The sequence below is a fragment of the Nocardioides sp. NBC_00368 genome (genome assembly GCF_036090055.1).
Taxonomy (GTDB): domain Bacteria; phylum Actinomycetota; class Actinomycetes; order Propionibacteriales; family Nocardioidaceae; genus Nocardioides.
Genome location: NZ_CP107970.1, coordinates 513,652 through 571,322, shown reverse-complemented (window position 1 = coordinate 571,322; position 57,671 = coordinate 513,652). Strand labels below are relative to the sequence as shown.

Below are 57,671 nucleotides of genomic sequence, written 5' to 3'. Positions count from 1 at the left end.
GCAGAATTGTCGGTGCCTTCTGTGATGATCAATCCGTTGCCTGCAAAGCGCTGGCAGCAGACGGAGAGGAACTGTCGTGCCCGGTCCACCAGTGAAGGTTTCAATCGGCGACTGGCTCGCCAGCGTGCAAGAGGCATGCACCGATCAACTGAACATTCAGTTCAGCGCGGATGAGCTTGCTCGCCTCAAACATGGGCAGGACAAGATGGTGTTCGGCGGATATCTCATGGGGACATCGGACCAAGCCGGCACCGTCAAAGGGGTCCTAGAAGACGCCGAACTGGGCGATCACAAGATCGGAATCACCCCGCAGACACAGACAGAAGCCTCCCCCACCGCCGGACCCCCAAGCGATCCCTCACCTCTGACCGTCGGCGCGCTACGCACCTTTCTCGCCTGCCGACCCGACCTACCTGACGACCTGCCGGTCGTGGTTGGTGGAGTCGACTGGGACGATCACGACCGCATGTTCACCGGCTTGGCCGATGCGATCTGGAGCGATGGCGAAGGCGCCTTCGGCGGGAGGCTGTGCATCGCCGCGATGACCCTAGGACTTGTCGATGAAGACTAACCCTGGACTGACCGACGTCGTGATCTCGCGCGAAGGCACAGAACCGGGATAGTCAGCTAGCCCACGGCTAGGTCGTGTCCGTTCCCGGCGCCCGCGACTGAGCTGGAACCGGGCCCACTGTGCAGCAGCCAGACCTAGCGGTCCACTACTGGCCATACCTGACCCACCAGATCGTACGGCCACCGACACGAGAGGCCGAGCACTCCAGCAGCAGGTCTGCCTGGTGTCGATCGAGGAGGTGCGGATCGAGTCGGGTACGGCGCCCGGCCTGTGCAGGTCCCTACCGGCCAGGATGGCGATGCTCCGCATCCGGCGCTGTTCTGAAGCTGCCAGCCCACCCCAGACCTCGATCACAGGCGGGTGGGTACCTGGATCGCACACACCGCGAACTCTGCGACACTCAAAGTTCAGAGATGAGGTGCGGCTGGGCCGTAAGCGTGTCAAGCCCGATGGTCTCCTGACTGATGCGGACGCGCCGGACAAGCAGATCGGTCACGGGTCCGTGCAGGCGGGAGGGAAGCCAGCCGTGCATCCACTGGAGCAGAGTGGAGGTGTCTGCGTTGTCGCGATTGCTGGGGTCGGGTTGCTCGGCGCCGTGGGCCAGCATCCACTCAAAGTGTGCGGTTGCGGGCTCGAGCGCCGGGTCGCCGGGCTGGATGGCGGCGGCATAGCGGGTTGCGGCGTGACGGGCGATGTTCAGGCCCGCCCAGTCCAGGTCGCCGCAATAGCGGATTCGCGCCGGGGCGGGGTCGAGGAAGACGATTTCGGCGTGGCTGACGGTGAACTGGCCTCCCCCACCGAACGCGACATGGATGTCTGGCCGCATCTCGTCTGCCAACCGACGTGTGGCGGTCGTCGCGGAGTAGTAGGCGGCGTGGTTCTCGCAGACCAGCAATCGGGTGGGGCCGTTCCCGGGGATGTGCACGGTTGGGAGAGGCACCGGCGTGGGGTGGCAGGCAAGCAGGTCGAGCGTGAGCGCACCAGTGGTGAACAGCCGCTTGTCAACGAGAGCGGTGAGTGCCTTCTCATATCCGAAGATTTCAAGCGACCGTTCCTCGATCGGCACCAACTGTGGGTCGGGGTGGTCTCGGAGCCAGTCGGCGATCTTGGCCAGCGCCTCCTTCTCGTCGTCGCGGGAAGCAAGCAAGGAGGCGGCTCGGAGACGTTCGGGCCACACACGGGCAGGCTTTGCCGAGCTGGAGGGTTTGGGGGTGGTGGGTTTAGCGACCCAACGCGGCAATGGTGGCAAGGTGTGTGATTCCCAGCTCTTCGCCCCGACAGGGAGCGTGATCGCTCCCGTCTGTGCGGCAGAGGTGAACGCGTTCGCGAGCTGGGTGCGGGTGGTGGGGTCGCCAAGTAGCGTGGGGTGTTCCTGGTAAGCGTGCGCTTGCAGATCTACGAGCAAGACTCGCTGTTTGGGGTACCGGGCAATGTAGTCGAGCAGCGTTCGCAGCAGCGGCGTAGCGGCACGCGCATGGTCTGCGGGCGGGCGGCTGGTCACGCGGAGTCGCGCCCCCTAAGCCGGTCCCGGTGCGCTACTCGCGAGCCATGGATGCCGTCGGTGGGTGCTTCGATGATATAGCGGCGACTGTTGGTGCGACCTGCGCGGTTGTCCAGCCGAGTCACGCCCGGGAAGAGCGAGACCGCGTCGAAGTCCTTGACGCCGGTCGCGTACACCAACTGGACTCCTTGGGCGGCCGCGACCTTCCGTTGTAATTGAATCAGCGGTCCGTGGGAGGCGCGACCGATTGGATTGTCGAGAACGAGCATGCCGCCGGACTTCTCCTTCCGTCCGGTGTTCACCGCACGGAGCTTCGCGATGGTGCAGTAGAGGGCGACACAGACCGTGAGCTTTTCGCCGCCCGACCACTTCGCAAGCCCCGAGATGTCCTCGGTGGTGGTGGCGATGTCGTCGGCCGGTTTGAGGACCCTGACCTTGAATCCCCGATGCCCGACGGCCTCATGGATGGCTGCCTTGAGCAGGTCGATCCCTTCCGGTTTGACCCCTTGAATGATCTGCTTCTCGACGACTCGGCTCACGTAGGCGTGGAGGTCGGTGTCGGTGGGTTTGTCGAAGGTGATGGTGAGGAGCTTCTTCTTGCCCAAGACGCCCAGGGATTCGGGGAGCAAGGAGTGGCGCTCGGCGCGACGGATCATGTCGAGGTGTTCACGGACGATGGTGGCGAGCTGTCCGGACACGATGGCCTGGTCCCCGGCGATCTCGGCCAACTGGCCCTCGAGTTGATCGATGCGGATCCGGAACTCAGAGGCGAGGGTCGCGGCGTGTTCGGGCAGCGTGTTGTCGTCGTACATCAACCGCTCCCTGGCCTTGGCGGTGACCGTCGGGTACCTGCCGACGATCTTGGATAGGTCCTTGAGGACGCCCGTGAGCGTCTCGCGTTGGCTCTGCTGGTGGGCCTCGGCCGCGCGGAGCGCGGTGATCACCTCCCTCTTGCGGGTGTCGGCGGGACCGGGGTCGGGAGGGAACGGGGCGGAAACCGTTCCGTCGTGCTCAGGAAGGTCGCCGCCGAGGAGCCCGAACATCTGCACAACGCGCGTCAGTTCCGTGACTCGGGCGTCGATCCGAGCGAGTTCGGCGTCGATGTTGTTGAGGTCTTCACGCAGGCGCGAGGTGATGGCCTGTTGTTCGGCTGCGAGCGTCTCGGCGTCCGCTGTGTCTTCAGGCTCGACCGGCAAGGGTCGTCGGGGCATCTCGGCACGGGTCGCGCAGACTGTATCGAACGCCTTCTTGGCATCTGTGACCTTCGACCGGGTCTCACCGACCTGCTGGTCCGCCTCTTTGCGCTCGCCGGCGGCAGCCGTGGCCCCGGCTGTCCGGTTGTCTGCGCTCTGACCCTGCGTCGTCAGTAGCAGCGTCTCCGCCTCGCCACGAATGGCGGGGTCGGTCGGGAGTTGTTGCCCACGCCTCGCGAGCTCCTCGGACAGGACGCGAACTCGTTCGGCGTACACCGACTGGGAGGCAGGCAGCGCGTACGCCTGACGGGCATCTGCGACGATCTGCTCCAGCGTGCCGAGGTCGGCCTCACTAACGGGAATATCGTTGGGCGCAGACCCGAGGTAATGAATCTTGGTTTCAGCGTTGCGGTGCCGGGTAGCGGCCTGGTCGTGCTGCTTGGCCTCGCTGGTGAGACGGTACGCCTTCGCGAATGCTTCCTCGCCTTCGCTGGTGAAGCGGGTGGCGAGGTCGGCGGACTCTTGTCGGCGACGGTCCGCGTCGTCCTTATCGCGCTTCCACTCGGCGCGGTGCGCCACCTTGCGGGCCAACTCTTCCAGCGCCGCAAGGTCCTGGTCGATCTTGGCGATGGCGGCAGAGAGGGTCTCGGCGGTGGTTTGGTCAGCGACGATGGTCTCGGCGAGGGAGTCAAGGTCTGCCTGTGTGCGGCTGATGTCGTTTGCCAACGTGGCCTGGGCGTCTTCCATGCTGTCGATCTGAGCAACCAGTGCGTCGAGGTGCCCGGCGGGGCAATCGGCCAGGAGCCCCGTGATCTGATCCAGCAGAGCACGGTCGCGACCGCTGGCTTCGGTGTAGCGGGCAATCGCGCCATCATGCTCCCGGACACGGTGACCGGTTGCGGCGGCAGTCTCCTCGGCAGCGGAGGGATCGACCAAACCCAACGGCAGCCGCGCCCAAGCCGGGTCCGGTGTGGTGAGGGGCGGGTCGGTGAGAGCGGTCTCGAAGTCAGCGGTCGTGTAGACGCCGACGAGTGAGGTGGTCGACTCCCCGGCCACGGTCAGCGCGGTTGTCGCGGCCTGGGCTTGGTCGGTGGGCACGACGACACCTGCGCCGAGTCGAGCGATGGACGGATGGGTCAAGGCTTCGTGGAGTCGTTCGTTGGAGGCCAGAGTGCGCAGGTGTTCCCAGCCGGTCTCGGCGGAGACGCCAGCCTCCCACAAGGCCGCCTTGATGCGGTCAGCGTCCAGTGTGGAGGGCAACAGCGAAGTCTGCTCGACGGCGGTGACCGTCCGGTCGAGGTCGGTACGAGCGACATGTTCACGAATGATCGCGGCCTCGGCGGCATGGATCTCGTCGGTGAGCCGTCGGGTCAAGAGGTCGCTGTCGGCCCACAGGTTCACCGGGGTGTCGTCGCTGGATTCCAGCAGGTCCTGCGCGCGCTGGTCGCGGGCTAGGGCGGTGGCGCGGTCCGCGAGCCGTTGGTGTTGGTCCCGCGTGGCGGACAGGGTGTGTGACACCGCAGAGCGCTCCTGAACCTGGTCCGTGATTCGCTGTGACAGGTCGCGCTGCGTACGGGGGTGCTCAGCTCGGCGTTTCTGCACTGCGTCGAGCTGGGCCTGTTTGTCTGCGCGCTGGTCAGCGAGGTTGCCCTGCTGCTCGGTCGGGTCGGTGTCCAGCGTGGGCAGCAGTCCATTTCCTACAGCGTGGCGAAGGTCCTCCCCCAGCGCGTCGAGGAGCCCGTCGAGTCTTGCGGCTTCGGCGGCTGCATTCCTCGCCGCCTCCGCAGAGAGCTCGGCCTCTTCCTTGCGGGCTTGGTGGAGTGCCTCCGCGTCGGCAGCCGCCTCCTCGGCGGCGCGTGCCTCCTGGTGAGCCGATTCAGCGAGGCTGGTGAGTCGCATCTTGAGTTGGGCAGCGCGACGGTCATGGGCCTCACGCAGCGGCGCGAGTTCCGCCTCTTCGACCTCGGCGGCACGAGCGGCCTCATCCCTGCGAGCACGCGTGTCGGCGTAGTCAGCCAGCGGCGCCACTGCTGCCCACACCTTCTCGTCATGGTGGGCGCGCTGAGCGCGAGTCTTGGCGGCGGCGAGCGCGTCTTCGGCCTCGCCGACCCGCAGCTCAGCGGCACGGTAGGAATATAGGTAGGCGAGGTCGTTGGCGCGGTCACGGTCGGTGTTGGCGCTTCGACGGCGATCCTCTACGACGCTCCGCACATCTTTCGCCGTTGCGATGTGGGCTTCGGCCTCAGCGATGGTGGCGGCGAACTGCGCAGCCAGGTTGACGGCGTCTTGCGACGCTGCATCTATGGCGGCTTGTGCGGACTGGATGCCGGTGTGTGCAAGCGCGAGGCGGTCGAGCGTAGTGGCGGTTTCGGCGAGAAAGTCTCGTTCGGTGACTGTTTTCGGTTTCTTGGCGACCTTGTCGCTGATAGCGGTGATGTTGTCGGCGATGGTGGTCACCGCGTCGTTGGTGACGGTCAGGTCGAGGAGGAAGTCGATGAACTCCTTGGCAGAGGTGAACCGGAACATGTCCTCCACGCCGCCCTCGACGTGGTTCATCTTCTTTTGTGCCAAGAACAGGGCCGGGTCGAGCCCGCGTGCCGACAGCGCGGCAGCCCACTCGTTCTGAAGTCGGGTGGTGATCAGCTCCGCCTTCGGATTGGCCGCGGTCAGGTCGCGCAGGTGTTGCACATAGTCGTTGCGGCGCACCGGTCGCCCGGTCTCGTCCGTGACCGGGAGCGTGTCCAGGTCGAACAGGCCGGGAATGGTGTAGAAGGCGTAGTAGGTCTTGCCGAGGCGGTCGCTGTCCCGTGCCGCGTTGACCGGGCGACGGAGGTCTTCCCACTCGTAGACGACGCCGGTGATCAGAACCCGGTCGGGGCGACCGTCGAGGGTCGAGGGCTCCTCGGCGGGGTACCAGGCGGCGACGGTGTGGGCGGTGTCAGGTCCGTCGATGTAGTCGGTCAGGTCGCGCTGCACCGATCGACCCATGAAGTCGTACTTGCGTGGCAGCAACAGCGCGTAAAACAGGGACAGCAGACTGGACTTGCCGCCGCCGTTTCGCAGCCACACCACATGGTCGAGCGGGGTCTGGTCGGGGCCGAGAGTGTTGAGAGTCAGGTCGTTGAAGCGAGCGGAGCGCTCACCGATGGACCGCAGGCGCAGCGATGCTAGTTGGTAGGTCATGCGAGCTCCTCCTCAGATGTGGCCTCGATGAAGGCGGTGTCGAGTGGTTCCCTGGTGGGCGGGGATATGGGGGTGCGATCCAGGTCTCGCAGGTAGGTGTAGGCACGTTCAGAAGCCATCTCTGTGACCATGACTCGAAACCGTTCGGTCAGCGCCCAGGTGCCGGTGCCTGCGGTCCGGTCGGGGCGAGCCATGCCTTGGTCGGCGAGCCACGACAGGGCTTGGTGCACCCAGTACATGGTCGATTTCGGCGACAGCCGGTTGGTAACTCTGCCTCGGTCGGCCTTGAACACTGTGGGCATGTCGGCGTAGATCCGCCATGCCTGCGCCATGCCTTCTTCCGGCACGATCTCGCCGGCCCCTTCACGTGATCGCATCTGCTCGCACCGGGATCGCAGCCACGCCTCGAAGTCCGCCTCGTTGACGTGCCGAACCCGCTCCTCTTCCAGATCCGCGACGCTGGGGTAGGCGTAGGCGGCAGTGCCGAGAAGGACCAGACCCCACAGCAGCCGTTGCTCAGACTTCTGGCTGTTGGGCATGTCTGACATCCGGAACGCGAACGGGGACTCCCGTTCTACCCCGAGGAACAGGCCGAAGTCGCTGTCTGCGAGTGCCTTGGCGCTCAGACCGTCGAGGACTCCATTCATGGCGTCTCGGAACTCAACCTCGCTGCGGTAGCGGGCCAGGGTGCGCTTGTAGTCGTCGCTCGAGGGCCGTTTCGTGGGCTGCAGCGCGAACGAGAGCAGGATCCCCAGGTCGGTGTAGTCCTGTGCCGTCAGCATCAGGCGGTCCTCCGCACGTGTTCGTTGTCAAGGTCAATGACAGGTTCTGGCAGGTCGTCACCAGATTCGAGTTGGTCGACGTACTCCGCGATGACGAGGTCGTCCCCGGCCCAGCCGGGTAGCCGCACGGGGGTGCTATCGGTGTCGGCGACCGCGCGCTGCCCGAACAGCGTGGCGGCCAGTTCCACGCTCATCCGAGGCTCGTCGTCCTCCTCAGTCTCGGGTGAGTAGAACCACAACACGGCGAGCATCATCAGATCCGCCGCCTGGTGCCGGTCCTCGGCTGCAAGGTGCTGGTCGGTGAGGCAGGCAGCCAACAGCGCCGACAGTCGGGCGGGCAGCCCAACACTGTGTGCGATCCGGACGACCGCCTCCCGAATGTGCGGCGCAACCAGCGGCGCGTCGGGTTCGCCGACTTCCTCCGCGCCCGGGATCTCTTCTTCCTCGCCGACGTGCCCCTTCAGGGTCCACAGATCGTTGATGAGGCGATATAGACGCGGGAGCCGAGGCGGCACCGGCCCCGAGACGGCGACGAGCCAGGCGGCGGTGATGCCCTGTGCCGGTTCCAGTGTCAGCTGCAACACCGGGTTGAGCACCTCGGAGGCCACGTCGACCAGATGGGTGGACGCGGGAGGTCGAAACGACTGGCGCTCCTGCTCATCGAGGAAGACACTGCGAGCGTTGATCACTCGGTTATGCAGCAACTCGTGCCGGCGGCGTCCCTCGTCGAGGCGCGCAGCAATGCGGGCGGCGGCAGCGGTGACGTTCGGGTCGTCAGACTCCAGAGACTCGCGGGCCTTCAGCAGGAGCCGTGATTCGCTCTCGAGCCGGTCGGCGATATGGGTGCGGGCCCGTTCCAAACGAGCCGGCATCTCCTCGACCCACTCGTCCATCACGGCCCGCAAATCCCGGCGGGTGTCCTTGAGGATCTGCGCGATCTCGTCGGCATAAGCCACTGAGAGTCCCTGGTGCTTGAGCGCGGACTTCTCAGCGGCGTCGAAGGCGCCACGCGCGAGCTGCTTCTCAAGCATCGCTTCGTTGGCGATCTGCTCGTCCTCGACGTCGAACTCCAGTCCGCCGACCAACGCGTTGATCGCGTCCTTGGTCGCGGTCAGAACCGCGACGCCGCGAAGCGGGTCCTCGTGTTCCTTCAGCAGCCAGAACCCCACGTTGAGCCACTGGTGTCCCTCGGCGGTGTAGTCGGAGACGAGGTAGTTGAACCGGGTGCCATTCCCCTGCCGGTTCAGGAGGTAGTTGACGGTAAACCGGGCCACCTTGATGTGTTCCTCGCCGGGCCGGTCTGGGGCCACCGTCGCCGCGAGCCCAGTGAGGAATGCGACGACCTCCTCGTAGGTGGCCTCCTCCTCGAAGCCCTGCTGAGAGATCACCAAGTCGATCGCGGCGAGGGTGAGGGTCGCGATGTCATACATGCCGTCTGGAATGTCCTGATGTCCCAAGGCTCCCCACGCGTCAGCAATCGGGCGTGACCGCATCAGCACCGCCACTCGACCGGCGAAGGTAGGATCGAGCACCGTGCTGCCCGTAGCGGCGCGGAGGGTGCCATTCCGCGAACTGGTGTCGTCGGTGCGCTCGGGCGCCGCAAACAGGCCATCGCCGTCCAAGTCTCGCCTCCTTCTCTAATACAATCCTGGCTCCGCACGGTAGTCCGAGGCACCGACAGTTTTTGCGGATTGCGACTTGGGGGTAAGTCAGGCCACGCGCTATGGACGGCTCGTGGTCCGCGTCGGGGCTGTCGCCGTTGATCGTCAAGATCTATCTGCGCAGATTCACGGGCGGATCACGTCCCGGAATCGGCAAGACCAGAGACTTCAATCTGGCTCTCTGGCCTGACTTCGATCAGCAGTCGCTGCGCCCGGCGAGATGGCCCCGGTTGGGCGAGATCAACACGAACCGACCTCACCCCATGAACCATGAGGACCGCTTCGCCGTAGAGGCGAGCCCATATTTCGCCCGGCATCGTTCAAATGGGCGGCTTTACAATCGACGCTCCCGGTGAGTGGTCTCCGAGTCAGTGATGTTCGCCAGGGCCTTCCTCGGCTCCTACACGGAGGTTTCAACGATCCCCTCCCACACGACCACCTGACGCGGCGACTGCATCTCCATCGAGCCGCGATCTAGGCCACGATGGTCTACCAACCCCAGCACAACACCCAACCACCGAGAAGGACCCGAATGCCCGGCAACCCGTCCCCGCTCGCGCGCCCGCTCGCCGACGTCTTGGACAAGTCCCTCGACATGGTTGAGGTGATCTCCAACCGTGAGGCCGGCCTCTACGGTGTCCCCACTGGTTTCGCCGACCTCGACGAGCTGCTCAACGGACTCTGGCCCGGGCACCTCACCGTGATCGGTGGACGGCCAGGCGCGGGCGCATCCACACTCGCCCTCGACTTCGTGCGCAGCGCGGCCGTCCACAACAACCTCGCGACCCTCTACTTCCGGCCCGACACCACCGCCGAGGAGGTCAGCCTCCGTCTGCTCTCCGCCGAGTCGAAAGTCCCGCACAACCACATCCGCAACGGCCTCATGTCCGACTCGAGCTGGAACAGCCTCGCGGAGACGATGGGCAGTATCTCGAACAGCCCGATCCTCATCGCCGACGACCCCTATCTCAACGTCGAGAAGATCGGCACCGCGATCGAGAATGCCTCGGAGCACGACCTCAAGCTCGTCGTCGTCGACGAACTCCAAACGCTTGTACAGACCCGAACCCGCGAGAACCGCTACCAGGAGGTCCGCGAGGACGTCCACGCGCTCAAGCGCCTCGCCCGCCAGCACAACGTCGCGCTCGTCGTCGTCAGCAAGCTGAACCGCACCCCGATGACCAGACAGGGCCCGATCCTCGCCCGGCCCATGCTGCACGACCTTCGCGATGCCGGCGGCATCGAAGACGTCGCCGACGAGGTCATCCTCATCCACCGCGAAGACCAGTACGAGCCCGAGTCGATACGCCCGGGCGAAGCCGACCTCATCGTGGCGAAGCACCGTCACGGCGCCGAGCGGCAACTCGTCGTCGCGTTCCAAGGACACTACTGCCGCTTCGTCGACATGTCGAAGTGAACCGCGCTCACTCACTCACGGCCACACCACGAAAGGGGGAAGATCGACCCATGAGTATCGACCCGAACCTGCGCGACTCCAACGTCCGGGTCTCCAAGCTGGAGGCCGAGATCTGGCTGGCGATCGACCGTGCCGGGACCGAGGAATACGCCGAGATCCTGGAAGCACTCACGCGCGTGACAGCAAGGGCCTCGTCCGAGTTACGCAAGATCGGACTCGGGCTCGAGGAGGAGCAGGAGCCGCTGCGCTCCTGACGTGGACGCCTCAAGCACCTCGCTCCCGCCCTCGGCCATCTCACTGGACGACCTCCCGCACCGGCAGGTTCTTCGGAACCGGCCCTTCGTTGAGGCTCTGTCGGCAACGCGCGGAGACGGGGCCACAAGTTCGTTGTCTTCTAGCCTTGGGTTCTGACGCTGGGCGGGGCTGTTCGCGTCACTGCGGATGACACGCGACGGCGAGGCACGCCATCCCCTGTCGGACGAGGTCATCGGGAGCATCGTGATCTCGCCGACCTCGGAGATGATGGACACCTTCGCTTGGGTCTCGGACGGGTGCGGCTTGTGATCCTGACACCGTAGAAGCCGAGGCCTGGCCTGCAGCAACACAAAGGTGTCGGAGGTCGCTGGTAGAGCTCTACCCATGACCGAGAACCAGTTCAGATGGAGGACACTCACCGCGGAGGTGTCCGACAAGGCATCGCCGCTGCGGCAGCACCTCGACGCACGCTTCCCGAATCTTCGTCCGCTCCAAAACGAGTACAAGGCCAGCGCTGGCGGCATACTCGTCGAGCGCGGATCAGCGCATCCCGGCACGCTCGGGGCCGCGTTCGACTTCGCCGTCAGGTTCGCTCTTGACCCCGGATATAAGGCGGACATCGCCGTGATCGGGTTCATGTTCGACGGCTTCCAGGACCTGGTGGGTGAGGTGGTGACCGTGGCCAAGGCGGCACAAACGTTCTCGCCCCGGACGCCCGAGTTGATGCGAGCTTGCTGGGCTCTCGCTTTGTGCACCGAGGTGCTCCGGGTCGGCCTCATGCCTGGTTCGCCCCTGGCCCAACTGGTCGAGGAGAACCGGCTCACGGCAGCCGCGCTCCTCGACCTCGCCACCCAAGATGTGATCGACGAACTGACGGAGATCAGTGAGGTCGCCGAAGAAAGCCTGCTGCGGCACATCCTCGACAAGAAGCCGCTCAAGCTCGGCCCGACTTTCGTTGGTTCCAAGCAGTGCCCGGCCGACGCCGATCTCATCGCCGGCGGCACACTCATCGACATCAAGTGCACCGTCGGGAAGAAGAACAGCGCTGGCGCACGCTACATCGCCCTCGATCGCGACGTCATCTACCAGCTCGTCGCCTACGCTCTGTTCGACTACGACAACGCTCACGCCATCGACTCAATCGGGCTCTACTCCGCTCGGTACGGCCACTTCTTCCAGTGGCCACTGCAAGACGCACTCAGCACGCTCGCCGACCGTACGGCCTCGCTCGACGATGAGCGTCACAGGATGCAGGAGCTCCTGTTGCGATGGGCATGACCCGTCGGCCCCACCTGCTCACTCCGCACCCGAAGTGAAGTATGTCGGCGACGGCGGATCCCGCGGCCCCGACCCAGCGCCCCTGAATCGTCACCGAAGTCCTGACATCAAACCGTCACCGAAATCCTGATACGGAACTGTCACCCATGTCCCGAGACAAGACCGCTCACGGTCACAGTTCACGGTCCCCGTACGGCGTCGTTCTCGAACACCTGTTCTACACTCGTGTCATGGCGAGTCCCCCGAGGAATGACAGATGGCCGCCGTACCGACCCGACCAACAGCGTTTGGTGTTCGTGCGGCAGCCAGGGAGGCTCCGGCCGCACCTGGGTCTCGTCGTCACATGGCCGATTGCTGGCACCGGCAACCGGTTCTTGGTCGCGTATTGGGATGACGGACCGAACGCTGGCGTCCGGATGGCTTGGCTCAAACGCCAGGACCTAGTGCCGATCAAGGTTGATCCGAATTGGCTTGACGGGCCCGCCCCCTGGAAGACGCAGCGAGACGTTCTGCGCTACCGCGGCAGGTGAGCACCTACCTCATGCCCGGGCGAAGCCGACCTCACCATGGCGAAATCATGGCGAAGCACCGCCAAGGCCCCGAGCGGGACTCGTCGTCGCGCTCCAAGCCCTCTACTGCCGCTTCACCGACATGGCAAAATGAAGCCGCGCTCACTGCACATGGCCACCCCAGGAGGGGGGCGGATCGACCCATGCAGATTGACCCGAAGCTGCGCGACTCCAACGTCCGGGTCTCGAGCTGGAGGCCGAGATCTGGCTGGCGATCAACCGTGCCGAGACCGAGGAGTACGCCGAGATCCTGGAGGCGCCTACGTCGGTGCCAACGAGGGCGTCATCCAAGTTGCGCAAGATCGGCCCCGGGCTCAAGGAGCAGCAGGAGCCGCCGGACGAGGACGACGAGCGGAACCCGCTGCGCTCCTCACGTGGACACCTCAAGGACCTCGCTCCCACGCTCGGTCATCTCGCAAACCCCGACCCCAACCAACAGGAGAGCCCAGTGAACGACCAGCCCCGCGCCATCCGCTACATCCGCACCAATGTCGACGGCTACGCGCGAGTCTCCGACATCGCCCGTCAGAAAGAGATCTGCAACGACGTCGCGACCAGCCACGGTCTGACCACCATCGACACCTACGAGGACATCTGCGACCCTGCCATGTCGTCGATGGACCGCCTCATCGCCGACGCCAGGCCGGCAATGTCGACATCGTGGTCTGCTCTTCGATGGACCGCCTCCTCCGCAACGCCAACAAGCCGCCACACTTTCAGTACCGAGCGTGAGTCTTGAGTGCATACGTGTCGAGGGCTATGAAGCTCGCGTCCTTCGATGGCCATCCGCCGAGACGAGTCAATCCGAATTCAGGCAAACCGGTGCGTGGGTGAAGATCCGTGTGTTCAACGGTTCTAGTCGGACCGGTACCCGAGGAAGTACTGGTAACGCAGTCGCCGAAGACGCGACAAGTACGCCGGATCATCAAGATGCAAGCGGACGAGGTCCACCAGTGCCCCTGTCACCGGCCATTCGGCGTAACGCACAGGTCCGGTGGTGCCGATAGCCTTCCGAAGGTCCTCTTCGTCTAGTTCTTCACCGAGATCGACTTCGTCCACCAGCCCCTGTGGGCCGAGTCGGTGATACCGCTCCAACCGCCACGTCATCGCACGCACTTCCGCCCTGGCTCAGGACCCTTCAACTGCGTTCCCGTCTCCGGATCGTACGCTCCCATGTGCTTGCCACGCTTGTTGTACATCTCGACTTCACCATGCTGGGAGTCCCACTCAAGAATGTTGCCATCCCAAGTCCATCGCTTGCGCAAACCGCCGCCGCCTTGAACCGGAGTCATCGGCTTGGCTCGCTGAGCGCCGGGGAAGCCCGGCAGCGTGCTAGGTGCCGGAACGTAGTCCTTGCCCGCTAGCCCAGCAGGGTCCACCCAGGTCGTTGGGTTATGGACGTAGATGTTGGGGTTGGGCGCCGGTTCGAGGCCGAGCGGGTCCTGAGACAGGTAGCGACCGCTTTCAGGGTCGTAGTATCGGTGGTGGTTATAGTAAAGGCCGGTCTCCTGGTCGGCGTACTGGCCGGCGAAGCGGAGCGGGGTCGCAGACGCCTCCGTTGACACGCCCCAGATGGTGCGGCGAGCGTTCCAGGCAAGATCACCGTCAGCGGTGACGAGTTCGGACGGAGCGCCGGCGAGGTCAGTGACAATGGAGTAGAAGCGTGCGTCGACCTCGTCTTGGGTGAGCTCGACTTGGGCGAGGGGCTGGTAGCCCTGGTGTGCCCAGGAGAGCGTGTCGCCACTCCCGCCGGTCTGCTCGATGAGGACGGCGCCGTCCCAGGCAAACAGAACCTCTTCGACGACGGTGCCATCGTCCGCGTGGCGGCGCTTGGCGACGCGGCGGCCGAGGGCGTCGTAGAGGTAGGTCCAGCGGGTGCCGTCGGGGGTGCGGACCGCGGTGAGGCGGTCGTTGGCGTCCCACTCGTAGAGCCAGGTGTCCGGCTTCTCGGAGAGACGGGTGCGGGTGTGGCGAACCAGGCGGCCTTGAGTGTCGTAGGCGTAGCGGCTGCGGCCGGAGCGGGTGAGCAGGGTGCCGTCGTAGACACGGCGCTCGGCGTCTCCGCCGGCTGTCACGGAGCGGGTGATGTTGCCGAGGGGGTCGTAGTCGTAGGCCTCCGAGGTGGAGCCATCGAGGTTGACCGAGGTGATGCGGTCGGCGATATCGAGTTCGAAGCGACGGGCGCCGGTGAGGCGGTCCTCGACACCGATGAGGCGACCGGCGGATTCGTAGGCGTAGGTGCGCTCTTGGAGCACATCTCCCGGCACGGATCCCGACCCAGGTTCGGCGTTGTGCTGGAGGCGCTGGGTCAGGGGTTGGCCGAGGAGGTCCCAGGTCTGTTCCAGGACGAGGTCGCCGGTGGTGCGCCGGGTCTCGCGGCCGGACAGGTCGTGTTCGAAGGCGATCTCCTGCCCGGCGACGGTTATCCGCTCCGGAGCGATGCCGAGACCGTAGGACCATTCGGTCTCGACCCCCGCGGGTGTGGTGCGCCGTGTCGGGCGGCCGAGTGCGTCGTACTCCTTGGCCACGCCACGACCGTTGACCGACTCGGCGAGCACGCGACCGAGCGGGTCGCGCTCGATGACCAGATCGACGCCGGGAGAGGTCGCGCGCAGGAGGCGTCCGAGCGGGTCGTAGGCCATCGTCGTCGTCTGGTCGCCGGCCTGCTCGGAGACGACGTTGCCGAGGGTGTCGTAGTCATAGACCAGGCGCTGACCAGCACCGTTGGTCTGCTCGACCATCTGGCCGGCGGTGTCGTAGGCGTAGGTCAGGGTGCGGCCGTTGTAGTCGGTCTCGGTCGCGAGGCGGCCGGCTTCGTCGTAGTCGTAGCGCCAGACAGCGCCCTGCGGGCTGGTGACACTGGTGAGACGCAGCTCGGGATCGTAGGCGTACTGCGTCGTCGAGCCGTCGGGAGCGATGACCTCGGCGGGCATGTCGAAGTGGGTGAACCGGGTGTGGGTGACGCGGCCGGCGGCGTCGATGTAGGAGACCGGATTGCCCTCGGCGTCGTACGTCCAGGTCTCGGTCGATCCGTCAGGAAGAACCCGAGCGCCGAGCTGGCCGCCGACGGTCCAAGAGTAGGCGGTGCGCGCGCCCAGAGCGTCGGTGCTGGCGATGACCCGGCCGAAGTGGTCGCGCTCGAACTCGGCCCAGCGGCCGTCGGACTCGACGACCCGCCGCGGCAGACCAGCCTGGTCGGTCTCGATGGTGCGGACCCGGCCGAGCGCATCGGTAACCGAGGCAAGATGACCGTCGGCGTCATAGCCGAACTCGGTGGTCGCACCGGTGGCGTCGGTGACCGCGGTGCGTCGCCCGGCCTCGTCGTAGCCCAGCGTCGTCACCGAGCCGTCCGGGAGCACCTGGCGCGCCAGACGTGGCCCGGAGACCGTGTCGACCCACTCCATCGTGACCTGGCTGCCGTCGGGGCGGGTGACGTCCGTGACGTTCCCGGCGGCGTCGTAGGCGAACGTCGTGCGGCGGCCGAGCGGGTCGGTGCGAGCGAGGAGCTGGTTCTGTTCGCTCCACTCCGAGCTGATCGCGGCACCGAGCGGGTCGATCGAGGCGACGACCTGGAAGCGGGGGTTGATCTTGAAGGTCGTGGAGAGCTCACGGGAGTCGGTCACCCTGGTCTCGCGCAGGCCGCTGGCGTTGGGTTCGCCGTAGTGGAAGGTGTTTCGCATGACGCCGTCGGAGCCACCCTGGCTGACGCAGCGGCCGCGATCGTCGTACGCATAGTCGTAGGTGGTGCCGTTGCGGTCGATCCAGCGGGTCATCCGGTGCTGGTCGTAGGTGAACTGCAACTCCTGACCGGAGCCGTTGACGACGCCAGCCAGCTCTGCGTGGCTGTCGTAGTGGTAGCTCATCACCTCGGTGGGGTCAGCGCCGTCAGGGCGGGTCACGGCCAAACCGGTGACTCGCTGGCCCGAAGTGGCCACCGCCACGCGATATCCGGCGCTGTGGGTGACCGCAGTGGGTGCCCCCTGCTCGTCGCGCTCGAACCGGATCCGGTCGCCCGACGCATTCGTGATCGACGACAGCCAGGCAGTCCCGCCCTCGACCGCACCGTAGTGACGGGTCTCGCCGGTCGCCGTGTCCAGAAGGCGATGGGCACCGTCCTCGTCCACCCGCAGCCGGAGGGCCCCACCTGCGACCGGCCGAGCGTCCTCTCCGGCCGTGAGGTTCTTGAAGACATGCGCTCTGGTGTCAGCAGCCACCACGACCGCTGAACGCCGCCCCACCACATCGGTGTGGACATCGATCCGCTCGTCGAACGTCGAGGACCAGGAAGGGCCGAACCAATGCCCATAGGTCCAGTCGCTTGAGTGCTTCCGGCTCAGGATCAGCGGAAGGTCACCCGGGAGTGTCAGGTCGGTCTGCTGAAGGAAGACCGCGCCCGTGGCCACGTCGACCGGGTCACCACAACCCTGCTGGTCACGGCTTCCGTCTTTGTCCGTACCGCTCTTGTCCGAGGGCAAGCTGTCGGTCCGACCGGGCTTGTTGGAGCCGGACCTCGCCATGTCGCTGTCCAGGTCGCGACGTGCCTCCGCGTGCTTCCGGATCCCGTCGGCGACGTCGTCGGCGTTCTTCTTCAGCGACTGTCCAACGTCGCTGAGGGCTTTCGTCGTCGCCTCGCGGAGCTCCTCGACGACATCGTCCATCTTTCTGGCCATCGAAATCTCCTAGGAAGCGAAGAAGGGCAGGGCGGACACTTCGGCTGCGAAGGTGGTGCAGAGGTCGTACTGGTCGGCACCGCAGTCGTTGAGCGCGGAAGCGATCTGCTCCATCACGTCATAGCTGAGCTCGGTCGCCGCGGTCGCGTCACCGTCGGTCACTAACGGAGCCTCGGCGATCGAGATGGCGAGCTCCGCGACCGTGCCGGTCAACGGCTCGACCACCATGGACGCGAGCTGCCCGATCAGCTCCTCCATCGCGAGGTCGGTGGCGATGTCGAGCGCCTTCTTCCGCACCGCGATGAGCGCGGCGTTGCCGGCCACGCTGAGGCCCGCGGTCACCACCGCGGTCGCGGCGGCCGCCGCGATCTGCGCGGCCGTGATCGTCAGCTCGGCGATCACCTTCACCTTCAGCGCGACGATCGCATCGGCAGCGACATCGATCCCGGACGCGACCCCGGGCAACGTGTCGAGCACCTGATCCATGTTGGACGTACGGTTCTCGGTCCACGCCCTGATCAGGGCATTCGTCGACTGAGCCTTGGCCCCGTCGCCGAGCTCGTTGACCCGGATCTCCAGCTCATCGAGGGTGCCGCGCAAGTCCGACTCCAGCCCACACAGCAGCTGCGCGGCATCACGGACCGCATCCTCATCGACGTTCGGCCACTCATAGCCGAGCAGGTCGAGTACGAAATCCAGCTCTCCCGGGATCGTCATCCCCACGTATCCGCGCTCCCACCTCATCTGGACATACTGGAGACAGCGACGGATCCGTTGACAGCCCGAGCACGTGTCACCGCGGAGCATGAGGTTAGTGGAGACGTAGGGGTGCGGGCAGCGCAATTCCGAGGTGTGTCGCTGATGGGCGTCTTCGTAGGCATCGTGATGATGTGCCCGAAGTTGGGCCAACGGCGTTTCCTTGGTGAGCCAGGGCCGAGATAGCGAGGCCGCGAGACTGTTGATCAGCTGTCGCCGCTCTAAACGATCTCCGGTGCCGAGCCGGTCTGCAAACGCTGTGGAGAGCATCGCGCCGGACAGGTCATCCATGACATCAGTCCGTCCGGGTCCGAGCGCCGAGTTCGCCTTCGAGCGTCGCGAGCACCTTGGTTCGGATGCTTCCGATGCGTTCTGCAGTGAGCGTGGTTTCGATGGGTTGCAGGCCGACGTGCAACGTCAGTGAGCGGTGCCCCTCTGGCACCCAGTCGGCGCCTCGGTATTCCCCGCCGTAGCCAACCTCGCGAACCAGGTTGTCGACGGCGGTCGTGACTCGGACCACCTGCTCCCAGGTGACGTCGTCGGCAGCGAGGACGGACAAGTCGAAGCCGGTCGCTGGGAGTTCCGGTACCGCCTCGTACTGGGTCTCCCGTGAGGGGTGCGCCTCCAGGGCCCCGAGGTCGATCTCGGCGTAGGCCACTTGTGTGTTCCCGATGCCTGCGTGTCTGCGCAGGCGCGGGGTGAGCAGGGCGAGGGTCCCGGCCGCCTGGTCACCGGCGTGGATCTCGAGCCGTGCCGACGGGTCGGCCCACGTTGCGTCGGTTTCAGCGTCGAAGGTGATGTCGACGATATGGCAGTGGCGACGCACGGTCTCGATGATGCCCTTGAGCCTGCGGAACAGATCGACCCCGTCAGGTCCGGCGAGGGCTACACCGAGCCGCTGCCTTTGTTCGGGCATGGCCTCGTACCTGCCCTGGTAGGGCTCCCAGAGTGTGGCGCTGAAGACGGTGCCGACCTCGAAGATCTCGACACTGGCCTGGTAGCGCAGGTTGGAGGCGAGTACCTCGAGTAGGTTGGGCAGCAAGGATGGGCGCAGCGAGTCCCGGTCGGGAGCCGTAGCGCCATCGAACAGCACCGTCTTGCTCTTGTCGTACCCGGTGGCGGCCAGGAGATGGTCGGCGGCCCAGGGGTAGGTGATGACCTCCTGCAACCCGGCGCGAAGGGCGAGCTGTTCGCGGATCTCGCGGTCGAGGCCACGCCGGTGCAGCGACCTGACCGGCTTGAGTGCCACCGAGGTCTCGGCGATAGCGAGCCGGTCGTAGCCGTAGATCCGCGCGACTTCCTCGACGATGTCGTGCCGCATCGAGACGTCCCCTGTGGAACGCCAGGTCGGGACGGTGACGTGGAATCGGTCGCCGACTTGGTCGGTGCCGAAGCCGAGCGCACGCAAGGTGGTGTGGACGGTGTCATCGCCCAAGTCCTCGCCGATCCGGTCGACCATGAACGCTCGGTCGATGTCAACGGTTGCTTGGCTGGTCGGCTCGACACAGGTGTCCTGGATCCCGGCGACCTCGACACCAGGAGCGACCTGCGGGAGGAGCTGCAGGAGCAGGCCGAGGGCCTGGTCGACGCGTTGGGTGTCGAGCCCTTTCTCGTATCGGGCGGAGGCGTTGGTACGCAGCCCGAGTCGCTGGCTGGCTCGGCGGACTGGCTGGGGGCGGAACGTTGCGGCTTCCAGTACGAAGCGGCGGCTGTCCTGACTGAGGGCACTGCCCTCGCCACCCATGACGCCGGCTGCCGCGACGACGTCATGGGCGTCGCGGATGACCGGGAACCCGGTGCCGATCTTGACCGATTCCGTGTTCAGCAGCGTCAGCTCACCTAGCTCGGTGGCGGTTGCCGCGGTAAGTGGGAGGGTGACCTTGTCCGCGTCGTAGACATGGGCGGGCTGCCCGGTCGTGAACATCACGTAGTTCGACAGGTCTACCAGCGGATGGACCAAGCTCTCCCCGATCCGGATGAGCCGTTCGCGGATCCACTCGGGAGTCTGATCGGTCTCCGCTGTGAAAGTCACTGCGGCGAACCGGGTGCACACCTCCGGGTCCGGCGATCCGACCAGGCCATCGGTGGGAGTCGGGTAGGTCGCCGCCGCGAGCGGGCGGAGTGGTAGGCCGTAGATCGCAGCGAGCTCGCGCGCGATGCCGTAATGGCCCCACAGGTCGGGGCGGTTGGTGAGTGACTTGTTGTCGATCTCGAGGATCGTGTCACGCTCGACAGCGGTGACTTCCTCGACTTCGACGGTCTTGAGGGTGAGCTGGTGGGCGAGTTCCTTCATGTCGACCTCGGCGGGGAGGTCGACGTAGTCGGAGAGCCATTCGAATGAGATCTTCATCGTCGCGTGTCCTCTCAGGCGAACTGGCGCAGGTAGCGGAGGTCGGCCGAGTGCATGAGTCGGACGTCGTCGATGCCGTAGCGCATCATGACGAGCCGGTCGAGGCCGACGTTGACGTAGAACCCGGTCCAGCGGTCCGGGTCGAGACCGCCGGCGCGGAGCACGTTGGGGTGGGGTACGCCGCCTGGCATGATCTCTAGCCAGCCGACCTGGTGGCAGGTGCGGCAACCTACACCGCCGCAAACCTGGCATTGCATGTCGATCTCGAAGCCGGGCTCGACGAAGGGGAAGAACCCGGTCCGCATCCGGGTGGTCACCGGGTGCCCGAAGGTGGTGTCCAAGATGGTGTCGACCAGCGCCTTCCCGGCGGTGATCGGGACCTTCTCATCGACCAGCAGCACCTCGTACTGGAAGAAAGCACGCTCGTGCCGCGCATCCGTGGTCTCGTTGCGATAAACCCGACCGGGATAGACGAACCGGAACGGTGGCTCGTGCTCACGCATGTACCGGACACTCGCACCGGTCAAGTGAGGACGCAGCGCAAGCCTCTCCCCCTCTGTACGGCCGTCCATCCCGGCGAGCCAGAAGGTGTCCATGCTCTCGCGGGCGGGGTGCTCGGGCGCGAAGTTGAGGTTGTCGAACTCATACAGCTCCGAGCTGATCTCTGGTCCGGTGTAGCGGTCGAAGTTGAGCGCGGCGAAGGCGTCATCGAGGTCGTACATGAGCTGGATGGTCGGGTGAAGACCACCGGTACCGGTGGGCAGCCCCGGCAGGGTGACATCCAGTGGAGTCGACAGCGCCGGCTCGGCATCTAGCAGTGCCTGCTCTCGCTCATCGATCGCAGCAGTGAGAGTCTGCTGCGCCTCGTGAAGAGCAGCGCCCACGGTGCGGCGGTCTTCGGCCGGAAGACCGCCGAGGCCCCGGCGCATAGCGAGAAGAGACCCGGACTTGCCTAGGAACTCACGGCGGGCGGTGTCGAGCTCGGCCACTGTCGTCGCCGAGGCGACTCGTTCGTGACCGGTCTCGCGGGTCTCGGAGATCTGCTGGAGCAATGCCGTGCTCATCGTCGTGTTCTCGAATCCGGGGAGCGCACTCCCCTGGTCTGTATCGCCGGCCAAGGGATGACAGAGATGGCCAAAGCGAGCTGCGGGCGTTCACAAACCCCCGGGACCGGCGGAGGACACGGCCACGCAGCGAGGAGAACCCTCAGATCAGCGCACGCAGCAGCCCCGACAGCCCGGGGCAGGTAAATCGAAGCGCGCGATCAGACACGGAAACATGCTCTCACGGCGTAGGCATGGGACTCAACGCACATACGGTCTGCGGCCTGACACCGCCAAGTCACTCTTCCCACTCCCCTGAGCCAGGGAGCCCTGACACAGCGAGCGGTCGGACAGGGCCCAGATGGGGAGAAGTCGCGCTCCTGCCGAGTGCACTCAGACACCTCGGCCATCGCGTTCGCAGTCCAGTCGCTGCAGACCGTCGAGAACAGCTTGCAGAAGCTCAATGGCTGGAGGGGAGACCGGTGGAACCGGCGCGCCGCGGTGGAGGTCACGCGGAGTCCGCTTCGGAAGGGATCCGTCGGCACCCGTGATCGACGTTGCTGACTGTGTCATGTCTACTCCTTGGTGTTCCGCCCCGGCTGGGGCATGCGAATCATGGGAAACCCGGCTCGGCGTGAAGCGTCTCGAAGAGCGGAGCAGCGGCGGCGGATGCGGCCAGGATCTGCTTGTCGCTGGTTCCACAGATGCGCAGGCAGGTCGTCGCGAGCCCGTCGGCGTCGTGCAGGTCGATGCGATCGCCGTTGCTACGCAGGTTGATGGTGCTGTCGACGACCTGGACAAGGATCTCGCCGAGCTTCTTACTGCCGAGCAGGTCGATGACAGGCGCGCGGGCGATACGGGTTCCGATACGACCGTAGGCTTCGGCCAACTCGCAGCGGTCGTTGCGAAACTCGGCGAATACCGGACTGTCGGTGACGTCGGGCAGCCGAGAGAGCAAGCCGATGTTGCGGGGTGCTGTCGCCAGTGTGGTGACGTCGACCAGGGCGAGGAGGTACAGCGCGGTCTCATAGGTTTCGGGTGGCACCATCGCCTCGATCTTGGCGATCTTGTCCACCGTTGGTCGGACCGAGCGATCCAGCAGCTCAGCGAGGATGTCGTCCTTGCCGGCGAAGTGGTAGTAGAGGGAGGCCTGACGGATCCCGACCGCATCGGCGATCTCGCGGGTCGAGGTGGCAGCAAAGCCACGCTCGACGAACAGCTTCGCAGCGGCATCGAGGATCTGATCGCGAGGCGGTGCACTGCCAGCGTACGGGACGAGCCGGGGTCGACCGCTCATCACATCCTCCCCAGGCGCGCCCGGCGGATGATCTCGACATCACCAAGGGTGAGGTCGCTGGGTCCCGGAGAGTCGGTCGTGGCGCCGTAGTCAGACAGACGGGCGACCTTGTTGTGCTCGAGGGTCGCGGCGCGGAACTCCTCCACGATCAGGTCCTCGGGGTCTCGCCCCTCGGCCACCTGGTTCGCCAGCGTCAGCCCGAGCGCGGTGCGAGCTCGGGCCGCAGACTCGACGCGCTCCCGGTCCAGAATCCGCGCGCCGGCGGTGTGGGTCGCCCACATCAGCGGGCCGCCAAGTGGGATCGGGCACAAGTGTGGGTTCTCGGAAAACTCATTGCTACCTCCGCGAAGGGAATGGTTCACGCGGTGCGTCTCACCACTTCACTAGCATTACTAGGTCGACTAGTGAAGTCAAGGAAATTGGGCCAACTATGCTAGGCAAGTTGTTGCTACGCTGGTGACGTGAGCCTCGACCCCGATGATTCGCGCCCGCCGTACCAGCAGATCGCCTCGCGTCTGCGGGCCGCGATCTTGACCCATGAGATCAGCGCCGGTGAGAAACTGCCGAGCCAGGCTGAACTGGCCGCGGAGTACGGCGTCGCAGGCATGACCGTTCAACGGGCGTTGAGCATCCTCAAAGAACAAGGGCTCATCGTCTCCCGGCAGGGCGCCGGATCCTTCGTCCGCCACCGCACCGAGCGCCCCGTAGGACTGCGCCCCCACATGGAGCAGGCATTCGAGCAAGCGGAGGTCACCATCGACTTCGTCGGCTATACCGCCGAGACACTGCACGGGGTGCTGGCCGAGCCGCTGGACAAGATCCGCGCCGGCCGGTTCACCCCGAAGTCGTTGCACATCAGGCTGCTGCTTTCCGACATGAGCAGACCCCTGTCCCTGCCAGTACTGGCCACCAACCGGCCTGAGGACTCCGCGGCGGTCCGTGACCGGATGGCTGCCATCAGTACGCGTCACGCCGGCGCCATCCACGAGGCCGTCCAGGAACTGGCCGACCTCGGCCTCGTCCCCGAGGTCACCATCGAGAGCCGAGTCCACGGGACCGCACCGCTGTTCAAATGCTTCATCATCAACAGCACCGACGTCTTCTTCGGCTACTACCCCGTCGTCGCACACCCCGTGCGCATCGACGGTGAGATGGTCGACATCCTCGACCCCATGGGCAAGGACGCAATCATGTTCCAACACACCGACGACGGCGACCCCGAGGCAGCAGACTCACAGTACGTATCCCAGACCCGTACCTGGTTCGAGAGCATCTGGAACACGATCGCGACCCCACAACCGTGACCACACCCAGGACCACGCCCACAGCGCTGCTCGCCCAGGCCGGTGCGCTCCTGCTCGACTTCGACGGCCCCCTAGCCGACCTCATGCCACCACCAGCCAACGCACTGGCCGCGGACGCGGCCCGAGCAGCCATCAACCACATCACGCTGCCACCCGAGGTGGCCACGACCACCGACCACCTCGCGGTCCTGCGCCACGTCATCGAGCACCACAGCCACCTCACCGCCGAGGTCGAGCACGCCTGCACACGCGCAGAGATGGAAGCGGCCCAACACTGCTCCCCCAGCGTCCACGCCGAGAACCTCTTCACCTACATCCGCCAACGCGATCTACCCGCCGCAGTCGTCAGCAACAACTCCGAAGAGGCCGTCCGGGTTTGCCTCGACCGCCACGACTGGACCACTCACGTGGCTGCGTTCTCATGCCGCGACGAACACAACTGTGCCGACATGAAGCCGAGCCCACTTCTCCTCGAGCAGGCGCTTCATGCCCTGGGGACCGAGCCGAGCAGAGCCGTGTTCATCGGCGACTCGATCAGCGACGTCCAAGCGGCCACCGCGGCCGGCGTACGCATCCTGGGCCTCGCGAAGAACCCCCGACGAGGCCAAGAACTCGTCGATGCCGGCGCCGCCGCAATCGCGAGCCTGGCCGAAACCTTCGACCTCTAGTCAGCCGCCCATTCCTACCTGGCCAGGATGTCGAAATACTCCTCGAACCGCTCCGTCAGTGCGTCGAGCACAACTTCGCCCTTTTTCGCCGTGGCCAGGGATGGGCTGCCGATGATCCCGCTGGTGGTGTAGGCCTCGGGACTGTGCGTTCAACGGTGTAACTCCTGTGACAGGAGTTACACCGTTGGGCGGGCTCTGTCGCACTTTCGGTGCTGTGGTCGAATAGTTGCCGTCGACCTGTTTTGATGGGCCGTGCTTGATGGAATGGGGCTGGCCAGGATCGTGTTCTCCGGCCTAGCGGCGTTGGTGATCCACGATGTCGTCGACGTGGGTTCCGCGATCCGGGTCCATGCGAGGACGCGTGCGGGGGAAGTCGGGTGCCCGGCCTGTGGCGTGCTGACGCGGCGGGTGCACTCCTACCATCTGCGGACTGTGGCCGACGTCCCGGTCGACGGCCGCGAGGTGATCGTCAAGGTCCGGGTCCGTCGGCTCCGGTGTCTCGAAGAGCAGTGCGTCCTAGGCTCGTTTCGTGAACAGGTTCCTGACCTGCTCGAACGTCACCAGCGGCGCACGATCCGGCTGAACGCCCAGGTCGCCGCGACCGTACGTGAACTTGCTGGCAGAGCCTCGGCGCGGGTGTTGCCGGTGCTCGGAGTCGTTCTGTCACGGTGGACCGCGCTGCGGGCGCTGATGCGGATCCCGCTCCCCGCCATGGACGTTCCCCGGGTCCTCGGGATCGACGACTTCGCGCTGCGACGCTCGCACGAGTACGCCACGATCCTTATCGATGCCGAAACCGGCCGCCGAATCGATGTCATCCCCACGAGACTGTCCCAGCCAGTCCAGGACTGGCTCACCGCTCACCCCGGTGCCGAGATCGTGTGCCGCGACGGCTCTGGCGCCTACAGCGACGCCATCACCCAGGCGCTACCCGCGGCAATCCAGGTCAGCGACCGGTGGCACCTGTGGCACGGGCTCGGGGAAGCGATCCGTAAGGAGGTCGCCGGCCACGCGACCTGCTGGACCCCCGCTGTCGGGCTGGCGACCGGGCTCCAAGACGGGCCGCGCGCCGCCACGACCCGGGACCGGTGGCAGCAGGTCCACGGCCTCCTCGACGCCGGCGTCGGGCTCCTGGACTGCTCCCGCAGGCTCGGCCTGGCACTCAACACCGTGAAGCGGTATGCCCGGGTTGAACAGCCCGAACAGCTCCGCCGTGCTCACCAATACCGGCCCACCTTGGTCGATCCGTACCGCGACCACCTCCGTGCCCGCCGTGCCGAGCAGCCCGGGATCCCGCTCACCCACCTCCTGGCCGAGATCCGCGAACTCGGCTACCAGGGCTCTTCGAACCTGCTGGTGCGCTACATCAACCAGGGCCGCCTCGACGGCGACCGGTCACACCTCTCACCCCGCAAAGCAGCCCGGCTCCTCCTCACCAACCCAGCCAACCTCAGCGACGTTCAGCAGAAGACCGTCGCGCAGTTGAGCGGCGCGTGTGCTGAGATGACCGCTCTGACCAGCCTGATCACCAGCTTCGCTGCACTCCTGACCCCCTGCGACGCCAACGACACCCAGCTCGATGCCTGGATCACCGCAGTGAGGGAGGCCGATCTGCCGAGCGTGCACTCGTTCAGCCGCGGGCTCGACCTCGACCGCGCCGCGGTCGACGCTGGGCTCACCCTCCCGCACCACAACGGCCGCACCGAGGGCGTCAACAACAAGATCAAGCTCCTCAAGCGCCAGATGTACGGCCGAGCCGGGTTCGACCTCCTCCGCCACCGCATCCTGCTCAACTAACGAGACGGACCGAAGGGCAGCACCGAAAGTGCGACAGAGCCGTTGGGCGTACAGTCCCCGTTGTCCTCCTCCAGCGAAGCCAAAACGCCAAGTTCGCCCAGGGCATGTGGGACATCCCCGTTGGCAAGAGCGACCCTGGCAAGCCGATCACCCAGACCACCGTCCGCGAGCTCTACGAGGAAACCGGCCTCACAGTGAAGCCCGAATGGCTCAAGGTCGCCCACATCATCCACAGCGCCTGGGGAGCCGAAGCCGCAGACTCGCGCAGTATGTGACGTTGATGGTCCGGACGTGTCCACACCTGTCCGTCAGTTTGCACGGCGACTCCTGACGGCTTTAGCGGCGGACCAAAGCTTATGAAATCCTAGCGATACATCTGACCGTCGCAGGAGGGCCTGGCACTCAGACTCCCTCCGGGTCGGCGCAGATCTCGCACGCTTCGAGGTGGCGCTCATCGAGCAGGTCCGCTGCATTGACTAGATCGCGGGCCAAGCGGCGAACCGCCACGGCGATCGTCCGGGACGGCGCTTCATAGACGACCTCTGCCGCCTCGTTGTTCTCGTCACGCTCGATCACGACGACGCTTACCAGGTGGCCCTCGGGACCGCCTCCGCTCGACGCCGAGATCCGGATGCCGTCATGTTCCAGCTCCAAGGGCTCTCCTCTGCGCCGCCTGCCCTTGCGCTGTGCGTCACCGTGCATCTGACGTAGTCCTCGTAGTGCTCGAACCTGTCGCGAAGGTCCTTGAGCGCGGGGTGTTCCTCGCTGAAGCGCTGGACGATCTCGCTGTCCTTGCCGACTGCCAACTCGGTCCCGCGGACGACGTTGCGCACCACGTCAACGAGCACCATCGTCATCGCGTCGCGGCGGCCGATCTCCGTCGCGGGCGACTCGGGCATGGAGATGGACTCGATGGTCTCGTACGTCTCGGATGAGGCGGCGGCCCACATGTGGGCCCACCTGACCAGGCGTCGGTCGACGCTCTGAGGGGGCTGCTCTGCCATGGCGGAATCATGGCGTCGCCGACCGCGGCGTTCGGCACGTCGCAGACGGCATCACGGGTTAGGGTCGGCGAGGGGGTCCTGGTGGAAGGTCGAGGGCGGCGGGCAGGCTGCCCCGGAGCGGGGGAAGAGCTACGTCCCCGACGGGCTGTTGCTGCTCTAGGTCATCGACCGTACGGTGGGCGCGATTACCCAGTCGAAGGAGAAGCCTGATGCGCCATGACCGCCGACGCTGCCCGTCAACGGCGCGAATACAGAACGGATGATGGGGTTGCACTGATTCGGCGACCAAGCTGGACCTGCGCCGATAACCTGACGACGATGGGCACCTCCGGATCGAGCGCAGCCGGTCCGGAGACGGACCCGCCGCCGTCGCGCCTCGATTGCGCCGCGAACCCGAACTTCACGGATAACGGTCGAAGAGGACGCTACGGGGCGGCTTACCTTCGCTCGCTCGCTGCCCATGCAGGCATCGGCTGTACAGAGAACTCCGCCGACGAGGACGTCGACGCGATCGACGTCACGCTGAAGTTCGGTCGCGCGAGCGCAGAAGTGCAAGTGAAGTGCAAGAGCACCTTCAAGGTCGGCAACGGGACTGCGACACTCCCGCTCAAACCCGAGTGGGTTGCGAAATGGTCCAGCAGTCTTCACCCGGTCTACGTCGTCCTCGTCAAGGTCCCACCCGACGTACACGACTGGATCGAAGGTAAGGCTACGAGCACTCTCCACCGGACAGTGGCTTTCGGCAAGCGCTTCGACACAGAACGACACACCGCGTCGATGAGGTTCACCAAGGCCGACCAGCTCACGAGTGAGACGCTGTACGACTGGCGCGACGAGACCTACGACTTCCACGAGAACCATTCGGGAGGTGCACGATGACCGAAAACCTGGCCGATGACGTGTCGGCACTTCTCAGCGCCCGCGGCTGGTCGATAACCCGTGACAACCCGAACGGTGCGAGCCTGTGGTCGCTGGACGGTCGTGCGGAGATGTATCTGCCGCGCTTCATCACACGCGGATCCTTCGAGTGGAGTGACATCACCGAACGGGTTGCAACTGCACACGGTGAGCGCGCATCGGTCATATTGCGTGAAGTCGAGATGGTTCGTTTCGACGTAACCCGATTCCGCGTCAACGACGACGCGCCCGATGGCCCGACGGTCCCCCTTGAGGCGGCGGCTACCGTTGTCGGGTCGGCCTTCGGCATGCTGCGGGCAGCCGCGACAGCGGCACGCCGACCCCGACAGTCGATCGGCAGTAACTACTCGAAACTCGGCGACGAGATCGTGCGTGAAGCCCGACTCGGGCACACCGAGACCGGCTCGTTCATCTTCCCGGTGATGCTCAGGTTGAGTGATCCAGTGCCGGAACGCGAGACGCCGCTGCCGCACGCGACCGTCGAGTCCGTGCGGCCCGAGTCTTCGGAGCGACGAGTCACGCGCACCCTGGCCCAGGCGATGTCTGCCTTCGACAAGCACGTCCTTCAGCCGGCTCACGATCCCCAGATGAAGGACCTGACACCCGTCGTCGTTGCCGGCGGGACGAAGGAAATGTTCGCCCAGCTGAGCCGCTCGATCGCTGAACCCGGTGTGGCCTGGCTGGAGACGGGCTTCAACTGGGCACCCATCGAATCCGCGTCATCGGGTATCCCACGCGCCGTAACCGTGCCGGCGGACGCGGATGCTCGCGAGATCCTCACCCGCACTGTACGGCTGCTCTCGACGCCGAAGAGCGAGCCGCTACGCGTGATCACCGGCCCGATCATCCACATCAGCCATGTGCCCGGTGAGCCGCTTGGCGAGATCGCGATCCAGACGCCGAGCCCGAGCGGTTCTAGATTCGGGCGAGTCGAGGTCGTCGTGCGTGAGGAGCAGCTCTCCGAGATCCACCACTGGATGGACTCGGGTACGACCGTCGTCGTGCACGGTACAGTCGAGCGCCGTCCAGGGCGACCCATACGCCTCAAAGGGGTTTCTACCCCACAGCCCCTGAGCGACACGTTCGACGACGTCGAGTGAGCAGACGGCCCGTGGTTGATGCCGCCGCGGAGTCGCGACGCGCAAGCACCAGCCATCTCAGACCTCAGAGGCTCGCCGTCAACTGCTGCAGGGTCACGATGAACTTTCCCGGGGTGACGCGGGTGTCCGGCTTGCCGCGAACCTGACGCCCGCTGCCCGCAAGTCGGGCGCTGACCTCGATCGAGCGCTTGTCGACCTGCGTACAACAGACCTGGACCTCTTTCTGCGCACCATGCCGCGCTCCAAAGACGCAGTACAGATGTCCGTCATGCGTCACGCGGTGCCAGTCCCTGCTGCCCTGGACTGCGCCCGCCAAGGCATTGCCGAAGTCGGTAGCACTCGCATGACGCTGCGCGGGGTCGCCGTTCAGTGATTTCCGCACCACCGCGCCGACCGCTCGAGACACGTGCGGAGCGATGTTGCGGAGCTCTCGGGTCGAGCCCGCCAGGATCTGATCGCGCTGATCCTGCCTCGAGGCTCGATGGCCGATCGGGTATTCGCCGCTCAGGAGATAAAACGCTGTCGCCGCGAGCGAGTAGACGTCGGTCGCCGGCGAGCATTTGCCGCCTTCGTGGATCACCTCGGGGGCCACCGTGCAGTAGGTCCCGTTGGGCGGCGCTGTTCCATCGTCAGCGAGGAGGTGGCAGAAGCCCAGGTCGCCCAAGACTGCGTCGACGCCTTCGATCAGGACGTTGCCCGGCTTGACGTCCCGGTGAATCATCCCGGCCCGGTGGATGCGGTCAAGCCCCGAGGCAATCTGTTGCACCAGGTGAGCCGCCCTCGACGCAGCAATGCCGTACGGCTGGGCGAGCCCTTCCAGGTCGCCTCCGCTCATGATGGGAGTGACGATGAACCGGATGTCGCTGTTGATCACGACATCGGCGTTCACCACGCGAAGCAGGAACCTCGACTTGAGCTGCTCGAGCCGTTGAGCCTCTTGCCAGGGGCCCGCCGCGCCCTCCTCCAACGGGTTGAGCAACTTCACCGCGACGCGGGAGTCGAGGTGTCGGTCGTGCGCCTCGTAGACCGAGCCGTCAGCCCCGCCGCCGAGGCTGCCAGCCAGCTCGTAGCGGTCGTTGATGGTAGTTCCGGGGGGAAACTCCGACAGATCCACAAGTAGAAGGCTAAGGTTTCGCGCATGCGCGCGCTGGGAATCTCTGTAGACCCTGCGGCCGGAAGCCCGAAGGTCCACGTCGCGACCATAGAAGCGCGGCCGTCCAGCCCGCGCTCCGTCGAGGCATTCACCATCAAGACGACGGAGACGGAGCCCGGCGCACAGGCAGTCAGCCTCGCTCGGCTGCTCCAAGGACGGCTCCCTGGGCTGTCATTCGACGCCGCCGCGATCAAGACGGCAGGCGCGTCGCCCGTCGCGCGCCGAAACCGCGCGACGTTCCAGCGAGCTCACGCCGAGGGCGCTCTCCTGTTCGTGCTGCACGAGGTCTCCGACGTTCGCGTTGAGGCCAAGGACGCCCAAGGACTCGCGACACTCGCCGGTAAGAAGAAGGCCGACCTAGAATCGGCCGCAGATGCCGCCGCAGAAGGGCTATCGCGCAAGTACCGAGACGCGGTCTACGCCGCCCTGGCTCTGCTGCCCTAGCGAGGCCTGCTTGAGCTCGACGCGGACATGGTCGAGCTCGGGGACACTAATCTCACCAGCGGATTCGACCAGCGGGTTCAGCACGATCCCGACCAGCGGTGACTCGTTGCCACGATCCCGCAGACGTCGAGCAGCGCGAGCGAGCAGGGTTCCGCTCGCATGGTTCACGTCGAAGACAATCGACGGGCCGCTGCTGTCCCCGTGCATTGTCGGGGCAAGCATCATCGCGGCCCCGAGCACCCGTTCCGCTTGGGGACTGGCGGCTACGACACCGAAGCCCTCGTATACGGAGGCCGCCCGCACGAGAGACTCAGCACAGCGCCGCAGATGGTCGGCAGCGTCGTTCTCGCGGACGACCGCTGAGCCGCGGTTCATGATGCTCACCAGGTCCACAACAGATCTCCTCTCCGCCCTTCTCGCCACGATGCCAGATCGAACGAGAGTATCGCGTCACCCATTGCGTGTCCTCGAAGTGGCGACATTCGTCCAGTCGTTCACCGGTGCAGCCGCCGCGGCCCCCCGTTTCCCAACACACCCGTCGAGGGCGCAGACTCAAGCACCGACATGTGAGGGCATGGCGCGATCATTCGCCTCGGGACGTCGATGTGATGAGCCGGAGGTGAACCCTCTTCCCGCTCACATTGACATCAGCAGGTGTCCAGAATGTCCACCCCGCCCCGCAGTAGAGTGCTCGACAACCTCAGCGTTTCGGCAAACCAGCAGGTGGGCGCTGACACTTGGGGCAGAAGTAGGAGAAGCGGTTCATGAATGCGATGCGTCGCATCGGAGCACCGCACCGGTCGCACGGCTGTCCCTCTCACGTCCGTACGCCGCGAGCGAGCGCTCGAAGTAGCCCAACGGCTTCCTCACAGTCGTCTTCGTTGCAGACCAGTGGGCCGGCGAGCCCGAGAACCGCGAACCACGCAAATACGCCCAAGTGCGCTGGGTCAGCACCGACTTCATTCCGACCCAGTTCGTCGACACCACCGCCAGCGCCCTTCATCAGTACCTCACCGAAGGCACAGAGGTGTCCCTCGACGGAGGGTGAGGACCGCGCGCGGCCGTCCGGTGACCCGCGCGCAAGCTCGCCGGAGCAGCACTCAACCACGAACGGGTCTCAATCCAGTCTGTCGCTGATCGCCAACACCGTCGCCCAAGAGCTCGAGATCTCATCGCGCACGGGCCCACGGCTCCAGCCGACGACAACTCGTCGGTAGCTCGTGGGTAGAAAGCGCGATTCGCAGACGCCAACCAATCACGGTTCGACAGGTCCCCTCACTGCCCTCCTTCTCCATCCGTCCTGTGATCGCTGTCGGATGCGTCACGGCGTTGCCGCGACGGTCCACGAGGATCCACGACGATGAGCCGGCCCCATGAGAGCATCTCGTGCATGAGCCTCGAGGTTGGCGACCAGCGTGGGGCACGCTGGGTGAAGCTGCTTCAGCTCCTCGAGATGGATCTGACCTACGATCGCGAGGAACGCCCCTGGTGGAGCACCGCCACCATCCACGGCAACACCGGCCGTACCGCGCTCGCCGTCGTTGACGTCGCCAACCTTGGTGACACCGACCAGGAGTCAGTGCTCACAGATCTGTTTGAACATGCCACCGACTCGTCCTGGGACGGCGACATCTGGATAGTCGCTGCCGGACGGCTCCTCCTGCCCGGACTCGACCCCGGATGGGGCCCGGAATTCCGGGCATCGGGGTGGATCGGCCAGTACCACGGGGACCATCTGGGAGAGGAAGGTTGGGCCCCTGCACCAGCGCCCTGGGCATACTGCACCTCATGTGGGGGTACTGGCGTCTTTCACCCCGAGCAGACATTCCTCTGCACGCCAAACGGCTGCTACGACGCCGGGGCGAACTTCGAGCCGGCCGATCTCGACCAGCTGCGCAGGTCATGGGAAGAAGCCGCGTTCGGACCGCTGCGTTGACGCCGTCCTATTGGGGAACAAGATCGGCGGCAGGGTTGACCTGCGCTGACCCGAGACCACAGGCCGGTCGGTCATACGGCGAGGTTCGGGCCAAGGCTAAGGAGTGTCGTGCTTTCCAACGCTCTGTCGATGTCGTCCAGGCCCTCAGGGATCGATACGAAACCGAAGCGACGACGTCAGTCCCGAACCCATCCGTGCTCGGGAACCGCGGCAACCTGGTCGTACCCCTCCCAGAGCCTTCCGCCGGCAGCATCCAGCACCTCCTCGGCAACCTGCTCAAGTGCCTCCGTCTCGCCAGCCATGGCGTGTTGAAGGGACTCATGAAGTTTCAACGCCCAGTTGGAGCCCGAGGCTTGATCGAGCGAGAGAAGCTCTCGCGCCAGCCACTTTCCCCCTCCTGTCCAGTGCCCGTTGATCGCAAGGACGAGGTCGCCGGCGCGTCGCCATGCTTCGACGGCGATGGCGGTGCAGACCGGTCCGGGCACTGCGCCGCGAAGGTCGTCGACAAGATCACTCAAGGCGTAGCGAGCTCCGGCGAGCGCATCCTGGGACAGGAGGCCCGGGCCTGCGGCAAGCACCTGCTCGCAGAGCTTCCGCACCGCCTCTCCCCCGTCGCCTTCCAGGAGCTCGACTCCTTTGGCGACCAGCCTTGCCATCGAGGGCTTGCGCTGTGTGATGTCCTTTGCGACGAAGTGCCGGATGCTCGCCTCGGAGTGGACGAATAGTTCCACCGGCCAACCTGCGAACCTCAGCGACTCGCGATGCACGGCCGCGCTCTCGTCCAGGACCGTGATGTCCAGATCCGAGGTGGTCGTGGCCTGTCCGAGGACCACGGACCCTCCAAGCCACCCTTGCTTCGCGAAGGGAAACCGCTCAACGACCAAGTGGCGGGCGACCTCAATCGGCTGTCTGCGTGTCATGGCCTCAGCGTGGCGGCATCTCTCCTGCAGTCACAACAGGTTTCCGCCTGAGGAATCCACGCGGGTAGGCCGGGCCGGTACTGCCGGGTCCGATGGGCATCCGGGGGTGGATTCCGAGTCATTGGGATCCTGCGTCGGTCATTCGTCATTCGTTGAGGAGGAGGACTGCGTCCCACCCTGTCGCGGGCGGGAGGCCGGTGGTCGCGACGCGCTCGGCGAGCGCGGTGCCGGTGCTGCCAGTGAGGAATCCGGGCTCCTCTGGCAGTGTGGTGCTGTGGTAGCCGGCGAGAAGGCGTGGAAGCGTGTCGCGTAGGGCGGGTGCGTGGTGGCCTGCCCGCCAGGCAGTGTGGAGGACGCCTGCCCAGCCGTGGCACAGCGACGCGTCCTCGAGGAGGGCGAGCTGGTCTTCGTCGGACAGGCAGGAGAGGAGCGCGGTCCCGGCGGTGTGCTGGAGCTCTTGGTCTTCGAGAGCGATGCCGGCCATCTGTAGGGCGCGGGCGATGCCGGGGGTGCCTTCGCACCAGGAGGGTCGGGGACGCTCGCGGTAGCGGGAGACCCCGAGCGTGTGCTCTCGGAGCGTGACCGTGCCGGGCCACCACGGGTGGGGGTCGTCTTGGCGGTGCAGGTCGATCCAGGCGCACAGGCGTCGCATCGCCTTGGCGTGGTCGGCGACGACGATCCCGCGTCGCATGGCCAGTGCGAGCAGGGTCAGTGGTCCCGCGATGCCGTGGGCCATGCCGAGGTTGCCGTGGCCGTCGCGCCACGCCGGGTCGGGACCGGTCGGGCCATCGGTTGCCCACCAGCCCGGTCTGCCGTTGCTGCGGGTCCGGGTCAGATCCACGAGGTAGGTGAGGACCGCGTGCAGCAACTGCAGGTTCTGGCCGCGGTGGAGCAGGTAGACACCCAGGCCGGTCAGCCCGCTGATCAGGTCGAACTCGCTCTTGTGTGGCGGGTCGCCTCGCTGCTGGCGTTGGGCCGCCGCCTCCAGGCGGCGCTTGGTCAGGGTGGCGATCTGGGTGTCGAGGGAAGTCAGGATTCCTGACTCGCCGGTGACACTGAGCGCGAGGGCTACCGCCGGCGCACCCTCGAAGAGGCTGACGTCATCGGGGTGGACCATGACGGGCTCGGACAGCATCCGAGCTACCCACGGGCGTGGACTCTCCTCACGTTCGGCCGCGAGCAGCACGAGCCCAGGGATGCCCTCGGCGAGGGACTGAAGTCTCATCGGAATCCTTCTCGTCTTCCTTCTTAGGTTCCGTCGCGTATTGCCCAAGAGCCGTGTGAGCGATCACCGATTCGGCGGTGTCGAGGGCGTCGGCGACCACGGCGAGGTGCTCGGCGGTCATGGTTCGGTGGCCGAGACCGCAATCAGCGACGAGTTCGGTGAGGCGGGCGATCTGTTGAGGGCTCGCGATGCTGAGGCAGCCGGGGTGGGCTAGGAGGTCGCGTGCCGCGTAGCCGTCGTTGGCGGCGTGGCGAATCAGGGGCATCGCAATCTGTTCGGCGTTGGGGTGGTCGGGGCCGAGTGCGTCGACCAGGGTGAGGCCCAGTCGCGTGTGGAAGACGGTCAGGCCGGCCTTGATGGACCCGAGGGCATGGTGGGCCGCTAGCGCAGGGGCCACTTGTTCGGCTGGGTCGGCGTCGGCCAGGGGCAGGTGGAGGTGCAGGGCGGCGGTGACCGCGTTCTCCCATGGCTCGCCCGGATGGGTTGCGTTGAGCATGGTGCGCGCCTGCTGGTAGCGGCCTGCAGTGGCGTGGGCGATGATCGTGACTTGCCTGCCATCGAGCATGCGTTCGCCGACGCCGTTGTGTTGGTCGAGGCGGATGCTGGCTTCGTCCCATCTACCGGCAGCGGCGAAGGCGTGGGCGCCGGTGCCGAGCAGGACACTCCAGAGCCAGGTTCGCGCCTTGGCGTGACTGTCGGGCGTCCTGGTCAGGCGGGCGGCGGGGATGGTGAGGCCGTCGATGGTCGTGTCGGTTCGGGTGTCGATTGCCTGGAAAAGGGTCTCCAGGAGGGTCCACGCAGCGGAGCCCTCGCCTGCGCGGATGTGGAGCCTGGCGAGGTTGACGACGGGCTCAAGCGCGTACCGTGGGTCGTGGTCGTGCTCAATGGCTGTGATGGCGAGCCTGTGGCACCAGGTTCGGGCCAGCGCGGGCATGCCGCAGTCGGAGGCCAGGAGCGCGGCGAGATTGAACACCGCTGTCGCCAGGGACGCGTCGCGGCGCTCGCGTGCTTCGGTGGCGAGCTCGTGGAGTCCGCTGACGCGCTGGGGCAGGGGAAGGCAGGTGGGCCGGGGCCGGGCAACCAGTGGGAATCTGCTGGCTGCGGCCGGGGTCATGAGTCACCCCGCGGTGTGGAAGGACAGGCCGTGGGGTCAGGGCCGAAGACGACGGTCTTGGCTGCGGTCGCGAGGGCGGCCTGGTAGGCACCGGGGATGCTTCGCCGGTTCCACGCGAAGATCACGTGGTGGGCGAGGGTGGCTCGCAGGCCGCGGTGCAACCGCCCGCGCTGGTTGAGCTCTCGGAGCGCTTGTCCGGCGTGGGTGTAGGCGTCGAACTGTTCGTGGCAGCCGGCCAGCGGTGCGTCCTTGCGGGTGAGGTCGGCTGGGTCGACGGTAAGAAGCCTGTGGGTGGGCTGTTGGAGCGACTCGGCGAGGGCAAGAGCGGGCGGGTCTCGGTGGTCGGCGACGCAGGCCCACACATCGCCTTGCTCGTACCAGTCGAGCCCTGCGGCTCGCATCATTGTTGCGCAGAGCATGATCGAGACTTCGCGGTCGCGTGTGGCTGTGGCGGCGCTGCGGGTGAGCAGGTGGCGGCTGTCGTGGTGCCAGAGCTGATGGGCGGTATCCATGGCTTGAGGTCCGCCGAAGGCGTGGACCTCGGGCTCGTAGATGCCGGCGACGGCGCGGTGGAGAACGTCGTCGTGGACCAGCTGGTCCAGCCGGGTGGTCATGTGGCGTTTGGTGGGACTGTCGGTGGGCGTGTCGGCGGTGGGTAGGTAGCGCAGCCTCCAGTCGCCTTTGCGTACGTAGAACCAGCAGGTGATGAGACCGCGGGTCTCAGCCTCGGTAAGGATCGGCGCGAGATGGTCCATGGCTATCTGTACGGCGGTGTCCGGGTTGCCGAAGGTGATGGTGGCTTGACGCCATTGAGGTGTTGTCATCTGTGCCTCCGATCTCAGGAGAGGGCCAGGAATGCGTCCCAGCCGGTGGCCGGGTTGCCGGTGAGAGCGGTGTGGAGGGCGAGCGCTGCTCCGGCGGTTCCGTCCATCAGTTCCGGGGTGCCGTCGGAGTCGGTGTCGAGCTGCCGGGCGAGGTCGGCGGCCAGGACAGGCAGTTGGGTCTTGAGCTGGGACGATCGGTGTGGGTCGGTGCTGTCGTTGGCCATTCGGCAAGCAGCTTGGAGGAGTCCGGCTTTGCCGTGGCACAGGCCGATCTCGGGCAGCCGTTCCCGTTGTGAGGTGATGGCGGCGAGCATCGCGTCTTCTGCTCGGTGCTGGCGGGTGGTGTCGTGGAGAGCGAGGCCGGCGAGTTGCTGGGCGCGAGCAGTGCCTGCGGTGCCGTAGCACCAAGATGGCCGGCCCGATTTGGGTTCAGCGTCGGGGACGACGTAGCCGGGCCACCAGGTTCCGGTCGGGTCCTCTTGGCGGTGGCGGTCGGTCCAGGCGCAGAGAGTATCGAGGGCCTGGCGGGGTGCGGGGCTGTCCTGGCCGTGGAGGATGGCGTAGGCGAGTAGCGCGATGACCGCGCTGATGCCGTGGGCCACTCCGAGGTTGCCGTGTCCGTGCGGGAAGTCAGGATGGGCGGTGCCACCGAGCCCGGAGTGCAGCCACCACGGCGGCCGGGCCTCGCCTTGGCCCAAGGGTTCGGTAATGCGGGCGAGGTAGGTCACCAGCTCGTGGTTGACGGGGTGGTCGGGGTGGGTGTGCAGGTGGTAGAACGCGAGCCCGGTGAGGCCGTGCACTAGGTCGAACTCGTACATGGTCAGCGGTTCGTGGCGATCGATGCGAGCGTGTGCGGCTGCCAGTCGTTGCCGGGTGAGGGTGGTGGTGGCCTCGTTGAGGCTGGCCCGGGCTCGGCGGTATCCGCCGAGGGCGTCGGCGGTGTGCAGCATGAAGGCCAAGGCTGGGGCGCCGTGGAAGGGGTCGGAGTTGCGCCCGATGCTGATCGGCTCGCTGGCCGCGGCGCGTATCCAGTCGTGGGCTGTTGCCTCCTCGCCGTGTCCTGCGACTGCGCGCTCGATGTGCAGCAGGGCGATGCCAGCCGCGCCGCCGGCCACTGACTGCGGTTGGGTCCGCCCGTCTGGTGACGGACCGACGATGGACGGACTCGCGAGCCTCGCACAGGCGGCGGTGAGCGTGTCCAGGGGACCGGGCGTGAGACCCGGGGTGAGCGCTGGCGTGATTGATGGGGAGGTCATCGGGTGCTCCTTGTCGTCCAGCTGAGCGCTGCGGCACGGGCGAGGTGCAGGCAGGCACGTTCGCTGTCGAGGTCGAGCCCGGCGACGCGGGCATGGTGCAGGTGCAGCAGGTCGGGCAGCAGATCGGCAGGCGCAGTGGTGCTGAGGGTGGGTAGCCGGTCGCGCCATGCGACGACAGCGTGGCGGCGTTCGGCCCACTGCTCCCGCACGGCATCGCCGCCGGGCATCGAGACGAGCGCGGTGGGGTCGTGCGGGTTGGCCAGGCGGATGGCTTGGTCATAGACCGACCGCGCGGGCGCCGACCGGTCCGTTCGGGTGCGCGAGATCAGCCAGCGAAACCCCTCGTGCGCGTTGCCGATCACCGCAGTGACGAGGTCCACCATGCTCGCCGCGATCAATGCCTGCCGGTCCACCGTCGGATGTCTCCGGGTGAGGCCAAGCTCGGCGAGCGCGGCCCCGGAATCTGCGGCGAACACTGTCGTCGTGGCCTGGTAGGCGGCGAGGCTCCCGAAGCGGCCGGGTTCGGGAAAGTCGGTGTCCCACTGGACTCGGCGCGTCAGGTCCGCGTCTGCGACCTGCTGCGTCCATCCGGTGATGACATCGGTGGGCAGGCCGGTGATGCGTAGCCTCAGGTGCGGGTCGGGGTCGGCGTGGCGTAGGAACCACCAGCGGCCGGTACCTGGGAGCTGAGACAGTAACCGGGGCAGGTGGCTGGTCAAGATCGCGGTTTGCTCGTTGAGCCGGGCGTAGATCTTCAGGTAGTCGAGGTCGCGGCCGGGCAGAGAGCCGTGGGTGCAGACCTCGACCGGGGAGTTGCTGAGGCGTGGCGCCGCCGGCCTCGGGGTAGTGGCGCTCAGCGGGACCACGATCTCGTGTGGGCGCCCACCGATCCAACCGTCGCTGTCGGGGATGACGCGCAGCACGGCGTTGGGCTCACGGGTTAAGTGGTCGCGAAGCAGCGCCCGGTGGGCGGGCTCGAGCAGGTCGAGGCGGATGGTTTGGTCGCCAACGCCGAGCCAGACCGCGGCAGGACACCCAGTGGCCTGCCGCCAGGCTGTGAGCGCCTGTTCCCACAGGTCCGATGTTGCCTGTCGGTCTGGAAGCTCGGCTGCGGCCAGGTGCCAGCGGGCGGGACTGAGCAAGGTGCGGCCGTATCGAAGAGCTGGCAGGAACGGTAGGCCCGTGGCCGCCGGCCCCCACTCCACTGGTTGGCATCCTGTGCTCAGGGCGAGAGGTGCTTCGGCTAGGAAGCGGGTCAGCGGATGCGCGTGCCGGACTTGTTCGACGGCGTTGACCGCGACCGGCTGCAGGGCACGCTTGCGCGAGATCGAGACCAGGTAGAGGCGGTGGGCGTCGGCGGTGACCGCGATGTCGTCCAAGTCGATCGTGGCCTGTGATGGATGGTGGAACTCCCCGATCGGGATCAAGTGCGGCAGCACCTGGGCAGCGCGGTTGACATCCAAGCTGACGGTGTAGCGAGTCACCGCACTCAGTTGCGCTGACAGTGCTCCGTCGCTGCTCGGCGGCATGTCGGCCGCGCTGGAGGCCATCCGGTCTCGCACGTCGTCGCCGAACAGGTCGAGGAACCGTCCCGCGGTCGAGAAGGCTCGGGCTGCGGCCCGCACGACCGAGAGTTGGAAGTCGCCATCCTCGATGGCGTGAAGCGAATCGGCGTGGACGCGCACGGTGAGTTCGGCGGTCGGTGAAGCCTCGGCGGTGGCGGTGCCGGCTACCTGCTCCAACAAGGCGTCATCCACGACGACCTCGTGTTCGCCGCGTAGCGCAGCCCGTTGTGCCAGTGCGAGAAGCCTCCGATCCCGATCGACAAGTACGGCGGAATCCTCAGCAGACTCAGCGGTGGGCTCACCAACGGATCCCTTCGGGTACCCAAGGCCGACCTGCGCGTCGACGGCATCCACGACGGGGACGAGAGCATAGAGGCCGTACCGCTCCAAGAAACGGGCGTGCCAGTCTCGCCACTGCCGCGACGGCGGGCGGGCGAGACGCGTCAACGCGGCAGCGGCCCGGCACACCTCAGCCGTCACGGACCTCGGCACCACGAGCTCGCAATCCAGTGCCAGATCGACCCCGACCGCGGTTGCCGGACCGATCATGGCGGCAGCTCGGACGAGGTCCTCGCGGTGCGCGGCGGCCGTCACAGCGTCGGGGGCGTTGTCGTGCCGCGCCTTCAACTGACGCAGGGTGCGCAACTGCCCAAAACCCTCCCCCGGGTTACCGCCCGAGGTCGCGATGCTCTCGAGCTCGTCCACGAGGTGTGCGAGCGGATCGGTCTGCGTCGACGGCGGGCGCAGGCTGGTCAGCAGTAGCCCCTCGGTCACCATCTGGCTGACAAGCCGCTCGGCAGCTTCTGGCGGCGCGCCACGCTCGGCAGCCAGCTTGCCGCAAAGATCCGCCCAGCTGATCGGCTCGGCCGCCAAGTCGAGCGCCGCACGGAGGGTGCTGTTCGCCTTGATGCGCAGATGGGTCGGCGCACCCTGGGGATCGCTCTTGGCGGCACGGTTGGCCAATATGACCTCTCCCGCCCGTTGCACGAGCAGGTTGTTCACGCAAACCAGCAGGTGAGGCCGGAGTCGCGGGTCGGACTCGAGGCGGTCGGTGACCTCGGCCAACCACGCCGCCTGGAGACGGGCGACTGGTCGGTGGTCAGACCCCCAACCGACGGTGCCGGTGCGGTTCGCTGTGGCCGGTGCGACGCCTGCGAATAGTCCAAACGGGGTGGCGCGGCTGGTGGCTCGCAGCAGGTATCGCATGACCGCGAGCACGACCCGGCGGACCTCGGATTGGGTCAGGGTGCCGTTCTCCGCGGCGTTCACGCGCTGCGCGAGGCTCGGCGAGGCGTGGGCCATGGCGGCCGCGAATCCGGGGATTGCCAGTGTCTCCTGAAGCCACTGCTGCCAACCGGGCTCTGTGTCGTGGCCGCTCAGGTCGGGCCAGCGGCCGAGGTCATCGGGGTGAAGCACCGATGCCCGGAGCATCAGGGCGTTGTTCACGCTGCGGTACACACAGACCTCCCGGAGGCATAGTCGTTCTCAGCTGGGCGGGCGCCCGGACCGGGCAGATTCTTCTTCCTGGCCGGGCACCCGTGACCGGAGGTGATGGCTAACTCCAGGGCCAAGCCACGTGGACGGGCTGGCGATCAGAGCAGGCCATCAGCGGGGCGCGGCGGGTCAGCAGCTAGTGCAAGCTGACACGCAGCTGCTGCCGCAGTTGTCCTCGGTCATCGTGATGATGTGCTCGACGGTGCCACCGGCCTCGATGAACTCGATGTCTAGATCGAAGTCATCGAGCGTGCGGCCCTCGGCCTCGGGCAGGGACGTGGTGATCTGAGTCATGGACAACTTCCTTGAATGAGAGTGGATAGGGCTTCCCCAACGCTCACCCATATGTCGGTCATACAGGTGAGCGCCGAAGTCTCAGGGCCAGGAGATGGCCAGTACGCCGTGCCGCTTGGTCGTGTACCACCCGGTCAGGCCGGTGGCGACGGCGGTGTTGTCGGCGGTGTTGTCGGCGGTGTTGTCGGCGGTGTTGTCGGCGGTGTTGTCGGCGGTGTTCAGGCGAATGTTCGGGTGGTAGGTGATGCGCGCGACGTTGCGCCGGTAGTAGCGGCCGGCCCACGCCCGGATCATGCCGAGCAGCTCGTTGCCGACGTGATAGGCCTGTGGCCCGTGGGCGAGGACACCGGTCTCGAATCCGCTGACGGTCTCCGGGTTCTCGCGCTTGATGCGGTAGGCGAAGGTGTCACCGCGCACAAGCGCCGGAGTGCCGTTGCGTACCGTGCGGTCCACGACGCCTTGATCAACGGCATCCTGGGCGGCGTACATCATCGCCACCTCAGGGCCGCCGGTCAGCAGGTACAGCTCCAACTCGTCAGGCATGTCGAACGGCGTGCCCGACCAGCTGGTCACCGGCGCGGTGTTAAGCGCCTTGCGCAGTGCCGGCACGTCGAAGGTGAGGTGACTGGTCTGGTCCATGCGCAGGCCGAGGTCGGGAGTGACCGCGATGAACTGCTCCGTGGCGGCGCCGTCGCCCTGCATCGGCACGAACGAGCCGAGCCGATAGTTGCTGGCAGTTAGCACCAGGCTGTCCGGAGAGCGGTCGAAGGCGACGAGCCGGGAGATCCCGGCAAACCGCATCGGCATCACGATCCGGCCCTCCGGGCTGAGCTGGTCAAGCCAGGCAGGCGGGATGTCCCACGCCCCGACCGTGACAATGATCCGGTCGTAGGGCGCGTGCTGGGCGACACCGTGTTCGGCATCGGCGAGCACGACGTTGACCTGCTCGTACCCCGCCCGGTGCAGGCCCGCTTGGGCGCGGTGGATGACGTCGGCGTCGATGTCTACTGTCGTCACCGAGCCGCCGGGACCGACCATCTCCGCGATGAGGGCTGCGTTATAGCCGCCCGAGCCGATTTCCAGCACGTTCATGCCAGGCCGCACGTCGGCCTGCTCGAGCTGGATTGCCTGGATGTGCGAGGCGGACACGACGCTCGTTTGACGGCCTTGGGCGTCGACTTTCGGAACCAGTGTGGTGTTGGTCTGGTAGACGTTTTCCAAGGGTTCGCCGGGCGCGAAGTCGTGTCTGGGCACCGCGTTCATCGCGGCAGCGACGCCCTCGGTGGTGATCAGACCTTCCTCGCGAAGTCTCGCCACCATCGACTGACGCAAAGTGTCTCGCAGTGTGTTCACTCATTCACTCTTCCAGGAGTTGTTCCGGGGTTATGGATGCACGCGCCTGTATGGCACGGGTGCTGCGCGGCCTAGTTGCTGTCCGGACTGCTCCGGAACGCTTTGGGGTCAGGCGTGCCGCGTGCGCATGTGGTCACGATCGGTTGCTGTCCTCCTCATAGGGCGGCAGCAGGGACGATCTTGCTGGTCGCGCGGGTGTGGTCCAGCCCGCGTAGGCAGGTCACACACATCGGGGCGTCCGGGTTCCGGACTCGGGTCTCGGGCTGGCGACTGGTCAGGGCATCGGCGTCCTCGGGGATCCGGGCGCCGCACAGTGTCACCACACCGGCGCTGGTGGACTCATCCTCGATGTGGATCCGGCCCGGCGGGTTGGCCAGGATCCGCCACAGCGTCAGCTGCCCCGGCCCGCCAGCGGCGGTCTCGGAAGTCGGCTTCTCACTCAAGGCGCTCAGCACTCTTCTTGGCCAGTTGGAGTCGACGTCGATTCCAAGGACGGCTTCCCCAGGGATGGACCAGGTCGCGGTCCCGATGACCTCGCGCAGCGGGTCATGGGAGCACTCAGCCGGGTGAGACCTGTGACGGCGCCAGTGCTGCGGGTCTCGACCAGGGCTGAGTAGTCGTCGCGGGGCCGCGTCATGACGGAGAAGGTCAGCGGCTGACCCGGCTGGGTGAGGGCCAGACGCAGGAGTGTGAGTGTCGGCTGATTCGGGTTGGCCAGGTTCATGAGGAGACGGCGATCGAGGTCGACCAGCCAGGAACCGTCGGTGGTGTCAATCCGCCACGTACCCGCACAGCGGGTACAGACCGCGATGTCGTTGTGCCCGTGAACGCGATCGTGCCGGACTCGGCCAGACACAGGGACTTCGCTCGGCCGTAGACCGCGAGGGGACGGTGGCGACCCCGCTGGGGCGTGGCGCGGTGCAGGCCGGGTGATGCAACTAGTCACGAGCGACCACTCCTTCCTCATCAGTTTGTTAGCAAAGCAGCACGGTTAACCTACCCCCAATCCTCGCTACTTTGTCAACAAAGTCTTAGACTCTCGGCGTGACCACCCCCAGCGAGCACATCGCGCAGACACCCGTCGACCGGCCTGGCTGGCTTCGCATCGCCGACGACATCCGCATCGCGATCGAACGCGGAGAGCTCGGGCCCGGAGACCCCATCCCATCCCTCGGCGAGCTCGTGGACACCTACGGCGTCTCCCAAGGCACGGCCCGACAGGCCCACAACTCACTGAGGACCCAGGCCCTTGTCACCGGCGGACAGGGCAAACGACTCCTCGTGCGCACCCCGCCCCCGAAGATCACCTTCTCCAATGCAGCCCTCATCAAGGAGAAACAGAGCATCCACCTGCCCGAAGAGATTCGGCGTCGAAGTGGCCACCTCGAAGACACCACCGGCATCAGCATCCGTGACGCCACCTTCACAGCGACCTACACCCGCATCGTCGCTGACGACACCGTCCCTGAGTACGACCCGGGTACTCCGCTGCTGCAGCGCGAGTACGAGACCGTCGAGACCGCGACCGGCCGACGCCTCGCCTGGTCGACCTCATTCCTCCCGATCAGCATCATCGAGGCCAACCCCAAGTTGCTGGACCAAGACGAGGAACCCTGGCCCGGAGGCACTCAACACCAACTCTCGACCGTCGGGGTTGAGGTCGCCCACAACGAAGACACCATCACCGCCCGCGCGCCCACGACTATCGAGATCAAACGCTGGGAGATGGACCCCGGCATCCCCATCCTGCGGGCGGCAGGGTGCATGAGCGACCCCACCGGGCGCGTCGTTTGCGCCACCCGAGTCGCCTGGCCAGCAGACCGCGCCGAACTCCGCTTCGTCCTCGACCTCCCGAAAGCCCAGTGACGCGACAATGCCCACCATCTCCCTGATCACCGCCGTCCTCGCCGGACGCGACGACCACCTCACCCAGACCTGGAACAGCATCGCCACCCAGCAGCTCCCGCCAGGCTGGGACTGGCAATGGGTCGTCCAAGAAGACGGCGAAACCGGTTCACCAGCGACACGGATCCCCACCAACCATCCCCAGATCACCTACGCTACCGGACCGCGTGGGCGTGCCGCCGCCGCGCGCACCCTCGCGCTCGACCACGTCAATGGAGTGTTCGTCCGCGGTCTCGACGCTGATGACCAACTCACCCCCGGCGCGCTCACCCGCGACATCGAGGCACTGACCTCGAACCCCGTCGGCTGGGTCGTCTCCCCCGCCCTGGACCTCCTCGAAGACGGACAGATCAAACGCGGGCCACGCGACCCAGAAACAGGACCGCTGCCTGACAATTGCCTCCGCGACGGAGAGGAAGCCGGCCTACTTCCGGTGCTCGGAATCACCACCACCACCTACACCAGCCTCGTCCACGCACTCGGCGGCTGGCCCGCACTACCCGTCGGACAAGACGTCGCGCTACTGCTTGCACTCGAAGCAGTAGCACCAGGCTGGATGCTGGGTGTGCCGTCAATCCTGTACCGGCGCTGGCCCAAACAGACCACCGCCACCCGCGACGCATCCCAGCCCGTCATCAACACACCCGGCATGCGCAGCATCGGGCTCGCCCGGGCCGACGCCCTGCGACACCTCCAGTGGGACTGGACCAAGATCACCACCATCAACACCACGGTCAACACCGCGGCAGCCGTCGAGGCCTAAGCCTCAATCCAGCGATGGAAATGGCGCTGGGGCGCGTGGTCCCCTTCCCCTGGTGGGCAGCGGCCCAGGGCGTGTCGATGTGTCGGACCTCGCTGGCCGGGACCTCGACGGCGCACCGATAGCGTCGCGAGGCGGCTCACCCATGTCGCGGTCGCCTTGGACCGCGACCCTCAAACGAGAGGAAATCTGAACGATATGGACACCCTGGTGCCTCAGGCACGCGACCTCGCCGAGCGGTTCCTCGCCCCAATGGGGCAGCGCTGGGAACACGCTCAGGGCACCGCAGAACGCGCTGCCGAGCTCGCCGCAGGCCTCCCACCCGAGCAGCGGAACACGGTCGTGGCCGCAGCGTGGCTGCACGACATCGGGCACGCCCCCGAGCTCGAGCGCACCGGGTACGCCCCGATCGACGGTGCGCTCCATCTTCGTGAGCAGGGTTGGCCGCCGACCGTGGTCGATCTGGTGGCCCACCACTCCGGTGCCCGGTTCGAGGCATACGCACGCGGATTGGCCGATGAGCACGCCGAGTTCGGGTTCGAGGACACACCGCTCGACGACCTACTCGCCGCCGCCGACCTGACGTCGGGACCGGGAGGCGAGAGATACACGTTCGACGACCTGCTCGCCGAGATCCGCGAGCGCTATCCGGAGTCCAGCGAGGTGCCGGTGGCGTGGCAGGTCGCTGAGCCGCTCATGCGAGAGGCACTCACCCGCGCCGAGAACAACCTGCGCTGGGCCACCGGCGAGATCACCACCGCTGACGCCGCCACCGCACGCAAGGCGATGGTCGAGACCCTCGCGGCGAACCCCGACTTGGCCGACCCATCGGTCCTGGCCGCGTTCGCGACGGTGCCGCGCCATATGTTCGTTCCCGCCGGGACGCCGCTCTCTGACGCCTACGACATCGACCAGGCGATCATGACCCGCCACGACCTGACCGGGATGCCCATCTCGTCGGTCTCCGCGCCGTGGCTGCAGGCTCAGATGGCCCTCGCCGCTCGCCTGCGCCCTGGCGACCGGGTGCTCGAGATCGGCTCCGGCGGCTACAACGCCGCCCTGCTCTCCGAGATTGTCGGCGAGCACGGCACCGTGGTCACCGTCGACGTCGACCCGTGGGTCACCGCACGCACCCAGCGGTTCCTCGAGGCAACCGGGTACGGCGACCGAGTCGAGGTCATCACCGCCGACGCCGAGCTCCCCCTGCCCGGCCAGCGCGTGTTCGACGCGATCATCGTCACCGTCGGAGCCTGGGACATCCCATCGGCTTGGACCGACCAACTCGCGCCCGCAGGCCACCTCGTGGTCCCGCTGGCGATGGGGCTCACCACCAGGTCGCTCTCCCTCCGCCGCAAAGACGACCACCTGGTGGCGACCTCGTCCCAAGTGTGTGGGTTCGTCCCGATGCAGGGCATCGGCGCACACGTGCGTCACCAAATGCACGTCACCGACCCCGCCGGGATTCCGGTGACATTCACCTCGGACAGTGTGATGCCGCTCAATCCGGATGACCTTGGCCAGATGCTCAGCGGCGAGAGCACCGAGGCCTGGTCGGGCGTCTCGATCGCGCAGGGGCAGGTCGATCTGTCAGGGATGCTGTTGTGGATGACGAGCCACGAACCCGAGTGGTGCGGGGCGATGAGCCCAGCCGGTGGCGCCCTCCATCCCGACAGGGTCCTGACTGTATGGCCGAACGCGCTGGTCACCTACGACGCGTTCTCGACACTCACCATGCGCGACCTGAGCAACACCGACGACGGGTTCGAACTCGGAGCCCGCGGGTTCGGCCCGGAAGGCGCGGAAGCCGCTGGACGAGTCATAACGCTGCTCCAAGCATGGGACCACGCGGGACGGCCCAGCGAGCCCAAGATCCGCTACCTCCGCAAGGACACACCACCCGCCGAAGCAGTCGATCACTCTCTACTGCTCAAGAAGAAGCATGGTCACGTAGCCCTCACCTGGCAGGTGCACCAGTGACGCCGCCCCTCCACCCTTCCACAGGTGAGGAGAGCGATCGACACCCATGCCGCGGCGGCGAGTTCTATGAGGTCAAACAAGGGTCACGTGCTGCCGTTCGCCCGTAAAGGCCGGGCCGGTCCTTCACCGTTTGGCCCTCAGGTCCTTTGTACGACGAGGGCGGTCATGAGACCGAGGCGTCTGGTGACCGAGTACTTAACAGTGGCCGGTCGACGACATACGCACATGACCCGCCCACCGAACTGAGCGGGCCCGAGACATCAAGTGAGGTCCCGGGCCCGTTGCAGTGTGCGTGATGGCTCATGCCATGGCGTCAACAGGCTGGCGCTCTGTCGCTACGAAGCGGCTCATCGCGTCCCAGTCGACCCCAGTACGACCAGCGATGCGGGTCACCGTCGCCAGCAGCGCGATGCGGGCGTCTCGAACCTTGAGGATCTCATCCATCACGAGGACTTCATCAAGGAAATCTTCCAGGGCGCTGATCGTCTCGCTCGAGGCCGACATGAGCTCGGGCACAGTCGCCGTCGTTCCCTCGAGTGTGGCCTGGAGCGCCTCGATTGCGGTGACGAGCCTCTGCTCGACGGGGGCGGTCAAGAGCGCCGGGTCGCCGTCGGGATCGGCATCCTTGATGAGCCGGCGGACGCGCTGGACCGCTTCGACGAGCGAGGCGAGTCGTTCCTCTCCGGCCAGGTTCTCGATGTCGGTCAAGGTGGCCTCCGCGCGCCGCGGCTCATCAGCGAGCGGAAGGACCGCGGCAACCGCGTCCGGAGAGTTCCCCGCGTCGAGGAGGGACTGCTCGAACCGTGCATGCACGAAGTCCCCGGTCGCGGACAAGGCCGCCTCGGAGACGGCCACACCCTGGCCGCTAATGGCCTTTGCCGCAATCTGGAGGACGTCGTTGACCGTGACGGCCTCGAAGATGGGGTTCGAGCGGATGGTTGCCAAGAGACCGAGCGCTGCCCGGCGCAGGGCAAACGGGTCCGAGCTTCCGGTGGGGTTGGCGCCAACGGCGAACAGGCCAACCAGTAGGTCCGTGCGGTCAGCGATCGCGAGGACCGCACCCGCGGCGCTGGTGGCCACGGCATCCTCGGAGGTACGGGGCCGCTCCAAGTCTGCCAGTGCCGCGGCCACCGCCGGGCTCTCGCCCGCCTTGGTGGCGTAATAGCGGGCCATGGTGCCCGCCAGCGACGTCATCTCGATCACCATCTGCGAGCCAAGGTCGAACTTCGCCAGCTCCGCTGCGCGATGCAGAGCGGCGCGCTCGGCGTCATCGAGCCCCACCCGCTCCCCCAGCGCCTTGGCGACGACCGCGATCCGTGTGGCGCGGTCGGCCATCGAACCCAAGGTCTCCTCGAACGTGAGCTTCGCCAAGCCGTCCTTCATCGTCTGCAGAGGGACCTGCAGGTCGGCCTCCCAGAAGAACAGGGCGTCCTCAAAACGCGCCCGGACCACGGCTTCGTTGCCTCGGGTGACCGTGGGAACGTCACAGGCACCGTTGGCGAAGGTCAGGAAGTGCGGTAGGAGGCCGTCGGTGGTCCGTAGCGGCAGGTAGCGCTGGTGCTTACGCATGACCGAGGTGAGGATCTCCGGCGGCAGGTCCAGGTAGCGCTCATCAAAGGAGCCCTGGATCGGCACGGGCGACTCAACGAGGTTGACGATCTCATCCACCACGGAAGCATCTGCCTCCAGATCCACTCGGCCGGTCACCTTCGCAGCATGGGCTTGAGCCGCGTGGAGAATCATCGACCTACGCGCCTGCTCATCAGCCACGATGTCATGCTCACCAAGGAACTCGAGGTAGCCCTCAGCCGAGGAGACCTCCACAATCGGCTGGGGTGCCATCCGCTGAACACGTGTCGTCGTCCCACTGGTCAGCTCGGAGGCCGTGACCGGGACCGGGGCGCTACCGAGCAGGGCGAGCAGCCAACGCACCGGGCGAGCGTAAGACAAGGCGGGGTCCTTCCACCGCATGTTGCGCTCAGAACGCAGATCCACTACAACCTGAGCGAGCAACGCCGAGAGCACCTCAGGCGCAGGCCGGCCCTCCACGTTACGTACGACAGCGACATGCTCGCTGCCCTCGTGCTCGACCCGCTGCAACTGCGCAGCGTCGAGGCCGTGCTTGGCCGCGAAGCCGGTCGCGGCGCGCGTCGGAGCCCCGGTCTCATCGAACGCGGCAGAGGCCCGCGGGCCGCGCAGGGTCTCGACCGCGTCCTCCTCACAGGCGGCGACATCCTCGACGAGCACCACCACACGACGCGGAGTCGCATAAGCGTGGACTGTTCCGTGGCTCAGCTTGGTCGAGGCGAGCCGGTCGGTGATCGTCGACTCCAGCCAGTCCCTGGCCCGAGTGACCTCTGCCGCGGGGAGCTCTTCGACCCCGATCTCGAAGAGCAGCCGCTCAGACTGGGTGACCTCCGGCATGGGCAGCGGACTCGGCAGCTTCGGCGGCGCGACCGTACCGGGGGGGGAACTCGAGCTCGCCGCGTCGAGCGACCCACAACTCGGCCACACCCTTGGACAGCATCCGCATCAGGGTGAAGGCGCGCGCTCGTTCCGCCGTGGAGACCGCACCACGCGCGTCAAGGACGTTGAAGGCGTGCGAGCACTTGAGCACGTTGTAGTAGGCGGGCAACGCCAAGCCCGCATCGAGCATCGCCTGCGCCTCCGCGGCATGCAAGTCATAGAGCCGCTGCGTGCTGACGATGTCAGCCTCGTCGAGATAGTAGCGGCTCATCTCGTACTCGCTCTGACCGAACGCCTCGCCATAGGTGATCCCGGGCGCGTAGTCGATGTCGGCGAAGTGAGAGACACCTTGCAGGGCCATCACGATGCGCTCAATACCGTAGGTGATCTCCACCGAGACCGGGTCGAGCTTGAGCGTGCCGGCCTGCTGGAAGTAGGTGAACTGGGTGATCTCCAAGCCGTCGAGCCAGACCTCCCAACCCAGACCCCACGCGCCGAGCGCGGGCGACGCCCAGTTGTCCTCAACGAACCGGATGTCGTGCGCGCCAAGATCGACCCCGATCGCCTCCAAGGACGCCAGGTACTGCTCTTGGGGGTCGCCCGGGTCCGGCTTCAAGATCACCTGGAACTGAGTGTGGGTCTGCAGCCGGTTCGGGTTCTTCCCATAGCGGCTGTCGTCGGGCCGAACACTCGGCTCAACGTAGGCCACCCGCCACGGCTCCGGCCCCAACACCCGCAGCGTGGTCGCCGGGTTAGCCGTACCCGCACCCACCTCGGTGTTGAAAGGCTGCACGATCATCGCGCCGCGCTCGGTCCAGTAGGCAGTCAGTCGCAGCAATACGTCCTGGAGACTCAGCATCAGTTCCATCGTTCATCAGTCGAAGGCGAGAGCGCGTCCCGAACCTGGAAAATGCGCACAGAAACACGGCCAAGAACATCATCGGCCCAGGTTTCCTGGAAGCCATCCTCTCAGCCGACTTCGTCGCGAGACCACCGGATATCTTGCGCCTCTGCATCACCTTGGCAGCGCCTGCGACGCGATAGTGACATAGAGAAACTTCGGGTTGATCGCCATCAACGACCAGCTACGGGCTCACCGCGAGCCGACAACCCCGTCATCGGAACCACCTCTCCTCTCACCGCCACTCACGGAGTGAACCTCAGGGTGTTGGGGGCTGCGTTCAGGGTTCAGCACCGGCCGATTCAAGCAATGTGCGCATAGGTGTCGGCAGCGGGGAGGTCACCGGTCAGTCCCCGACCGGTCACGGGCACGAGGTGGCCGCCGCGGACCGTCGCGTGCCTGAGGCACCTGATGAGGCCCATCGACGGTCACGTTCGGCCCACCAAGTGCCCAGCCTTGGTCAGAGAGTGGCCGGCCCCTGGACGCGGTCCGGCTCGCACCGCATCCGCTTCCCCCGCGGGAACGCCTTCCCCGCAATACCGAGACCAGGAAGATCCGCGTGATAGACCTCAGCGAGACGGCCGGTAGTAGCGGTCGTCTCGATGACCATTCCTCGTTCGTCAGCAGCCTCGCGAAGCATCGCAAGGACCGCTCGGCGCAGGTCACGGCCGCTGCCACAGCCCGGACGTGCGGACATATGGTCGAGGATGATCCAGCCGCGCCGATTGGTTCCGATCACCGCTATGACAGCGTCGCGGTCGAGAGTCATGTAGTACCGGGACGCCGGCCACCTGACCACCACGAGTTGCACGACCACTAAGAGCACGTGGGCCGGCCACCACAGGAACGCCAACATCAACGACAAGATCCGTTCCGCGGCGGTTCCATTCCGGATCCCGTGCACGTAGCCGCGCTCGGCCCACCACACCATCCTGGGCACGTCGCGCAGTCGCGGTGGCAGCGTGCCAGGCACCGTTGGCGGTGCGGGTGGGCGCATGCTCACATCACAGCACAAGGGGCGCCGCGCCGTGCGACCCACCCCAGCATCAGTGCTGTCATCGTCGCCGTCCGGCAGCTGGGCGCGGTTCGAGGTCCCATGCAAGCGCGTCGGGCGAGGCAGACAGACAACGAATCATGCGATTTTCACATGTTCATCGCGCTATCATGTGAAAACATCACATTGCAAGTGGGCAAGCACGCCCCACGACGACATCCAACAAGACGCAAAGACCGTCGAAAGCGGAGCGGCAGACGCAGTTCGATTCAACAAGGGGGCGACGACGATATTCATGCACTGGATCACCGCCACAGCAACCACCATGGCCGTCGTCACACTCACCGCCGGCTGCAGGTCAGCAGACCACACAGAACCCGCCGAGCACGTGCACTCCGGAAGGCTTACCCCAACAGAGGCGCAAACGCTTCTCCTCGAGGCGGACGACCTCCCCAAAGACTGGCGCCCGGAGGACAGCGCCGTGAAGCGCAGCTTCACATCACTCGACACCACAGGACTCTCCCCCGCCAGCTGCGCATCAGCCTGGGCAAGGCTTGACACCATCCAGCAACAGTGGGACGGCGCGCCTATTCAGGAGAAGACGACGTACCAGAACAGCGACGGTGCGCTCGTAACCCATTCCATCACCAACGACCCCAGCCTCGAGCCGGAGCAACTTCGCCACCCCCTCGATCAACTGCCGGAGGCCTGCGCCTCCTACCAAGTGACCAGGCCTGACGGATCCGCATACACGGGAGGCATCAAGGTCCTCGATCTCAGCAGGGACAACATCGGCCTAGCACAGACATGGGGCCAGCCCGACGGCACGCTGACCGATGTCTATTTCGCATACATCATTCGCCACACAACAGTAATCACCGTCCGAACCGACGGGAGCGTCAAGGACCCCACCGCCTTCTTGGAGATCGTCGAGGCCGCAACGAAGAAGGTCGACCAGGCTACCCAGACTTGACGAACATCGAGCCAGTTGCCCATCAGCGATGGGACCAACATGTCCCCGAAGGCCGCAGCAGCATGGAGGGTAGGCACACGCTCTCGTGACCCACCCGTGGCGAGCGCGACTTCTGCAGAAACTCCCCAGGCTCCACTCGTCAACACCTCCAACAGCAGACACGGAAAGCCTGGCCGGCAACACGTGCCCCGAGCGCCCCGGACGCCGGCGCATACGAGTCAACCCCGCGAGAGAGCTTCGACCCATGAGCGCGTGCCGATTGGCCGACCTCCCGCCGGCCATCCGCCGAAAGAGCAGTCAAGCCACTCGATGCGCGCGCAGGAACGACTCGAGGTCCTCCACGAGGTACACAATCTTTGACCCGACCTTGACGTACGCCGGCCCATCGCCCGCGCCACGCCATTTCTTGAGGGTTGCGCAAGCGATGCCCATGAACACCGCCGCATCTTCCGGCGTCAATGCCATTCGGTCATGCAGCGCCCGCACTGCCGGACCATGCGACGCTCGCGCCCCCGCCGATACCTCAGCATGTGGACCAGCGCGACCTCGGTCAACATTGCGCGGACTCGTCATCGCAGCATCCTTCGGTCGCGGGACTATCCAGACAGCCCCTTCGTCTCATGCAGAACTAACACTAGTTTACTTTGAACATGCGTTAATCACACTAGTTGGGCTACGCTCTGTTTGTGACCCGAGCAGCAACCAGCAAACTCGCCCCTGGCGAGGACAGCATCGATCGAGTGCACCCCATCCAACAGCCCGACGGCTCGTGGCGAATCCAGTGGACGATCGTTCTGCGTGATGGCCGTACCAAGAGGCCGAGCTCGTTCGGACCAACTGTCGGCGAAGCCCGTCGGCGCGCCAAAAGCAAGGCTAAGGAACTACTGCAGACCGGGGGTGGAGACTGGAAGCTGACTACTCCCCTCTCCGAGTACATCAACCAAGTGACCAAGCCTGCCCTGAAGAAGGCCGACCTCCGCCCGCTGACTAGAGCCAGCTATGACGCAGCCCTGGAGATGGTGCTCGGCAAGTGCGTCAAATGCTCTAGGCAAGGAAGACGCCACGAGTTCGGGCTCAAGTCATACACGATCGGGGCAGGAATTCGCCGTGCCCCACTGGAGAACCTGCTCGCAGAGGTCTCCGAGCGCCACGGGGTCGCGAAGGCCCGGCATTGTCGAACCATATTGAACGAGTACCTCATCCAGAAACTCGTCCGCGACGACCTGGTACCCGCGAACCCACTCGCCGGGATGCGCCTATCGACCGTCACCGGCAAGAAGAAGGCCACGCGGACACGAGGTGGCCGCGCCATCGACCGAAAGCAGTACAAGAGATTTCTCCGCTGGCTCCTAGCCCTGGAACCCGCCGACCTCATCATCATGAAGGGTCATGCCTGGCCGAAAGAGGTGCGGATCCAAAAGATTCGCAATGCCATCGACATGACCCTCCTCCAGATGACGACAGGGCTGCGACAAACCGAAGCCCGACGCCTCACCTGGCCCTTGATGCAGGTCAATGACCAAGGCGTCATCAGCTTCGACATCACCGAGGAAGTCGCCAAGACCGGCGACGCCCGAGTCGTTCTCGTACTCGATCAACGGGTGGCCAAGCGCTTCCTTGACCGTCAGCATGAGACCGAAGCAATCGGGTACGTCCTCGGTTCCCCCTCGGACCCCTCAAAGATGTGGGCTCGCAGCAATTGTGGCGCAGCGGTCCGCGAGCTTTACGAATTGGGCGCCAAGGAACTGGGCATCGACGTGATGCTTTCCGAGCGGTCCCACATGTGGCGCACAACGCTGCGAAGCTTCTACGAAGGGTACGTACCGCCGGCCGTGCTGAACTCCCAGTTCGGCCACTCCGAGAAGGTCGCCCAGAAGCACTACACCGACGTCCGCGACCTCAGGGGTCTCGCGGCCGCCGCCAAGCTTCCCAAGCCCTAGCCGAATCCGGGGATCAGGCTCGTGCGCTGCGAAACTACGCGCTGGACTACGCGCAAGCTCGGATACCTCAGGCACCCCTCAGAGCCCTACAGCGCCCCGAACCACTCATCCGATCTGACACCCACCAAGATCCCCCATGCCACGCTCCTATTGAGCCCAAGCACTCCAGCGAACGTGTCCGTGAGATGCAAAATGGCAGGTCAGCGGCACGAGGGTGCTGGTCTGACCTGCCATTTAAGCGTGCAGAATCCTCCGGCGTGGAACCGTCAGACGTTGAACCCGAGGGCGCGGAGCATCTCGCGTCCGTCGGGGGTGATCTTGTCCGGGCCCCACGGCGGCATCCAGACCCAGTTGATGTGGACGTCGTTGACCAGGCCCTCCAGGGCCGTGGCGGTCTGGTCCTGGATGACGTCGGTCAGCGGACACGCGGCCGAGGTCAGCGTCATGTCGATGACCACGTTGGAGTGATCCTCGATGTGCAGGCCGTAGATCAGACCCAGGTCGACGACGTTGATGCCGAGCTCGGGGTCGACGACGTCCTTCATCGCCTCCTCGACGTCCTCGATCTTCAGGCTCGCGCCCTCGACCGTGGACGTACGCATCCCCTGCCACTCCGGGGCCTCGTGACCGTGACCATGGCCGTGGCCCGAGTGATCGTGACCCGAGTGATCGTGACCCGAGTGATCGTGACCGGCGTGGTCGTGACCCGCGTGGTCGTGTGTGCTGTGGTCGGTCTCAGTCATCACTTCTCCTCGGCGTTAGCCAGCTCGTTGGTGGCCTGCGCTGTGGCGTCTTTCCAGGCCATCCACGACAGCAACGCGCACTTGATCCGGGCGGGGAACTTGGCGACGCCGGCGAAGGCGATGCCGTCCTCCAGAATGTCCTCGTCGGGCTCGACCTGGCCCTTGCCCTGCATCAGTCGCAGGAACTCCTCGTGGACGGCCATCGCCTCGTCCACGCTCTTGCCGACGACCAGGTCGTTGAGCACCGAGGCGGAGGCCTGCGAGATGGAGCAGCCGAGGGCGTCGTAGGAGATGTCCTCGATCTTGCCGCCGTCGACGTGCACGCGCAGGGTGATCTCGTCACCGCAGGTCGGGTTGACGTGGTGAACCTCGGCTTCGAAGGGGTCGCGAAGACCCTTCCCGTGCGGGTTCTTGTAGTGGTCCAGGATGATCTCCTGGTACATCGCTTCGAGGTTGGCGGCAGTCATCACTGGTCCAACTTGAAGAACGTGCGTACGTATTCCAACCCCTCGACCAGCGCGTCGATCTCGGCGGGCGTGGTGTAGAGGTAGGACGACATCCGGTTGGAGGCCTGCACGCCGAACCGCTGGTGGGCGGGCTTGGCGCAGTGGTGCCCGGCGCGGATGGCGACACCCTTGGAGTCGAGCACCTGGGCCACGTCGTGCGGGTGCACACCCTCGAGCTCGAAGGCGATCGCACCCCCACGCTGGGCGGCGTCGGCCGGGCCGAGCACGGTCACGCCGGGCACGCTCGCGAGACGCTCCAGCGCGTAGGCCGTGATCGCCTGCTCGTGGGCGTGGATGTTCTCCATACCCACGTGCATGAGGTATTCCAGCGCCGCGCCGAGACCGATGGCCTCGGCGATCGGCGGGGTGCCGGCCTCGAACTTGTGCGGGATCGGGGCGTACGTCGACTTCTCCATCGTCACCGTCGCGATCATCTCGCCACCGCCCAGGAACGGCGGCAGCGCCTCGAGGGCCGCACGCCGGCCCCACAGGACGCCGATGCCGGTCGGGCCGACCACTTTGTGGCCGGTGAAGACCAGGAAGTCGGGACGCTCCTCCTCCGCCATCGACGCCAGGTCGATCGGCAGTACCGGGGCGGCCTGGGCCGCGTCGACGACGACGAGCGCCCCGACCTCGTGGGCCTTCCGGGCGATCTGGGCGACCGGGTTGACGGTGCCGAGCATGTTGGAGACCCAGGTCAGCGCCACGATCTTGGTCGCAGGCGTGATCAGCTCGTCGATGTTCGACAGGTCCAGCTGGCCGTCATCGGTGAGCCCGAACCACTTCAACGTCGCACCCGAACGCTGCGTGGCCAGCTGCCACGGAACGATGTTGGAGTGGTGCTCCATCTCGGTGGTCACGACCACGTCGCCGGCAGTCAGCGGGACCGTGTTGGCGACCAGGTTGAGCGCCTCGGACGCGTTCTTGGTGAAGATCACCTCGTCACGCTCGGGCGCGCCGAGGAAGCGCGCGACGGTGTCGCGCGCCCCCTCGAACGCCTCGGTGGCCTCGGCACCCAGGTGGTGCATCGCCCGGGCGATGTTGGCGTTGTGCCGCTCCAGGTGGTCGACCATGGTGTCGATCACGATCTGCGGCTTGTGCGAGGTGTTGGCGCTGTCGAGGTAGACCAGCGGGGTCTCACCGCCGTCGAAGGTGCGCTCCAGGATCGGGAAGTCCTTGCGGACCAGATCCAGGTCGGGCAGCAGACCCTTCATGTCAGACCCCTGCCGTGACGTACTTCTCGTAGCCGTTGGCTTCCAGCTCCTCGGCGAGCTCGGGGCCACCCGACTCCGCGATCCGGCCGGCGACGAAGACGTGCACCTGGTCGGGCTTCACGTAGCGCAGGATGCGGGTGTAGTGGGTGATCAGCAGGACCGACTTGGCCTCGCGGGCGCGGAAGTCGTTGATACCCTCGGAGACAACCTTGAGCGCGTCGATGTCGAGGCCGGAGTCGATCTCGTCGAGCAGCGCGAAGGCCGGGTCGAGGATGTCGAGCTGGGCGATCTCGTGACGCTTCTTCTCACCGCCGGAGAAGCCCTCGTTCACCGAACGCTGGGAGAAGGACGGGTCCAGGTGCATCTTGTTCATCGCACCGTTGACGTCCTTGACCCA

49 protein-coding genes and 1 pseudogene (1 of these 50 running past the window's edge) are annotated in these 57,671 nt (G+C 66.1%); 18 read left to right on the top strand and 32 right to left on the bottom strand.

Features of this window, described 5'->3' with window-relative positions:
* Nucleotides 1–76: 76 nt before the first annotated feature.
* On the top strand, nt 77–571 hold the full coding sequence (locus OG984_RS02675; RefSeq protein WP_328530106.1) for a hypothetical protein: 495 nt from the start codon (nt 77–79) through the stop codon (nt 569–571).
* Nucleotides 572–971: 400 nt separating this feature from the next.
* On the opposite strand, the gene OG984_RS02670 is transcribed toward OG984_RS02675, so the two are convergent.
* The 4 genes from OG984_RS02670 to OG984_RS02655 are packed head-to-tail and all read right to left on the bottom strand — an operon-like array spanning nt 972 to nt 8,852.
* Nucleotides 972–2,072 (bottom strand): DUF2399 domain-containing protein, encoded by a 1,101-nt coding sequence (locus OG984_RS02670; protein WP_328530105.1) that lies wholly within the window; start codon nt 2,070–2,072, stop codon nt 972–974.
* Nucleotides 2,069–6,448, bottom strand: coding sequence for a hypothetical protein (locus tag OG984_RS02665; RefSeq protein ID WP_328530104.1), 4,380 nt, complete (start codon nt 6,446–6,448; stop codon nt 2,069–2,071). Before OG984_RS02665 ends, OG984_RS02670 begins: the two co-directional genes overlap by 4 nt.
* Entirely contained in the window at nt 6,445–7,230 is a 786-nt protein-coding gene (locus OG984_RS02660) for a hypothetical protein (protein WP_328530103.1), read from the bottom strand. Before OG984_RS02660 ends, OG984_RS02665 begins: the two co-directional genes overlap by 4 nt.
* Nucleotides 7,230–8,852, bottom strand: coding sequence for a hypothetical protein (locus OG984_RS02655; protein ID WP_328530102.1), 1,623 nt, complete (start codon nt 8,850–8,852; stop codon nt 7,230–7,232). The genes OG984_RS02660 and OG984_RS02655 overlap by 1 nt, the downstream gene beginning before the upstream one ends.
* 571 nt (nt 8,853–9,423) lie before the next feature.
* On the opposite strand from OG984_RS02655, the gene OG984_RS02650 reads away from it, so the two are divergent.
* From OG984_RS02650 to OG984_RS02635, 4 genes are all read left to right on the top strand, one after another.
* Nucleotides 9,424–10,308 carry a replicative DNA helicase gene (locus tag OG984_RS02650; protein ID WP_328530101.1) on the top strand — a complete coding sequence of 295 codons (885 nt, stop codon included), beginning with the start codon at nt 9,424–9,426 and terminating at the stop codon, nt 10,306–10,308.
* Between the two features lie 50 nt (nt 10,309–10,358).
* A complete protein-coding gene (locus tag OG984_RS02645) occupies nt 10,359–10,562 on the top strand; it encodes a hypothetical protein (RefSeq protein ID WP_328530100.1) in 204 nt (67 codons plus the stop codon).
* Nucleotides 10,563–10,947: 385 nt separating this feature from the next.
* On the top strand, nt 10,948–11,841 hold the full coding sequence (locus OG984_RS02640) for a hypothetical protein (RefSeq protein WP_328530099.1): 894 nt from the start codon (nt 10,948–10,950) through the stop codon (nt 11,839–11,841).
* A 1,017-nt stretch (nt 11,842–12,858) separates the two neighbouring features.
* Nucleotides 12,859–13,149, top strand: a complete 291-nt coding sequence (locus OG984_RS02635; RefSeq protein ID WP_328530098.1) for a recombinase family protein — start codon at nt 12,859–12,861, stop codon at nt 13,147–13,149.
* Nucleotides 13,150–13,513: 364 nt separating this feature from the next.
* On the opposite strand, the gene OG984_RS02630 is transcribed toward OG984_RS02635, so the two are convergent.
* From OG984_RS02630 to OG984_RS02605, 6 genes are all read right to left on the bottom strand, one after another.
* A complete protein-coding gene (locus OG984_RS02630) occupies nt 13,514–17,080 on the bottom strand; it encodes a colicin E3/pyocin S6 family cytotoxin (RefSeq protein ID WP_328530097.1) in 3,567 nt (1,188 codons plus the stop codon).
* 9 nt (nt 17,081–17,089) lie between these two features.
* On the bottom strand, nt 17,090–18,127 hold the full coding sequence (locus tag OG984_RS02625) for a WXG100-like domain-containing protein (RefSeq protein ID WP_328530096.1): 1,038 nt from the start codon (nt 18,125–18,127) through the stop codon (nt 17,090–17,092).
* A 4-nt stretch (nt 18,128–18,131) separates the two neighbouring features.
* Nucleotides 18,132–20,186 carry a phenylalanine--tRNA ligase subunit beta gene (locus OG984_RS02620; RefSeq protein WP_328530095.1) on the bottom strand — a complete coding sequence of 685 codons (2,055 nt, stop codon included), beginning with the start codon at nt 20,184–20,186 and terminating at the stop codon, nt 18,132–18,134.
* Between the two features lie 14 nt (nt 20,187–20,200).
* Nucleotides 20,201–21,250 carry a phenylalanine--tRNA ligase subunit alpha gene (locus OG984_RS02615; protein ID WP_328530094.1) on the bottom strand — a complete coding sequence of 350 codons (1,050 nt, stop codon included), beginning with the start codon at nt 21,248–21,250 and terminating at the stop codon, nt 20,201–20,203.
* 592 nt (nt 21,251–21,842) lie between these two features.
* Nucleotides 21,843–22,526, bottom strand: a complete 684-nt coding sequence (locus OG984_RS02610) for a TetR/AcrR family transcriptional regulator (protein ID WP_328530093.1) — start codon at nt 22,524–22,526, stop codon at nt 21,843–21,845.
* Nucleotides 22,526–22,807 carry a hypothetical protein gene (locus OG984_RS02605; RefSeq protein WP_328530092.1) on the bottom strand — a complete coding sequence of 94 codons (282 nt, stop codon included), beginning with the start codon at nt 22,805–22,807 and terminating at the stop codon, nt 22,526–22,528. Before OG984_RS02605 ends, OG984_RS02610 begins: the two co-directional genes overlap by 1 nt.
* 180 nt (nt 22,808–22,987) lie before the next feature.
* Here OG984_RS02605 and OG984_RS02600 point away from each other — a divergent pair, with 180 nt between their 5' ends.
* The 4 genes and pseudogenes from OG984_RS02600 to OG984_RS02585 form a co-directional block, all read left to right on the top strand.
* Entirely contained in the window at nt 22,988–23,830 is an 843-nt protein-coding gene (locus tag OG984_RS02600; protein WP_328530091.1) for a GntR family transcriptional regulator, read from the top strand.
* Nucleotides 23,827–24,498, top strand: a complete 672-nt coding sequence (locus tag OG984_RS02595) for an HAD family hydrolase (protein WP_328530090.1) — start codon at nt 23,827–23,829, stop codon at nt 24,496–24,498. Before OG984_RS02600 ends, OG984_RS02595 begins: the two co-directional genes overlap by 4 nt.
* Nucleotides 24,499–24,750: 252 nt before the next feature.
* Nucleotides 24,751–26,295, top strand: a complete 1,545-nt coding sequence (locus OG984_RS02590; protein WP_442940947.1) for an ISL3 family transposase — start codon at nt 24,751–24,753, stop codon at nt 26,293–26,295.
* A gap of 71 nt (nt 26,296–26,366) precedes the next feature.
* A pseudogene (locus OG984_RS02585) lies at nt 26,367–26,570 on the top strand (NUDIX domain-containing protein); the annotation flags it as partial.
* 127 nt (nt 26,571–26,697) lie between these two features.
* Here OG984_RS02585 and OG984_RS02580 read toward each other — a convergent pair.
* Both OG984_RS02580 and OG984_RS02575 read right to left on the bottom strand, forming a co-directional pair.
* Nucleotides 26,698–26,871, bottom strand: coding sequence for a hypothetical protein (locus OG984_RS02580; RefSeq protein WP_292649141.1), 174 nt, complete (start codon nt 26,869–26,871; stop codon nt 26,698–26,700).
* Between the two features lie 8 nt (nt 26,872–26,879).
* Nucleotides 26,880–27,299: a hypothetical protein gene (locus tag OG984_RS02575; protein ID WP_292649144.1), complete on the bottom strand. Its 420-nt coding sequence runs from the start codon at nt 27,297–27,299 to the stop codon at nt 26,880–26,882.
* 216 nt (nt 27,300–27,515) lie between these two features.
* On the opposite strand from OG984_RS02575, the gene OG984_RS02570 reads away from it, so the two are divergent.
* Both OG984_RS02570 and OG984_RS02565 read left to right on the top strand, forming a co-directional pair.
* On the top strand, nt 27,516–28,178 hold the full coding sequence (locus OG984_RS02570; protein WP_292649147.1) for a DUF4365 domain-containing protein: 663 nt from the start codon (nt 27,516–27,518) through the stop codon (nt 28,176–28,178).
* Nucleotides 28,175–29,317: an OB-fold nucleic acid binding domain-containing protein gene (locus OG984_RS02565; RefSeq protein WP_292649149.1), complete on the top strand. Its 1,143-nt coding sequence runs from the start codon at nt 28,175–28,177 to the stop codon at nt 29,315–29,317. Before OG984_RS02570 ends, OG984_RS02565 begins: the two co-directional genes overlap by 4 nt.
* Nucleotides 29,318–29,381: 64 nt before the next feature.
* Here OG984_RS02565 and OG984_RS02560 read toward each other — a convergent pair whose 3' ends face one another.
* Nucleotides 29,382–30,431 (bottom strand): serine/threonine-protein kinase, encoded by a 1,050-nt coding sequence (locus OG984_RS02560; protein WP_292649152.1) that lies wholly within the window; start codon nt 30,429–30,431, stop codon nt 29,382–29,384.
* A 24-nt stretch (nt 30,432–30,455) separates the two neighbouring features.
* Between OG984_RS02560 and OG984_RS02555 the strand changes: the two genes are divergently transcribed.
* Nucleotides 30,456–30,914 (top strand): hypothetical protein, encoded by a 459-nt coding sequence (locus tag OG984_RS02555; RefSeq protein ID WP_292649155.1) that lies wholly within the window; start codon nt 30,456–30,458, stop codon nt 30,912–30,914.
* On the opposite strand, the gene OG984_RS02550 is transcribed toward OG984_RS02555, so the two are convergent.
* A complete protein-coding gene (locus tag OG984_RS02550; protein WP_292649158.1) occupies nt 30,861–31,307 on the bottom strand; it encodes a hypothetical protein in 447 nt (148 codons plus the stop codon). The two genes, OG984_RS02555 and OG984_RS02550, sit on opposite strands and share 54 nt — an antisense overlap.
* Before the next feature lie 307 nt (nt 31,308–31,614).
* Nucleotides 31,615–31,698 (bottom strand): hypothetical protein, encoded by an 84-nt coding sequence (locus tag OG984_RS29475; RefSeq protein ID WP_442940998.1) that lies wholly within the window; start codon nt 31,696–31,698, stop codon nt 31,615–31,617.
* A 606-nt stretch (nt 31,699–32,304) separates the two neighbouring features.
* Here OG984_RS29475 and OG984_RS02540 point away from each other — a divergent pair.
* The gene (locus tag OG984_RS02540) at nt 32,305–32,850 is read left to right on the top strand and encodes a hypothetical protein (protein WP_292649160.1); all 546 of its coding nucleotides are present in this window, start codon (nt 32,305–32,307) and stop codon (nt 32,848–32,850) included.
* A 176-nt stretch (nt 32,851–33,026) separates the two neighbouring features.
* Here OG984_RS02540 and OG984_RS02535 read toward each other — a convergent pair whose 3' ends face one another.
* The 9 genes from OG984_RS02535 to OG984_RS02495 form a co-directional block, all read right to left on the bottom strand.
* Entirely contained in the window at nt 33,027–33,770 is a 744-nt protein-coding gene (locus OG984_RS02535) for a nucleotidyltransferase domain-containing protein (RefSeq protein WP_328530089.1), read from the bottom strand.
* Between the two features lie 145 nt (nt 33,771–33,915).
* The gene (locus OG984_RS02530) at nt 33,916–34,995 is read right to left on the bottom strand and encodes a lanthionine synthetase C family protein (protein WP_292649165.1); all 1,080 of its coding nucleotides are present in this window, start codon (nt 34,993–34,995) and stop codon (nt 33,916–33,918) included.
* Nucleotides 34,934–36,109, bottom strand: coding sequence for a hypothetical protein (locus tag OG984_RS02525; protein ID WP_292649168.1), 1,176 nt, complete (start codon nt 36,107–36,109; stop codon nt 34,934–34,936). Before OG984_RS02525 ends, OG984_RS02530 begins: the two co-directional genes overlap by 62 nt.
* The gene (locus OG984_RS02520) at nt 36,106–36,933 is read right to left on the bottom strand and encodes a thiopeptide-type bacteriocin biosynthesis protein (protein ID WP_292649170.1); all 828 of its coding nucleotides are present in this window, start codon (nt 36,931–36,933) and stop codon (nt 36,106–36,108) included. Before OG984_RS02520 ends, OG984_RS02525 begins: the two co-directional genes overlap by 4 nt.
* A 14-nt stretch (nt 36,934–36,947) precedes the next feature.
* Nucleotides 36,948–38,189 carry a lanthionine synthetase C family protein gene (locus tag OG984_RS02515; RefSeq protein WP_292649172.1) on the bottom strand — a complete coding sequence of 414 codons (1,242 nt, stop codon included), beginning with the start codon at nt 38,187–38,189 and terminating at the stop codon, nt 36,948–36,950.
* Nucleotides 38,186–41,212 (bottom strand): lantibiotic dehydratase, encoded by a 3,027-nt coding sequence (locus OG984_RS02510; RefSeq protein WP_328530088.1) that lies wholly within the window; start codon nt 41,210–41,212, stop codon nt 38,186–38,188. The genes OG984_RS02515 and OG984_RS02510 overlap by 4 nt, the downstream gene beginning before the upstream one ends.
* 165 nt (nt 41,213–41,377) lie before the next feature.
* A complete protein-coding gene (locus OG984_RS02505) occupies nt 41,378–41,542 on the bottom strand; it encodes an FxLD family lanthipeptide (RefSeq protein ID WP_292649174.1) in 165 nt (54 codons plus the stop codon).
* Between the two features lie 81 nt (nt 41,543–41,623).
* On the bottom strand, nt 41,624–42,895 hold the full coding sequence (fxlM, locus tag OG984_RS02500; RefSeq protein WP_328530087.1) for a methyltransferase, FxLD system: 1,272 nt from the start codon (nt 42,893–42,895) through the stop codon (nt 41,624–41,626).
* Nucleotides 42,896–43,050: 155 nt separating this feature from the next.
* The gene (locus OG984_RS02495; RefSeq protein WP_292649179.1) at nt 43,051–43,338 is read right to left on the bottom strand and encodes a hypothetical protein; all 288 of its coding nucleotides are present in this window, start codon (nt 43,336–43,338) and stop codon (nt 43,051–43,053) included.
* Nucleotides 43,339–43,939: 601 nt separating this feature from the next.
* Between OG984_RS02495 and OG984_RS02490 the strand changes: the two genes are divergently transcribed.
* The 3 genes from OG984_RS02490 to fxlM (OG984_RS02480) all read left to right on the top strand — a co-directional run bounded on the left by OG984_RS02490 (nt 43,940) and on the right by fxlM (OG984_RS02480) (nt 47,537).
* The gene (locus OG984_RS02490) at nt 43,940–44,761 is read left to right on the top strand and encodes a GntR family transcriptional regulator (RefSeq protein WP_292649182.1); all 822 of its coding nucleotides are present in this window, start codon (nt 43,940–43,942) and stop codon (nt 44,759–44,761) included.
* A 7-nt stretch (nt 44,762–44,768) separates the two neighbouring features.
* Nucleotides 44,769–45,563 carry a glycosyltransferase gene (locus tag OG984_RS02485; protein ID WP_292649185.1) on the top strand — a complete coding sequence of 265 codons (795 nt, stop codon included), beginning with the start codon at nt 44,769–44,771 and terminating at the stop codon, nt 45,561–45,563.
* A gap of 207 nt (nt 45,564–45,770) precedes the next feature.
* Nucleotides 45,771–47,537 carry a methyltransferase, FxLD system gene (gene fxlM / locus OG984_RS02480; protein ID WP_292649188.1) on the top strand — a complete coding sequence of 589 codons (1,767 nt, stop codon included), beginning with the start codon at nt 45,771–45,773 and terminating at the stop codon, nt 47,535–47,537.
* Nucleotides 47,538–47,837: 300 nt separating this feature from the next.
* Here the strand turns inward: fxlM (OG984_RS02480) and glyS are convergent, their stop codons facing one another.
* The 3 genes from glyS to OG984_RS02465 all read right to left on the bottom strand — a co-directional run bounded on the left by glyS (nt 47,838) and on the right by OG984_RS02465 (nt 51,844).
* Nucleotides 47,838–49,961 carry a glycine--tRNA ligase subunit beta gene (glyS, locus tag OG984_RS02475; protein ID WP_328530086.1) on the bottom strand — a complete coding sequence of 708 codons (2,124 nt, stop codon included), beginning with the start codon at nt 49,959–49,961 and terminating at the stop codon, nt 47,838–47,840.
* Nucleotides 49,939–50,871 (bottom strand): glycine--tRNA ligase subunit alpha, encoded by a 933-nt coding sequence (locus tag OG984_RS02470; RefSeq protein ID WP_328530085.1) that lies wholly within the window; start codon nt 50,869–50,871, stop codon nt 49,939–49,941. The genes glyS and OG984_RS02470 overlap by 23 nt, the downstream gene beginning before the upstream one ends.
* Nucleotides 50,872–51,364: 493 nt before the next feature.
* The gene (locus tag OG984_RS02465; RefSeq protein WP_292649193.1) at nt 51,365–51,844 is read right to left on the bottom strand and encodes a hypothetical protein; all 480 of its coding nucleotides are present in this window, start codon (nt 51,842–51,844) and stop codon (nt 51,365–51,367) included.
* Between the two features lie 349 nt (nt 51,845–52,193).
* On the opposite strand from OG984_RS02465, the gene OG984_RS02460 reads away from it, so the two are divergent.
* A complete protein-coding gene (locus OG984_RS02460) occupies nt 52,194–52,871 on the top strand; it encodes a hypothetical protein (protein WP_328530084.1) in 678 nt (225 codons plus the stop codon).
* A 297-nt stretch (nt 52,872–53,168) separates the two neighbouring features.
* Here OG984_RS02460 and OG984_RS02455 read toward each other — a convergent pair whose 3' ends face one another.
* On the bottom strand, nt 53,169–53,357 hold the full coding sequence (locus tag OG984_RS02455; RefSeq protein WP_292649198.1) for a helix-turn-helix transcriptional regulator: 189 nt from the start codon (nt 53,355–53,357) through the stop codon (nt 53,169–53,171).
* 200 nt (nt 53,358–53,557) lie between these two features.
* On the opposite strand from OG984_RS02455, the gene OG984_RS02450 reads away from it, so the two are divergent.
* Nucleotides 53,558–54,811 (top strand): tyrosine-type recombinase/integrase, encoded by a 1,254-nt coding sequence (locus OG984_RS02450; protein WP_292649202.1) that lies wholly within the window; start codon nt 53,558–53,560, stop codon nt 54,809–54,811.
* Nucleotides 54,812–55,077: 266 nt separating this feature from the next.
* On the opposite strand, the gene OG984_RS02445 is transcribed toward OG984_RS02450, so the two are convergent.
* The 4 genes from OG984_RS02445 to sufC all read right to left on the bottom strand — a co-directional run.
* Entirely contained in the window at nt 55,078–55,413 is a 336-nt protein-coding gene (locus tag OG984_RS02445; RefSeq protein WP_050800687.1) for a metal-sulfur cluster assembly factor, read from the bottom strand.
* A 140-nt stretch (nt 55,414–55,553) separates the two neighbouring features.
* The gene (gene sufU, locus OG984_RS02440; RefSeq protein WP_328530083.1) at nt 55,554–56,021 is read right to left on the bottom strand and encodes a Fe-S cluster assembly sulfur transfer protein SufU; all 468 of its coding nucleotides are present in this window, start codon (nt 56,019–56,021) and stop codon (nt 55,554–55,556) included.
* The gene (locus tag OG984_RS02435) at nt 56,021–57,274 is read right to left on the bottom strand and encodes a cysteine desulfurase (protein ID WP_328530082.1); all 1,254 of its coding nucleotides are present in this window, start codon (nt 57,272–57,274) and stop codon (nt 56,021–56,023) included. Before OG984_RS02435 ends, sufU begins: the two co-directional genes overlap by 1 nt.
* A 1-nt stretch (nt 57,275) precedes the next feature.
* A protein-coding gene (sufC, locus tag OG984_RS02430) for a Fe-S cluster assembly ATPase SufC (RefSeq protein ID WP_328530081.1) crosses the window boundary here: on the bottom strand, nt 57,276–57,671 show its 3' portion. It continues 363 nt past the right edge of the window; only the last 396 of its 759 coding nucleotides appear in the window; its start codon lies beyond the right edge, outside the window; it ends in the stop codon at nt 57,276–57,278.

Coding starts and splice junctions, on each gene's coding strand:
- OG984_RS02665 (WP_328530104.1), bottom strand. CDS start 6,448: ATGACCTACCAACTAGCATCGCTGCGCCTGCGGTCCATCGGTGAGCGC.
- OG984_RS02660 (WP_328530103.1), bottom strand. CDS start 7,230: ATGCTGACGGCACAGGACTACACCGACCTGGGGATCCTGCTCTCGTTC.
- OG984_RS02650 (WP_328530101.1), top strand. CDS start 9,424: ATGCCCGGCAACCCGTCCCCGCTCGCGCGCCCGCTCGCCGACGTCTTG.
- OG984_RS02645 (WP_328530100.1), top strand. CDS start 10,359: ATGAGTATCGACCCGAACCTGCGCGACTCCAACGTCCGGGTCTCCAAG.
- OG984_RS02640 (WP_328530099.1), top strand. CDS start 10,948: ATGACCGAGAACCAGTTCAGATGGAGGACACTCACCGCGGAGGTGTCC.
- OG984_RS02630 (WP_328530097.1), bottom strand. CDS start 17,080: ATGGCCAGAAAGATGGACGATGTCGTCGAGGAGCTCCGCGAGGCGACG.
- OG984_RS02625 (WP_328530096.1), bottom strand. CDS start 18,127: ATGGATGACCTGTCCGGCGCGATGCTCTCCACAGCGTTTGCAGACCGG.
- OG984_RS02620 (WP_328530095.1), bottom strand. CDS start 20,186: ATGAAGATCTCATTCGAATGGCTCTCCGACTACGTCGACCTCCCCGCC.
- OG984_RS02615 (WP_328530094.1), bottom strand. CDS start 21,250: ATGAGCACGGCATTGCTCCAGCAGATCTCCGAGACCCGCGAGACCGGT.
- OG984_RS02610 (WP_328530093.1), bottom strand. CDS start 22,526: ATGAGCGGTCGACCCCGGCTCGTCCCGTACGCTGGCAGTGCACCGCCT.
- OG984_RS02605 (WP_328530092.1), bottom strand. CDS start 22,807: ATGTGGGCGACCCACACCGCCGGCGCGCGGATTCTGGACCGGGAGCGC.
- OG984_RS02575 (WP_292649144.1), bottom strand. CDS start 27,299: ATGGCAGAGCAGCCCCCTCAGAGCGTCGACCGACGCCTGGTCAGGTGG.
- OG984_RS02570 (WP_292649147.1), top strand. CDS start 27,516: ATGACCGCCGACGCTGCCCGTCAACGGCGCGAATACAGAACGGATGAT.
- OG984_RS02565 (WP_292649149.1), top strand. CDS start 28,175: ATGACCGAAAACCTGGCCGATGACGTGTCGGCACTTCTCAGCGCCCGC.
- OG984_RS02555 (WP_292649155.1), top strand. CDS start 30,456: ATGCGCGCGCTGGGAATCTCTGTAGACCCTGCGGCCGGAAGCCCGAAG.
- OG984_RS29475 (WP_442940998.1), bottom strand. CDS start 31,698: ATGCGACGCATCGCATTCATGAACCGCTTCTCCTACTTCTGCCCCAAG.
- OG984_RS02540 (WP_292649160.1), top strand. CDS start 32,305: ATGAGCCTCGAGGTTGGCGACCAGCGTGGGGCACGCTGGGTGAAGCTG.
- OG984_RS02535 (WP_328530089.1), bottom strand. CDS start 33,770: ATGACACGCAGACAGCCGATTGAGGTCGCCCGCCACTTGGTCGTTGAG.
- OG984_RS02530 (WP_292649165.1), bottom strand. CDS start 34,995: ATGAGACTTCAGTCCCTCGCCGAGGGCATCCCTGGGCTCGTGCTGCTC.
- OG984_RS02525 (WP_292649168.1), bottom strand. CDS start 36,109: ATGACCCCGGCCGCAGCCAGCAGATTCCCACTGGTTGCCCGGCCCCGG.
- OG984_RS02520 (WP_292649170.1), bottom strand. CDS start 36,933: ATGACAACACCTCAATGGCGTCAAGCCACCATCACCTTCGGCAACCCG.
- OG984_RS02515 (WP_292649172.1), bottom strand. CDS start 38,189: ATGACCTCCCCATCAATCACGCCAGCGCTCACCCCGGGTCTCACGCCC.
- OG984_RS02505 (WP_292649174.1), bottom strand. CDS start 41,542: ATGACTCAGATCACCACGTCCCTGCCCGAGGCCGAGGGCCGCACGCTC.
- OG984_RS02485 (WP_292649185.1), top strand. CDS start 44,769: ATGCCCACCATCTCCCTGATCACCGCCGTCCTCGCCGGACGCGACGAC.
- glyS (WP_328530086.1), bottom strand. CDS start 49,961: ATGCCGGAGGTCACCCAGTCTGAGCGGCTGCTCTTCGAGATCGGGGTC.
- OG984_RS02470 (WP_328530085.1), bottom strand. CDS start 50,871: ATGGAACTGATGCTGAGTCTCCAGGACGTATTGCTGCGACTGACTGCC.
- OG984_RS02460 (WP_328530084.1), top strand. CDS start 52,194: ATGCACTGGATCACCGCCACAGCAACCACCATGGCCGTCGTCACACTC.
- OG984_RS02445 (WP_050800687.1), bottom strand. CDS start 55,413: ATGCGTACGTCCACGGTCGAGGGCGCGAGCCTGAAGATCGAGGACGTC.
- sufU (WP_328530083.1), bottom strand. CDS start 56,021: ATGACTGCCGCCAACCTCGAAGCGATGTACCAGGAGATCATCCTGGAC.
- OG984_RS02435 (WP_328530082.1), bottom strand. CDS start 57,274: ATGAAGGGTCTGCTGCCCGACCTGGATCTGGTCCGCAAGGACTTCCCG.